This is a genomic window from Achromobacter sp. (genome assembly GCF_057314935.1).
On sequence record NZ_DBHKZA010000042.1, the window covers coordinates 1 to 53,449 of the forward strand.

Sequence of the window (53,449 nt, forward strand, 5' to 3'; positions counted from 1 at the left end):
GAGCGAAGGCTCCGGACCGCAATCGTTGACCCGCGCCCCGCAGGCCGCCGACCCGCCGGGCGCCCTAAGAACCCACTCCCCGGCGAAAGGAAACGCCGTCAAGCTCTCCCCCGAAGCCACTCCTCCAATTCCTTGGCCGGCAACGGCGGCGAAAACAGGAACCCTTGCCCGGCCGCGCACCCCTGCTCGATCAAGAACCGCCGCTGTTCCTCATTCTCGACCCCTTCGGCGACCACCGGCAGACTCAAGCTCTCTCCGATCCGGATCACCGCGCTGGTCAACGCCCGCGCCGCGTCATCGCTTTCCAAGCCTTGGACAAAGCTGCGATCCAGCTTCAGTTCATCCACGATCAGGCGCCGCAAGTGTCCCAGGCTGGAATACCCCGTCCCGAAGTCATCCATCGACAAGCGCACGCCCAGGCGGTGCAGTTCGGCGATCGTGCGCAGCGTGCCCGCGGTGGCGTCCAGCACCACGCCTTCGGTGATCTCCAGCATCAGGTCGGCCGGCGCCAGGCCGAATTCGGCCAGCGTCGCCGCGATCATCCGGGGCAGGTTCAGGTTGTGGAAATTGGTGGCCGACAGGTTCACCGACACCGATGGCACCTTCAATCCGTTGTTGCGCCAGATCGCCAGTTGCGAGCACGCTTCGCGCAACGCCCAGTCGCCCAGGTCGCCGATCAGGCCGCACTCTTCGGCCAGCGGCACGAAACGCACCGGCGAGATATCGCCGAGAGTCGGGTGGCGCCACCGGGCCAGCGCCTCGACGCCGTACAGGCTGCCGTTCTTCAGGCCGACCTGCGGCTGGTAGTGCAGGCGCAGCGCCTTGGCTTCCAACGCCAGGCGTTCTTGCGCCTGGCGGTTCATTTCGGCGCTGAAGAAGGAAATCCGGTTGCGGCCCGCCGTCTTGGCCTGGTACATCGCCATGTCGGCGTGGCGCAGCAACGTATCCATGTCCCGCCCGTTTTCCGGGAACACGCTGATGCCGATGCTGACCGACGGGTTCAAGGTGATGCCGCCCACCGAGAACGGCTGGGCCAGCGCCACCAGGATATGTTCGGCGGCCGCGGTCAGGCGGCCGTGCTCGAAGTCCGGCATCATCATCACGAACTCGTCGCCGGACAGCCGGCCAACGATGTCGGTCGCCCGCGCCAGGCGGCGCAAGCGCTGGGCCACGTCGCGCAGCAAGGCGTCGCCGATGGGATGGCCCAGGGTGTCGTTGACCTGCTTGAAGCGGTCCAGGTCCAGGAACAGCACCGCCACCCGCTTGCGTTCCGGTTCGGCGCGCGCCAGGGCCTGCTCGGCTTGCGCCAGCAGCAGGTTGCGGTTCGGCAGGCCTGTCAGTTCGTCGTAGAACGCCAGTTGGCGGATGCGGGCGCGGGCTTCTTCGCGTTCAAGCGCCAGCGCGCACAGGTAGACGCACACGTCCACCAGGCGGTGATGGAAATCGTCGGGCAGGCGGCGTTCGCGGAAATAGAAGCCGAACGTGCCGATCACCCGCCCGTCGCTGGATTTGATGGGCGACGACCAGCACGCCTTGATGTCGTCCGGCAGCGGCAGGTGGCGGTAATCGTCCCACAGGGGATCGGTGGCGATGTCGGGCACGATGACGGGGCGGCCCAAAAACGCCGAGGTGCCGCAGGCGCCCGATTGCGGGCCGATCTTCACGCCGTCCAGCGCATCGCTGTAGGCAGGCGGCATGCTCGGCGCCGCCAGCGGCCGCAGGTGGCCGGTGTCATCCACGCGCAGCACGGTGGCGGCCACTTCGGGCGCCAGGCGTTCGACTTCGCGGCACACCATGTTCATGACCTCGACCACCGAGGCCTCGTTCACCATCGCCTGCAGCACCCGGCGCTGCAGCACTTCGTGCACCTTGGTGGGGGTGATGTCGGTCAGCACGTCCACGATGTTGACGAGCGTTCCGCGGTCGTCGAAGACCGAGTTGGCCATGACCGACACCCACAGCGGCTTGCCGCAGCGGTCGTAGACCAGCACGTCCTTGTGGTAGCCCTCGCGGCAGGCGATGCGGCGGTCCAGCTCTTCACGGGTGCCGCCGTCGGGCCGGCCGCCGGCCAGCAATTCGCCCAGCTCCTGGTGCACGGCATCGCCCCGGCCAAAACCCAGCATGCGCTGGAAGCCGTCATTCACATAAACGATGCGGCCATCGCTGCCGGACACGGCGACGGCGTTACCGGTTTCGTTGATGCCCAGCAGCAGCAGGCGGATCTCTTCCTGGCGCTCGGCGTCCGCGATCGACTTGCGCGAGATGACCGAGATGCGCGCGACCTCGCCGTCATCGTCCTTCAACGGCAGATAAGTGGCCTCGATCCATAGCGAACCGCCGTCCTTCTTGCGGTAGCGGCAAGTGCCCGAGAAATGGTCGCCCTGGCGCAGCCGGGTCCAGATGCGCTCGCCGCTGGCGATGCCCTTGCCTTCGTCCATGCTGTCGCACAGCATGTCGTGGCGCAGCGCCACGGCCTCTTCCGCGGTATATCCCGCGGCGGCCAGGAAATTGGCGTTGGCGTTCAGCAGCGAACCGCTGGCATCGAAGTCGAACAGCAGCAGCGCCCGATCCATCGACGCCAGGTAATTGCCCGCATGCCACGCGGCGCCCTGGGGGCCCGCGCTCGAAACGCCTACATGAGTATCAAGCATAAGGGGCTCCATGCCGGAATACAGCTGTTCCGGTTTCATTCAGCGCTTGGGAAAGCCAAGCGCGACGCGGTCTCGTCCGTCCTGCTTGGCCAGGTACAGCGCCTGGTCCGCACGGCTGAGCGTTTCCGAGAAGGTCTCTCCCAACTGGTGATGCGCCATGCCGATACTGACCGTCAACCTCAATACATCGTCGCCCGCCGCGACCGCCAGCCCGCGCACCGCGCCGACCAGCCGGTCCATGACGCCCTGGGCGGCGTCGGGCTGCGTGTGGGGCAGCAGCACCAGGAATTCCTCGCCGCCCCAACGGCCGCACAAATCGTATTCGCGCAGGCTCTCACGCATCACGCCGGACAGTTCGACCAGCGCGCGGTCGCCCGTCTCGTGTCCGTAGCGGTCGTTGACCGCCTTGAAGTGGTCCACGTCCAGCATGGCGACGACAAAGCTCTCGCCGCTGCGCGAGGCGCGCTCGACTTCCTGCTTGATCATTTCCATCAGGGCGCGACGGTTCAGCAGGCTGGTCAGCGGATCGCGGTTGGAGGTTTCTTCCAGCGCCGCGTTCAGGTCGCGCATCATGTTCTGGTAGTGGTCGGAGATCCGTGCGATGCGCGTCAATCGGCGCAACTGCCGGTCGAATTGGTCGCACAGGCCCAGTTCGCGCTCGTGCGCCATGGACTGGTAGGCATCCGACAGCTGGGTCACGCGCTCGATGCGGGCCATCTGCTCGGCCGTATGCAGCCAAAGCGCCTCCAGCGCTTCGCGCAGAGGATGGCCGTCATAGGCGGGGTCCGCCAGCAATTCGGTGATGCGTCGATCCAGCTCGGCGGCGCCCGGTTTCATTCGCGGCCAACCACCGAGAACGGAAAAGTGCAGTCTTCCTTGAATTCCTCGGCCAGTTCGCCGACGCGTTCGTTGCGCTTGTCGTAGAACCAGGTCACGCTGACCTGACGGCCTTTGCCGTGGGCCGCCTCGAGGACGTCGAAGATGTCCATGACGGACTTGATGCTGCTGGTGTTCAGGTACAGCAGTTCCAGTTCCAGGCTCAACGGGGCGGCCGTGCCCAGCAGGTACGCCTCGACCCATTCGATCACGGGGCCGAACAGTTCGAAGGAATTCTCGGGGTAGGAGTCGCCGCGCATCGCCAGCACGCCGGCGGCGGCATCGGCGGTGATGGCAGGCGTGGACTGCGTCCCGGGAATGTTCAGATCTTTCATCAAATACTCCGAAAATAATTCTTGAATGCGTGCGGAGCCCTCAGATCACTACGCTCAGGCTGAAGAACGCCTGTCCTTGCTGCGCAGCGGGCGTCAGGCTGGCTTCCAGCGGCGCGCCTGCGCGCCGGGCGATATCGATCAGCCCCAGGCCCGCGCCAGACGCCACGCCCTGGGCGCGCGGCTTGTGCAGCTGCGTCTTGTATTCGGCCTTCAGGGCCGCCTTGTCCAACGCGGCCAGCTCCCGGATCCGGGCGACCAGCGCGTGGCCGTCGTCGGACTTGACCAGATTGCCCGCCGACACCACGTAGCGGCTTTCATCACGGCGGCCGATCACGACGGTGGCCGAGGCCTCGGCGTCTCCGTTGGCGGCGGCGTACTGGCGGATGTTCTGGATCATCTCGATGTACACCGAGAACACATCCATCGCTTCAGCCGGCCGCACGTGCTCGGCGTTCAGGTAATTCTTGAGCGCGTTGCCGATTTCCTCGATCAGGCTGCGGGAGATCGGCCCGTTGAAGCACAGCAGGGTGCGGTTCTGATTGAACCGTTCGCCCAGCGCGTAGAGATCGGAGGCATTCATAGCGGTACCGCCCTGATAACGTTTATTCGAAACGGAAAGACAGCAAGGTGATGTCGTCACGCTGGGGACGGCCACCCTGGTATTCGGCCAGCGCCTGCGTAAAGGCGGCGGCCTGTTCAGTTAACGGCTGCCGCGCGTGTCTCTTGAGCATATCTGCGAAACGCGTGTTGCCGAACCCGAATCCGTGCTCGCCGCCCGCCTGGTCCAGGAAGCCGTCGGTGGCCAGGTAATAGGTCCAGCCCGGCTCCATCTGCAGCTCGATATTCTCGTAGACCCCGGCGCGCTTGTCGCCCAGCGCGCGCCTGCCGCCCGGGATCTCGCGCAAGGTGTCGCCATCGCTGGCGTACAGGCTGATCTTCGCGCCCGCATACCGCAGCCGTCCGGTCTGGCGGTCAATATATACCAGGCCCGCATCGGTATTGGTGGCCAGCGCCCGGGGCAGTTGCGCATCCGCAAGCATGGCGCGGATGGCCGCGTCGGTGCGTGTCAGGACGCCCGCAGGATCCCCGGGGCCGACTTCGGTGATCGCCAGATCGATGGCGGCGCGCGCCAGCATCGTCATCAATGCGCCCGGCACGCCGTGCCCTGCGCAATCCATGATCCCCAAGAGGCAATTGACGCCGTCCGAGCGGAAGACATAGAAGTCGCCGCCCACCACGTCGCGGGGCTTCCACAGCACGAAGTGGTGCGCACCCAGGGACTGCGTCAGTTGGCGGTCCGGCAGGATGGCGCGCTGGATCAGGCTGGCGTAGTCGATGGAGTCGCCGATCTTCTTGTGCGCGGCGGCCATGGCGCGGTTGGCATCTTCCAGTTCGGAGGTGCGTTCGCGCACCTTGGTTTCCAGTTCGGCCGTGTGCTGGCGGACCTTGTCGGCCATGACGCCGAAGGCGCGGCTCAAGTCGCCGATCTCATCCTGGCCGCCCGGAGGCAGGCGCACGTCGTAGCTGCCGTCCGCGATGGCGCGGGCCGACTGCTGCAGGCGGCGCAAGGGGCGCAGCATCAACCGTTCGATGGCGTAGCCGAAGCACAGCAGCATGGCGGCGAACAGCACCGCCAGGCCGATCGCCGCCGGCCAGAGCCAGCCGGTATCCAGCACGCGGGCCGCCCCCAGGTCCACGACCGTCAGCACATGCCAGTGCAGTTCGGGCATGTAGGCCACGGACACCAGCTGGCGCGTGCCATCCACCTTCACCCAGGCGGACTGCACCGACTGCGGATCGGCCTGGGCCGCATGCATGGCCGAGCGCAGTTCATCCCGACCCGGCCCGTCGTCCAGCAGGTTGAACACCCTGCCCCGGCCGTCGGCCGCGCCGCTCGCGCCCGAGTTGTAGGCGATCAGCGTGGCGTCCATGTGCGCCTGGATGGCGCCTTCCTCGTCGACGATGATGGGGGTGACGCCGGGCTGGCCGCTGTTGACGAAGTCGCGCAGGAAACCGCCCACATCCAGGCCGGCGCCGGTCAGGCCCACCACGCGATCGCCGTCGCGCACCTGGACGTTGATCCAGACCTTGGTGGTCTTGAGCTTCAGGTCGGGATTGACGTTGATGTTGTATTTGGCCGGCGACTTCAGCGTGGCGTAGAACCAGCCGTCGTCCGCCGCGCCGGGACTCAGCGTGTAGCGCGGCGCTTCGGACAGCGGGTTGTCGTCGTTGAAGTAATAGTGCCCGCTTGCCGCGCTGGCGATGAAGTAGGCGCGGCCCAGCAGATCGCGGCGGTAGCCGTCGGCTTCGCGGAAGAAGAGCTCGCGGGCGGCCGGATCACTTTCATTGCGCAGCCAGCGGCGGGTGACTTCGCTGTCGGCCAGACGTTGCGACAGGGCCAATTCGCGCGACACCGGCGCCAGGATGCGCTGGCGGTTGAGTTGCGTGAAGTTGTCGGCGAAAGCGCGCCCGAAGTGGTCCCTGACCCCGTCCAGCACCAGCCAGCCGATCACGGCAGCCGACCCCAAGGCGATCACGCATGCCAACAGCAGCGCCATCAATGATTTTTTGCGCAAACCCCATTTCGCCATGCGAAGTCTTCCTGACAGCTTGATAAGACGTGACGTGCGTACCCGCCCTGAAGGCACGATAGGGGTCAGGCGCGCTAAGTGTAGAGAACAGCGGGGTCAATTGAAACAGGCGCAAACGTCTGGATGCGATCCAGACACCTTAAGTTTCAGCTCAGCAATGTAAATGCTGGTTTATTGCGTTTTATATCGCATTTTTTACCAGTGACCCCGAGGCGGGTGCGGCTTTATTACTACACGCCCAGATAGCGTTCCCATAGGCCGCGGTCGGCATCCAGCGCGCGCGAGTCGCCCGTCCACACGACTTTGCCGCGCTCCAGGATGACATGCTGGTCCGCCAGGCTCAGCAACCTTTCGACATATTTGTCGATGACGAGGATGGTCTGCCCCGCCTGGCGCAGGCGCGCCAGGCAGTTCCAGATCTCTTCGCGAATCTTGGGCGCCAGGCCTTCGGTGGCTTCGTCCAGGATCAGCAGCCGGGGATTGGTCACCAGCGCCCGGCCGATGGCCAACATCTGCTGTTCGCCGCCCGAGAGCTGGTTGCCCATGTTGCGGGCGCGTTCGGCCAGCCGGGGGAACAGCTCGAAGACGCGCTCCGGCGTCCAGGGTTCGCCGATATCGGGGTTGCGCGCGGCGACGAAGGCGGTCAAGTGCTCGCGCACCGTCAGGTTGGGAAAGCACTGCCGCCCTTCCGGGACGATGGCCACGCCGACGCGGGCGATACGGTCCGGGCTCCAGCCGCTGATGTCCTGTCCCGCGAAATGGATCTTGCCGCCGCGCAGCGGCAATTGCCCGAACAGCGTGCGCAGCAGCGTGGTCTTGCCCATGCCGTTGCGGCCCAGCAAGGTCACGACCTGCCCCGCGCCGATCTGAAGATCCACGCCGAACAGCACCTGGCTGGCGCCGTAGCCGCTCTGGGCCGATTCGATGGTGAGCATCACGCGGTCTCCTCGTCGCCCAGATAGGCTTGCCGCACTTCCGGGTTGGCGCGGATCTCGTCAGGGGTGCCGGTCGCGATGACGCGGCCATACACCAGCACCGACAGGCGGTCGGCCAGGCGGAACACCGCCTGCATATCGTGTTCGACCAGCAGCATGGCGGCCCGCCCCCGCAGGGTTTCGATCAATTCGGTCAGGCGGACGGTTTCGTCCGGCCCCATGCCGGCCATGGGCTCGTCCAGCAGCAGCACGCTGGGCCGGGCGGCCAGCGCCAGCGCGAACTCCACCTTGCGCTGCTCGCCGTGCGGCAGGGTGCCCGCGGGACGGCCCAGCAGGCTGGCGTCGATGGCGCATTCCCGGGCCAGTTCGCGCGCCTGTTCATACAGCGCGGATTCGGCGGCGCGCGGCTTCCAGAACCGGAAGCTGCTGCCTGCGTGCGCCTGCACCGCCAGCACCAGGTTATCCAGCACGCTGGATTGCTTGAAGATATTGGTGATCTGGTAGGACCGCGACAGGCCGGCCGACACGCGCTGATGCGCATTCATGCCGGTGACGTCGCGCCCGCCCACGGTCAGCGTGCCGGAATCGGCCGCCAGCGTGCCGGACAGCAGGTGGATCAGTGTGGACTTGCCGGCGCCGTTGGGGCCGATCAAGGCATGGATCTCGCCCGGGTTCAAGGACAGCGACACGTTGTCGGTAGCGACCAGCGCGCCAAAACGGCGGACCAGCCCCTTGGCCTGCAACACAGGCGCGGTGGCGTTGAGAGACGGATTCATGATCCCACCTTGCCGGATTGGGCCGCGGCGCGTCCGCCGAACAACGGGCCGAACAGGCCCACCAGGCCGCGCGGCGCGCCGAACACCACGCACAGCAGCAGCACGCCAAGGGGCAGGTGCCAGTATTCGGTCCACAGGCGCAGCACTTCTTCCAGCGTCAGCATCACCACCGCGCCGGCCACACCGCCCCAGCGCAGGCCGATACCGCCCACCAGCACCATGATCAGCAGATTGGCCGACTGCGTCCAATGCATCAGGCTGGGCGAGATGAAGAGATTGTGGTTGGCCAGCAGGGCGCCAGCCAGGCCGGCCGCCGCGCCGCTCAAGGTGAAAGCCGCCAGTTTGATGCGATAGACCGGGTAGCCCATGGATTCCATGCGCGACTCGTTCTCGCGGATGCCTTGGAGAGCCGTGCCGAAGCGCGAGGACACCACGCGGCTGAACCCCCACATGAGCAAGGCGAACAACACCAGCACCAGGTAATAGAAGCTGACGTCATGGGACAGGTCGATGCCCGGCAGCGTGGAGTAGCCCGGCAGGTTCAACCCGTCTTCGCCGCCGTACTGGCGCAGCGAAATGAAGATGTAGAACAGCATCTGCGCGAACGCCAGCGTGATCATGATGAAGTACACGCCGCGGGTGCGCAGCGAGATCGCGCCCGTGATGGCCGCCAGCACGCCCGCCAGCAGCATCGCCACCGGCCAGACGATCAGCGCCGACGTGATGCCCGACATCGCCAGGATGCCGACGGCGTAGGCGCCCGCGCCGAAGAACGCGGCATGCCCCAGCGCCACCATGCCGCCGTAGCCCAGGATCAGGTTCAGGCTGGTCGCGGCCAGCGCGTAGATCAGCACGCGCCGCACGAATGAAATGTAGAAGTCCAGGCCAAGCGCCGGCGCCACCAGCGGAAACACCGCCAGCGCCGCCAGAAGGACCACGGTCCAGATTGTGGTTCGCATCGTCAACCCCGCGCCGGAAACAGGCCGGAGGGCCGGAACACCAGCACAGCCGCCATCAATACGTAAATGGCGATGGCGGCCAGCGTCGGACCGACGCTGGAGGCCACGGCCGGAGAAAAGACCTGGCGCAGCAGCATCGGCAGGAAGGCCCGCCCCGCCGTGTCCACCATGCCCACCAGCAGGGCGCCGACGAAGGCGCCGCGGATCGACCCGATCCCGCCGATCACGATGCACACCAGCACCAGGATCAGGATTTCTTCGCCCATGCCCACCTGCACCGACGTGATCGGCCCCAGCAAGGCGCCGGCGACGGCGGCCAGCATGGCGCCCAGCACGAAGACGCCCAGGAACAGCAGCGGCACGCGCACGCCCATCAGCGTGGCCATCTGGCGGTTGGAGGCGCCGGCCCGCACCAGCACGCCCGCGCGGGTGCGCGTCACGAACCAGTACAGCCCCGCAGCGGCGGCCACGCCGAACACGATGATCATCAGGCGGTAGGCGGGATAGAGCAGGTCGGGCAACAGGCGCACGGGGCCGGACAGCACGGCCGGCATGTTGAGCATGACGGGCGCGGGGCCCCAGATCATCTTGACGAGATCGTTGGCGATCAGGATGACGGCGTAGGTGCCCAGCACCTGGGCCAGGTGGTCGCGCAGCGCCAGGCGGCGGATCAGCGTCAGTTCCAGCACCACGCCGACCAGGCCGGTCGCGACCGCCGCCACCAGGACGGCGGCGGTGAATGACCCGGTGCGCTGCATGGTTTCAGCGGCAACGTAGGCGCCGGCCATATAGAGCGAGCCGTGAGCCAGATTCATGATGTCCATGATGCCGAACACCAGGGTCAGCCCGGCCGCGATCAAAAACAACATCAACCCAAACTGAAGACCGTTCAGCAATTGCTCGACGATCAGCGTAAACGTCATGAACACTTCCCCCTGCCGCGAATCGCCCATGGCTTTGCTCGCGGCCAAATCACCAAACCACCAAGGGCCTGTCGACACTAAAAAGAGCTGTTGACAGGCCCCGGCTATGCATCACGGGCTTATCTTGCGCAGCGAGACGCCCGCCCCCAGCGCGGTCGCGCGGAGCCGGCTCCGCCGGTCCGCAGCGACGCCCCCTCAGGCGGGCCCCCCTCGAGGGGGAAGCGCGCAGCGCGTCGGGGGTGGGCCTCACCCGGCCCCACCTTCTCTACAGTTTGCAGTCGCCGACGTAGACGTCCTGGTACTTGTCGAACACCTTGCCCACCAGCTTGTTGGTGATGCGGCCGCTGCCGTCCTTGTCGACGACGCGCAGGTAGTAGGCCTGGATCGGGTAGTGGTTCTTGCCGTAGGTGAAGCTGCCGCGCACCGACGGGTAGTCGGCTTTTTCCAGGGCGCGGATGACGGCCTCGCGGTCGGAGGCCTTGCCGCCGGCCTGCTTGACCGCGGCGTCCATGGCCATGATGACGTCATAGGCCTGGGCGGCGTACACGGACGGGTAGCGGCCGTTGTATTCCTTGCGGAAGGCGTCCACGAAGATCTTGTTCTGCGGCACGTCCAGGTCATGCGCCCATTGCGCCGTGTTGTACATGCCCAGCATGGGCTCGCCCACGGCCTGGATCACGTCTTCGTCGGCCGAGAAGCCCGGGCCGATCAGCTTGACGCTTTGCGACAGGCCGGCCGACACGAACTGCTTGACGAAGTTGATACCCATGCCGCCCGGCAGGAAGATGTAGACCGCGTCCGGCTTGGCAGCGCGGATCTGCGCGATCTCGGCGGCGTAGTCGATCTGGCCGAGCTTGGTGTAGACCTCGTCGCCCGGGGCGGTCTTGTAGCCGCGCTTGAAGCCGGTCAACGCATCCTTGCCCGCCGGGTAGTCCGGGGCCATGATGAACATCTTCTTGAAGCCGCGGTCTGCTGCGACCTTGCCGGCCGCTTCGTGGAAGGCGTCGTTCTGGTAGGACGTGCCGAACCAGTAGTTGTTGCACTGGGCGCCGGCGAACTGGCTGGGGCCCGGGTTGTTCGACAGGTAAGGCACCTTGGCCGCGAACAGCGCGGGGCCGACGGCCAGCGCCACGTTCGAACCGATGGGGCCGGTGAAGAAATCGATCTTGTCGCGCTGGATGTAGCGGGTGACGAGTTGGCGGGCCTGGTCGGGGTTGCCGCCCATGTCGGTCTGCACGAATTCGGCGGGCTGTCCGCCCAGCTTGCTGCCCAGTTGCTTGATGGCCAGGTTGAAGCCGTCGCGGGCTTCGGCGCCCAGTGCCGAGAACGGGCCGGAGATGTCGTTGGCGATGCCGACCTTGACGGCGTCTGCCATGGCCACGGCCGGCACCAGCGCGGCGACGGCGATAAGGGAAGTGATCAAACGCATGGTGGTGTGCTCCGTGCGCGAGCCCGCGCAGAGGGTGTTCTTATAGAGGGTGCGATTCGAATGACTTCTGTGCCCGGCCTGCCGGCGCCATTGCGCCGCCGTCAAACTGGCGCTTGCAAAGATATTGCTTGCTACGCCGGGATCCCGTTGTGAGAGCATAGGGAAAACTGGCGTGGTTCATAGTTTAGGTTTAAAGTATTCTCCAAAACAAGACTAGGGTTTTTACCAAAGGGTTTTTACTAGGCCAGTCAATACCAGGCCTGATAACGCTGAAATCTACCGCCATGGTTACCCTCTACCGCCACTATGACCGCGCAGGCCTGGACGTCCAGTACAACGCTCGCGCGACAGTACCCGACATCGGCCCGATACTCAAGAAATACGCCGAGGACAGCGCGACGGCGCGCCAGTCGCTCGCCTGCGCGCTGGACGTGCCGTTCGGCGACCACGCCGACGAAGTGCTGGACATCTTCCGCCCCGCGCCCGAGGCGTCCCGCGGCGCCGGCGCACCCGTGTTCGTGTTCATCCACGGCGGCTACTGGCGCCTCTTGTCCAAGAACGAATCCAGCGGCATGGCGCCGGCCTTCACGCAAGCAGGCGCGGTGGTCGTGTCGGTGAACTATTCGCTGGCGCCTGCCGTGACGCTGGACCGCATCGTGGACCAGAACCGGCGCGCGCTGGCATGGATCCACCGCCACATCGCCGACTACGGCGGCGATCCGCGCCGCATCCACGTCTGCGGCAGTTCCGCAGGCGGGCATCTGGTGGGCGCGCTGCTGGCCGGCGGCTGGCATGCCAGCTATGAAGTGCCCTACGACGTGATCCGCGGGGCGGCGCCGCTTTCCGGCCTGTTCGACCTGCGCCCCCTGGTGCACACCCACGTCAATGAATGGATGCGCATGAGCGAGGCCGACGCCATCCGCAACAGCCCCGCCCTGCATCTGCCGCCCACCGGCTGCCCGCTGGTGGTCAGCTATGGCGAATCCGAAACCGACGAGTTCAAGCGCCAAAGCGACGACTACCTGGCCGCCTGGCAGGAACGCGGCTTTCCCGGCCGCTACGTGCCGATGCCCGGCACCAACCACTACGACATCGTGCTGACGCTCAACGATCCCTCCAGTCCGCTGACCCGCGCCCTCTTCGAGCAGATGGGTCTGGCGCCCGCTTCCTCACGCATTCCCGGTATCCTCCCTAGCCATGACTGACGCTCCCGACCTGGAATCCCGCGCCGCGCCCGACGATCACCACGCGCTGCGCCTGTGGCTGCGCATGCTGACCTGCGCCAATCTCATCGAAGGCGAGATCCGCAGCCGCCTGCGCAACGACTTCGACACGACGCTGCCCCGCTTCGACCTGATGGCGCAATTGCAGCGCGCCCCCAAGGGCATGAAGATGGGCGACCTGTCGCGCCACATGATGGTCACCAACGGCAACATCACCGGCATCACCGACCAGCTGGAAAAGGAAGGCCTGGTCGTGCGCACCAAGGTGGAATCCGACCGCCGCAGTTCGCTGATCAAGCTGACCCCGCAGGGCAAGAAAACCTTCGCCCGCATGGCGCGCGCCCACGAGTCCTGGGTCAAGTCCATGTTCGGTGACCTGCCCGAATCCACCCGCAACGCGCTGTTCCAGGCCCTGGGCGAACTCAAGCTGCAGGTGGTGGCCACCCGTTCCGAATCCGCCAAGAGCTAGAAGCTGCGCCGCGGGCGCTGAAATCCGCGCCCGGTTTGGCGCATAATTGCCGCCATGATTCCGGTTTCCCTTCCTGGCGGTAATTTCTATGTGCTGATGGCGGCCTCGCTGGCCTGCCTCGCTACGTTGCTGACCTGGCTGGCCGTCCTGGCCACCACGCGCAACGCCCGGCTCTGGCTGGGCGAGCACCGGCGCACCGGCACCGCCCTGATGGCCTTCCTCGCGCTGATCGGCGCCATCTTCCCCTACCAGCAGTTCAGCCTGTGGTTCGCCGCCCAGCGCGACGCGCAGGCCGACGCGGGCCGCAAGACGACGCTGGCGCACGCCGCCCGGCTGGCCGGCGTGGACATGCCCGCGGGCACCGTGCTCAGCCTGACCCGCCCGGGCGAACTGGCCTCGTTCGACCGCGCCGTCTTTCCCCAGACCCAGCCCGCCCCCATCCAGGGCGTGGCCGCGACCCAATTGTTCCGCTACGCCGCCACGCCCAAGCAGCCCGAGACCCTGTCGGCGGAGATCGCCCGCGACCAGGCGCAGGAAGGCTGGCTGTGCGCGCACGGCCACCGGATTGAATTCGTGATGCAGGGCGGCCAGCCCCGCTTCTCCAGTTGCCACCTTGCCATCGGCAACACGCTGGACCAGCAGCCCGTGCCGCCGGGCGCCTGGCTGAAGGTGGACGAGGCGGCGCGCGGCACGGCGCCGGATGCGGCGGGTTCCACGGCGCGTTGGCTGCTGCGCACCGAAGGCAGCGAAGCCCTGACCCTGCGCCAGATGCCGCTGCTGAAGGTGGACATGCACCTGGACGGCCAACGCCGCATCCTGGATTTCGAAGGCCTGCTGGCGCGCGAGACCGTGCTGGGCGCCATGACCTACCCGCCCGGCACCCGCGTGCTGGCCGCGAACCCGCGCCTGCCCGGCGCCCAGCCGGGCGACCTGCTGTTTTCGCCGTCGCGCGGCCGTTCGGCGCGGCGCGCAGGCGGTGAAGACGTCTCGGCCGGCCAGTCGGTGCTGCAAGCCCCGGATGGCACCGTGCGCAGCGTGCTCAGCAACCGCGACGCCGGGGTGCTGGACGTGGCCGCCATGCGGATGGCCCCCTGACCGGCGCCTGACAAACCCCTGCCGCAAACCGGTGGGATAATACGAAACTTTCCCCCGCGCGCCGCCTCGCCTGGCGGCGATTCCGTCCTGCCCATTCAAGAGACGAAGTCATGGCCGTTAATTTGCAGATCCCCTCCGAGTCCGAAATTTTTCCTGTTGCCGGCATTGAAATCGGCGTCACCGAGGCCGGCATCCGCAAAGCCAACCGGCGCGACCTGACCGTCTTCCGCCTGGCCGAAGGCACAAGCGTGGCCGGCGTGTTCACGCGCAACCGCTTCTGCGCCGCGCCCGTGCAGGTCTGCCAGGCCCACCTTGCCGCCGGCGGCCCCATCAGCGCGCTGGTCATCAATACCGGCAACGCCAACGCCGGCACCGGCGAAGAAGGCCTGAAGAAAGCCAACGACACCTGCGCCGCGCTGGGCAAGCTGCTGGGCGTGCCGGCCACCGAGATCCTGCCGTTCTCCACCGGCGTGATCCTCGAGCCGCTGCCGCTGGACCGCCTGGTCGCCGGCCTGCCGGGCGCCATCGCCGATCTGGCGGCCGACCACTGGTCCAGCGCCGCCCACGGCATCATGACGACCGACACGCTGCCGAAGATCTCGTCGGCCAAGGTGCAGATCGACGGCAAGACCGTGACCTTCACCGGCATCAGCAAGGGCGCAGGCATGATCCGCCCCAACATGGCCACGATGCTCAGCTTCCTGGCAACCGACGCCGGCATCGCCCAGCCGCTGCTGCGCCGCCTGGCCGTGGAAATCGCCGACGCCTCGTTCAACCGCATCACGGTCGACGGCGACACGTCCACCAACGATTCCTTCATCATCGCCGCCACCGGCAAGTCGGGCGTGAACATCAATAGCGAGTCCGACGCCGCCTACGCCGCCGTGCGCCAGGCCCTGACCGCCGCCGCGCTGGAACTGGCCACGAAAATCGTGCGCGACGCCGAAGGCGCCACCAAGTTCATGACCATCCGCGTCGAAGAAGCCGGCACCACCGAGGAAGCGCTGAAGGTCGCCTACGCGGTCGCGCATTCGCCGCTGGTCAAGACCGCCTTCTTCGCGTCGGACCCCAACCTGGGCCGCATCCTGGCGGCGATCGGCTACGCCGGCATCGACGACCTGGACGTGTCCAACATCCGCCTGTGGCTCGACGACGTGCTGGTGGCCAAGAACGGCGGCCGCAACCCCGACTACCAGGAAGCCGACGGCCAGCGCGTGATGAAGCAGGCCGAGATCTCGGTGCGCATCGCGCTGGGCCGCGGTGACGTGAGCGACACGGTCTACACCTGCGACTTCTCGCACGAGTACGTGACCATCAACGCCGACTACCGTTCCTGATCCATCATGAGCGCAAGCGAATTCACCACCCTTCTCCAGCGCGCCGAGCGCGTGCTGGCGCAGCTTGAAGCCTTCCTGCCCCCGGCCACGCCCGAAATCGACTGGAGCGCGCACGCCTTTCGCTGGCGCAAGCGCGGCTCGCGCGGCTGGCTGGACGCGGTGCGCCACGTGGCCCGCATCGACATGCAGGACCTTCAGCACATCGAACGCCAGAAGGCCACCATCGACCGCAACACCGTCCAGTTCCTCGAGCACAAGCCGGCCAACAACGTGCTGATGACCGGCGCCCGCGGCACCGGCAAGAGCTCGCTGGTCAAGGCCATGCTGGCCGCCTACGGCGACCGCGGGCTGCGCCTGATCGAAGTGGACAAGTCCGACCTGGGCGACCTGGCCGACATCGTCGAACTGGTCGCCTCGCGCCCCGAACGCTTCATCGTGTTCTGCGACGACCTGTCATTCGAGGAAGGCGAGCCCGGCTACAAGGCCCTGAAGTCCGTGCTGGACGGCTCGGTGTCCGCCTCGGGCGACAACGTGCTGATCTACGCCACGTCCAACCGGCGCCACCTGATGCCGGAATACATGAGCGAGAACCTGCAAGCCAAGCACCAGCCCGATGGCGAAATCCATCCGGGCGAGACGGTGGAAGAGAAGATCTCGCTGTCCGAGCGCTTCGGCCTGTGGCTGTCGTTCTACCCCTTCAAGCAGGACGACTACCTGGACATCGTCTACCACTGGCTGCGCGAACTGGGCTGCCCGGAGGCGCACATCGAGCCTTCGCGCACCGAAGCGCTGCAATGGACGATCGAACGCGGTTCGCGTTCGGGCCGGGTGGCCTACCAGTTCGCGCGCGATTGGGCGGCCCGCCATGTCTGAGAAGATCGTCGACGTCGCCGCCGGCCTGATCCTGCGCCCCGACGGCATGCTGCTGCTGGGCCAGCGGCCCGAAGGCAAGCCGTGGTCGGGCTGGTGGGAACTGCCCGGCGGCAAGCTGGAGCCGGGCGAAACCGTGCTGCAAGCGCTGGCCCGCGAATTGCAGGAAGAGATCGGCATCCGCGTCACGCAGTCGCGCCAGTGGGTCACCTACGTGCACGTCTACCCGCACACCACCGTACGCCTGGCCTTCTGCCACGTCACCGGCTGGGAAGGCGAACCGCAAGGCCTCGAGAACCAGCGCCTGGAATGGGTGGATCCGGCCAACGCGGCCTCGGTGGGCGATCTGCTGCCCGCCACCCTGCCCCCGCTGCGCTGGCTGCAGCTGCCCACCACCTACGGCATCAGCTCGATCGGGTCGCGCGCAGGCGTGGCCGCGTTCCTGGGCCGCCTGGACGCCGCGCTGGCGCGCGGCGTGAAGCTTGTGCAGTTTCGCGAACCGCAGTGGCCGGATGGCGCGGGCGCAAGCTCGCTGCATGAAGTGCTGCAACAGGTGGTGAAGCGCTGCCGCGCGGCCGGCGCCCGCGTGCTGGTCAACAGCGCGCACCCTGCCGCATGGTGGAAGGAAGCCGACGGCGTGCATCTGCGCACGGCGGACGCGGCGCGCCTGACCGCCCGCCCCGAATTGCCCAAGACCGCGCTGGTCGGCGTGTCGGCGCACGACAATGCGCAGGTCGTCCATGCCCGCGACATCGGCGCCGACTTCGCGGTGCTGGGTCCCGTGCTGGACACACCCAGCCATCCTGGCGCGCAGACGCTGGGCTGGGAAGGCTTCGTGCAAGGCAATCGCGATGCCGGCATCCCGGTCTTCGCGCTGGGCGGGCAATCCACCCAGACCGTATCGCAGGCCCTGCGCCATGGCGCGCATGGCATTGCCGGGATACGCGGCGTCCTCTGACGCCGGCCCCGCCGGGGCGCGCCCCGGCGGAGTCCTATCGACGCGCCAGCCGACGCCTCAATCGATCTTGTAGTCCATCCACGAGGCGACCATGTCGCGCAGGCCGCCCTCTTCCTCGAACGCCTCGCGCGAGCCTTCCGCCTTGTTGCGTCCCAGTTCCAGGATGTACATGTAGTCGGACACCTCGGCGCAACGCCGCACGTTCTGGTCCACCAGCACCACCGTCATGCCCTCGTCCGCGAAGCCCCGGATCAGCGCGTAGATTTCCTTGGAGATCTTGGGCGCCAGCATCGCCGTGGGCTCGTCCAGCAGGATCACCGACGGTTCGATCAGCAGCGCGCGTCCGAATTCCACGAACCGCTGCTGTCCGCCGCTCATGCTGGAGACGGGATCGTTGCGCTTCTGCGCCAGGATGGGAAAGCGGTCATAGACCGAGTCGATGCGCTGGCGCACCCGCGCCTTGTCGCCGCGGAACGGCCAGCAGCCCAGCAGCAGGTTGTCGTGCACGGACAGGTCGCCGAACAGGCTGCGGTGCTGCGGCACGAACGCCACGCCGTGGCTGGCACGCTCATGCGAGGGCTGCGCGCTGATGTCCTTGCCCCGCAGCGTGATGCGCCCGGTGCGCGGCGGCAGAAAGCCGAACAGGGTCTTGAGCACCGTGGACTTCCCGGCGCCGTTGGGGCCGATCACGCCGGTGACCTTGCCTGCGCGCGCCTGGACGTTGATGCGGTTCAGGATCGTGATGTCGCCGTGATAGGCCACGGTCACGTCTTCCAGCGCAAGGATGGCGGTGCTCATGTCAGGCTCCCAGATAGGCTTCGACCACCCGAGGGTCGGCGCGCACGTGATCGGCGTTGCCCTGGCTCAGGATGGCGCCTTCGTTCATGACGATGATGTGGTGGGACAGCTGGTAGATGGAGGTCAGGTCGTGCGAGACCAGCACCACCGAACAATCATGCTCGGTGGGCAGTTCGCGGATCACCGAGATCAGCAGTTGCGCCAGCGCAGGGTTCACCCCCGCGAACGGTTCGTCCAGCAGCACGACTTTGGGCCGCGCGACCATGATGCGCGCCAGCTCCACCAGCTTTTGCTGGCCGCCCGACAGTTCTTCGGCATAGTTGTGCCGCAGGCGGTGCAGTTCGACCTTGTGCAGCCAGTATTCGGATTGCGCGTAGCGTTCGTCCGCGCTGCGGCCCGCCTGCTGCTGCGCCACATCCAGGTTGTCCAGCAGGCTGAGCTGGCGGAAGATGCGCGGCACCTGGAAGGTGCGCCCGACGCCCAGCCGGGCCACTTCATGGACCTGGCGTCCGCCGATCTCGCGGCCGTCCAGTTCGATGCGGCCTTCGTCCGGCGTATAGATGCCGTTGATGCAGTTGAGCATCGTGGTCTTGCCTGAGCCGTTCATGCCGATGATGCCCAGGATGGACCCCTTCGGCACTTCCAGGTCCACGCCCTGCAGCGCCACCAGGCCGCCGAAGCGCTTCTTGAGATTCGTGACTTTCAACATGCGTCCGTCTCCCGGGGCTGTTAACGCAGCGCCTGGCGGCCGAACAAGCCGCTGGGCCGGATGAAGATCGTGGCGACCATCAGCGCGAAGCCGCAGATGGTGGCGATGGAGGGGCTGAAGAACACCACGGACACCTGCTCGGTGATGCCGAACAGCAGCGCCCCGACCAGGGCCCCCACCGGGTGGCCCAAGCCGCCCAGCACAATGACGATGAAGCCGATCAGCGTGTAGTCGTTGCCCATGAACGGCGAGAACGACGGAAACACCATGGCCACCAGCACGCCGCTGGCGGCAGCCAGGCCTACGCCCAGCCCGAACGCCACGGCGGACAGCCGCTCGGCGTTGATGCCCACGATGCGGACCGCGTCGCGGTTCATGATGATGGCGCGCAGGGCCTTGCCCAGCTGCGTGCGGTACAGGAACACCGTCAGCGCGGCGATGATCGCCAGCGCGATGGCAAGCGCCAGCAGGCGCACCGTCGGGATCAGGACCGGGCCGAACTTCAGGAACACGGGTTCGATCTCGTAGGGCAGCGAGCGCGCGTCGGCGTCGAACGCCAGCAGCATGAGCGCGCCCAGCATGATGGACACGCCGAACATCAGCAGCAGCGAACTGATCTCGGGATCGTCTGCCTTGGACAACCGCGGGATCAAGACGAAGTACAGCAGGTAGCCGGCCAGGAAGAACGCCGCGAACGCCAGCGGCAGCGCCACCAGCGGGTTGATGCCCGCGTATTCCATCAGGTAGAAGGCGAAATACGCGCCCAGCACCAGGAATTCGCCGTGCGCAAAGTTCACCACCCGCAGCACGCCGAAGACGACGTTCAGGCCCACGCCGATCAGGCCGTAGATGGCGCCGAGAATCAGGCCGTTGATCAGGCCTTGGATAAGCAGTCCGGTCATGGCGGGTCCTCAGGCGATGTAGCGGCGCAGTTGCGGCTTGCGTTTGATCAGGCTGCCGATGATGCCGCGGGGCAGGAACAGCATCAGCAGAACGATGATGAGGCCCAGCAGCAGCAGGTTCACCACCGGGAATTTCTGCCAGATCATGTGGTCGATGCCCACCAGCGCCAGCGTCCCGACCACCGGGCCGAGGATGGTGCCGAAGCCCCCCGCCATCGCGTAGATGATGCTCTTGGCCGTGATCAGCACGTTGAAGGCGTATTCCGGGTCGACGACGTTCGTGTACCAGGCCTCGATGCCCCCGGCCAGCGCGGGAAACAGGGCGGCCAGCAACCAGGCCTTCAGGCGGGTGTTGGGGACGTGGATGCCCACGCAGGCGGCTGCGCCGTCGTCGTCGCGGATGGCCTTGAGCGCGCGGCCCAGCCGCGACACCGACAGCCAGGTGACGGTGGCCAACGTGGCGCCCATCACGATCAGCATGGCGTAATAGCTGTGCGTGGGATTGTTGGCGCGCGACAGGATGATGCCCATGCTGCCGCCGGTGAACGACTGCGGCAGGTCGGAAATGACCAGCTTGACGATGGTGGCCAGCGCCAGGCTCACGATGCCGAAATACACGCCGCGCAGCCGCAGCGTGGGCGCCAGCAGCAGCGCGATCGCCAGGCCCACGCCGCCGGCGGCCAGCAGCGACGGCAGGATGGGCCAGCCCATGATCTTGTAGCAGATGCCGGTGGCGTAGGAGCCCACGCCGTAGAACACCACGTAGCCGAACGGCAGATAGCCCGTGAAGCCCACGCAGATGTTCATGGCGCTGGCCATGGTGATCCACAGCATCAGGTAGAACGCGAACGAGATGTTCGAGGTCGCCATCGGGATGACGGCCAGGCCGGCGGCCAGCGCGGCGAAGAGGGTCACTGCGATGCGGGTGCGCAACTGCACGGCGCGCAGATCCTGCGCGCGATGCGAAGCCGCGCCCGCCGCCAGGGCGGGACTGCTGCTCATGATGTCTTCCTCCGGGCCGTCTCGGATGGGATGGCCGCTCTATTTGGAGGCGATTATGAACAGTTCAAACCATAACTGCAAGTTAAGGACTAACCCTTATCCGGGTCGGGAAACGCCTCGGCCAGCACCCCGCGCAGCTCATCGATGAAGCGCAAGGCGATCTGCGACGGCTCCCGGTTGCTGGCATAGACAGCCGAGATATTCAGGGGAATGCGCTCTTGCAGCGGCACGATCACCACGTCCGGCATGGTGTTCTGCATGACCGTGAATTCATCCACGATGGCGATACCCACCCCGGCATTGACCAGCGCGCACGCAAGCTGGCTCCAGGGCACATCGGCGCACATGCGGCACGGCAGCCCGGCCTGCTCGAACGCACCCAGCACCAGCATGCCGAAGGGCATGCGGGTGCCCACCACGATGTGCGGATGCGGAGACAGGTCGGCCAGGCTGACGGACGCCTGCCCCGCCAGCGGATGCCCCTTGGGGATGGCCGCCACCATTCGCCCCACATGCAGCGGCTGCGAGGTCAAAAAGGGATGGTCCGCCTGCATCACCACCAGCCCCAGCTCGGCTTCGCCCTGCAGCACGTCGGAAATCAGGCTGGGCAGGACCGAAGTATTCAGCCGCAGCAGCAGCTCCGGATGGCGCTGCTGGAAACGGGCCACCGCGCGCGGCACCAGGAATTGCGCCAGGCTGGGAATGGAGGCCAGGCGCAGCACGCCCGTGCCATGCTCGGAAAGCGCGTCGGCCAGGTCATTGACCCGCTGCATCATGCGCTGGGTCTTTTCGATTTCCTCAAACAGGCTGTGCACTTGCGAGGTGGGGCGCAACCGCCCGCGCACCCGCTCGAACAGCGTCACGCCCATGCTTTTCTCGGTCTGGGCCAGCATCCGGCTGACCGCCGGCTGCGAAATGTTCAGCAACCGGGCCGCGCCGCTGATCGAACCGGCCATGACGATGGCCCACAACATTTCCGTCTGCCGGTAATTCAATTTATTCAAGGCGTGCGCTCCATGCCTATTTGTTATACGCTTTGTCGCGTATTGGGCAATTATTGCCCAATACCGGGTTCTGGGTCCCTGCTTCGCGGCGGGGCGAGGCCCCCAAATCTATAACGATTGGAGACATCCCATGTTCGCTAAATCCTGGTTGTTCCGCTTACCGGCGCTGGCCATGGCCATCGCCGCCCTGACGCCCGCCACCGGCGCCGCCCAAACCTCGGACAAGATCCGGGTGGGCATGACGGTTTCGTCCACGGGCAGCTTCGCCCTGGCCTCGCAATCCGGCGTCCGGGGCGTGGAACTGTGGGTGGAAGACGTCAATCGCCGCGGCGGTATCGAGGTGAAGGGCAAGAAATACCCTGTCGAGCTGGTCAAGCTGGATGACCGCAGCGACAAGCAGATGGTCACGCGTGTCTACGAACGCCTGATTGTCGATGAAAAAGTGGATCTGGTGTTCGCGCCTTTCGGCTCCACGTTGACGGCCGCGGCCGCCACCGTCACCGAGCGGCTGGGCAAGTACATGATGGTCTGGTCCGCCGCCAGCGACGACCTGTACAAGCAGGGATTCAAGAACATGGTGTCGGGCACCCAGATGCCGGTGTCCGCCATGCTGCGCGCCAACATGGAGCTGGCGGCCAACCAGGGCGTGAAGAAGGTGGCGCTGCTGTATTCCGACGAACCGTTCCCCGCCGGCCTGGCTGAAGGCGGCCGCGAACAGGCCACGAAGAACGGCATGCAGGTCGTGATGTTCGAGAAGTATCCGAAGGGCCAGAAGGACTTCAGCACCATCCTGCAAAAGGCGCGCGCCGCAGGCGCCGAAGCACTGGTGCCGACCTCCTACGAGGGCGACCTGATCAGCATGACGCGCCAGATGAAGCAGCTGGACATCAACTTCCCGTACGTGTTCATGGTGTATGCGTCGACCCCGCAGTTCCAGGCCATCGGCGCGGACGCGAACTACATCTACAGCCACACCAACTACCACCCCGCGATCAACTGGAACGTCAACGCCGGCATGAGCCGCGAACAGTTCGCGGCCGCCTACGACCAGCGCTTCCCCAAGGCCGAGTTCCCGCCCGATTTCCAGACGGCGCTGGCCTACGGCGCGGGCGCGGTCACGGAAGAGGTCGTGAAGAAGGCCGGCTCCACGGACGCCGCGGCGCTCAAGCAGGCATCGATGGACCTGTCCGGCAAGATCACGGTCATGGCCGGCCCCTACGCCATCGACGACACGGGCAAGCAGCTGCTGATGCCCTTCCCGGTGGTGCAGTTGCTGCCGGGCAAGGGCATGGTGCCCGTGTGGCCCGCGGACGTGGCCACGACGAAACCCGTTTACCCCGCCCCTGACTGGACCAAACGCTAGTCGCGCTTTGCGCAGCCGGCCGCGCGCGCCCCGCACGGCCGGCCCCCCAACCTGAGGAAAACATGTCTGAAATTGAATTTGCCACGCTCGGCGAGCTGGCCGACGGCCTGGCCAAGGGCCGCTACAGCTCGGTGGAATTGACGCAGCACTTCCTGGACCGCATCGCCCAGGCCAATCCGGCGCTGGGCGCGTATGTCAGCGTGGACAACACCAGCGCCTTGCGCCTGGCCGAGGCCGCCGATGCGCGCCGCCGCGCTGGCTATGGCCTGCTCAGCCCGCTGGACGGCGTGCCGGTGGCCGTCAAGGACCTGTGCGACATCCAGGGCCAGGTCACCACCGCCGGCTCCGAGGCCTGGCGCGAGCGCCGCAGCAGCGCCACGGCAACCGCGGTGACCCGCCTGCTGGACGCCGGCATGGTGATGCTGGGCAAGACCCACATGGTCGAATTCGCGTTCGGCGGCTGGGGCACGAACCCCGTCATGGGCACGCCGCGCAACCCTTGGGATTTGCAGGCGCCGCGCATTCCAGGCGGCTCGTCCAGCGGGTCCGGCGTAGCCGTCGCGGCCGGCCTGGCGCCTGCCGCGCTGGGGTCGGACACCGGCGGCTCGGTGCGGATTCCCGCCGCGTTGAACGGCATCACGGGGTTGAAGACCACGCGCGGGCTGATCAGCCTGCATGGCGCGGTGGCGCTGTCGACCACGCTGGATTCCATCGGCCCGCTCACGCGCGATACCCGCGACGCGATGCTGCTGACCGCGCTCATGGCAGGTCCCGATGCGCAGGACCCGTTGACGCAAGGCCTGCCCGCCTTCCAGTTCCAGGAACCCGCCAACGGCGCGCAACCGTTGCGCGGCATCCGCATCGCGCTGATGCCGCCGTCGCAGCACCCCATCGCCGTGGAAGCCGACGCCTTGTCTGCCCTGGACGACGCGCGGCGCGTGCTCGTCGACCTGGGCGCCGAGGTGGCCGAAATGCCCTTCCCCTTCGACTTCCGCGAGATGATGCTGCGAAACGGCCAGATCATCGCCGCCGAGGCCTACGCCATGCACCGCGAATACATCGAAGACGCTGCGCTGCCCATCGGCCAATATGTGCGCGCCCGCGTGCTGTCCGGCAAGGGCGTGTCTGCCGCCGACTACATCGCCGCGCTGCAGGCGCACGCGCAGGCACGCCAGGCATGGCTGGCATGGATGCACAACATCGATGCGGTGCTGACGCCCTGCGCCCCGTTTGGCGCCCGCCTGCTGGCCGACGTGGATGAAGCCGCCACGCCGCTGGCTGCCTTCACCCGCGCGGGCAACTACGTCAACGCGTCGGGACTGGCGCTGCCGGCCGGCTTCACCGCCGGCGGCCTGCCCCTGGGCGTGCAACTGCTGGGCAAGCCGAATGCCGAAGGCACGCTGGGCAAGATCGGCATGGCCTTCCAGGCCGTGACCGATTGGCATCGCCGCCACCCCGACTTGAAGGCCATCGGGCTGTAAGTCGACAGGCCCGTTGACGACACGCCGGCGGCACCCGCCGTCGGCGCACCCTCTCCCGCCCTCCTAGGGAAACTCCCCCCTTGCTGCCGGCCCTCCCGAAGCAATATCTTGAATCCGGAATGTGACCACATGGTCACAACACCGGCCACACGTCTTCGCTGCACCCTCTCTTTGTCGTCTTCTCAACCGCAAGGAAGTCCAGCATGCTCAAGCGTTCCCCCTTTGAAGGCCAGGCGGATCCCGCCCGCCGCGACTTCCTGTTGCGCAGCGCCGCAGGCCTGGCCGGCGCCGCCGGTCTGGCGGCAGGCGCCTGGCCCCTGCAGGCCGCGGCCCAGGCGCCCTCGCCGCTGACCTTCGCCTTCTGGCCGTGGGGCAGTGAAATCGTGCAGCAAGGCGCGGCGCGCTTCACGCAGGAAAGCGGCGTGCCGGTGAACCTGTCGCCCATTCCCGGCGACTACGCCGCGGTGCTGGAAACCCAGCTGGCCGCCAAGGCCCCGCTGGACATGTTCTATGCGCAACGCGGCCAGGCGTCGCGCTGGTACGCGGCAGGCTGGATCCGGGCGATCGACGACATGCCGGGCCTGGCCGACATCCAGAAACAGATGTTCCCCGGCATCGTGGACGACGCCCGCGCCACCGACGGCCGCTATCTGGGCCTGACGTACTACAACGGCGGCCCGTTCGCGCTGTTTCGCAACGAGAAAATGCTCGCCGAAGCCGGCTTCGGGGGAACCGCCAACGCGGCGGACTATCCGCAAGACTGGGCCACGGTCGAAAAGCAGGCGCGCGAGATCAAGAAAGCGGGCCTGTCCGAGCATCCCATGCTGATGCCCTGGTACAACGCCTGGACCGGCCTGCCGTGGGCCCTGATCGCACAGTGCTTTGCCGAAGGAGAACGCTTCGTCGACGACGACCTGCGCGCCACCTTCGGCGGCGACACGCCGCTGGTCAAAGTCCTGACGGACTGGAAGCGCTGGTGGGACGACGAACTGGTGCAGCGCGCCGTGTTGACCTGGTCCGGCACCGAGACATCCAGTTCATGGATGAAAGGCCAGCACGCCTTCCACCTGAATATCGATTACTACAGCTTCAACTACAACGATCCGGCCAAGAGCCAGATCGCCGCGTATTCCAGCTACAACCCGGTCGTGCCGGGCGCCACCCACGATACGGTGCTGGTGGGCCATGCGCTGCTATGCATGTCGACCCGCAAGCGCACGGACGCCGAGCAGGCCGCGCTATGGGAACTGGTGAAGTACTTCGGCTACCGCGACAAGGCGGGCCAGCTGACCACGCACAAGAACTGGATCGCCAAGGCCAACCTGGAAGTGCCGTTTCCCGAGCTGTACCGCGACGCGGACAGCAAGGCGGCCATCATGAAGTGGATGTACCCGCCCCAGGCCGAACAGGTCTACCAGTGGTTGTTCCAAGGCCGCGAGAAGGCCGTCGCCGCCCATGTCCTGAAGGCGCCCTGGTATCAGGAATGGGACACCGGCATGCACGAAATGATCGCCCAGGACATGCTGATCAAGGGGTCCAAGACGCCGGCGCAAGTGGCGACCGAACTGCGCGCCCGCTGGGACGCGCTCTACAAGAAGTACGCCAAGATCCTCAAGCGGAGCTGATATGGCCAGCGTATCCCTGCAAGGCATCCAGAAGGCCTACACCCACTTCCAGGCCGTGCGCTCGCTGGACCTGGACATCCGCGATGGCGAATTCGTGGTGCTGCTCGGGCCCTCGGGCTGCGGCAAGACCACCACGCTGAACATGATCGCCGGGCTGGACACGCCCACGGACGGCGAGATCCGCATCGCCGACCGGCGCGTGGACCAGGTGCCGCCGCACCGGCGCAACGTGGCCATGGTGTTCCAGAGCATCGCGCTGTATCCGCACATGACCGTGCGCGAGAACATCGGCTTTCCGCTGCGCATGCAGAAGATGCCGGCGGCCGAGGTGCGCGTGCGCGTGGACCGCGCCGCCCGCCTGCTGCGCGTGGAATCGATGCTGGACCGCAAGCCCTACCAGTTGTCGGGCGGGCAGCGCCAGCGCGTGGCCATCGGCCGTGCGGTGGTGCGCAACCCGGACCTGTTCCTGTTCGACGAACCGCTGTCCAGCCTGGATGCCAAGCTGCGCACGGACATGCGGGTGGAACTCAAGCGGCTGCACCGTACGCTGCAGGCCACCTTCATCTACGTCACGCACGACCAGGTCGAGGCGATGACGCTGGCCGACCGCATCGCCGTGATGTCGGGCGGCAATCTGTTGCAGTTCGCCGACCCCGACACCATCTACCGCCGGCCCGCCAACACGGAGGTGGCCGACTTCATCGGCAACCCCGGCATGAACTTCCTGCGCGGCACGCTGCATGCGCACGACGGCGCCCCCGCGCTGCAGACCGCGGGCGGACGCCACGTGCTGCCGCCCGCCCTGCACTGCGCCGCGCGCGCCCTGCCGGAAGGCAGCCCGGCCACGCTGGGCATCCGCCCCGAAGCCATGGCGCCCGCGCCGCTGGCGGGCGACGGCCTGCTGCTCGAAGGCAGCGTCTGGGCCGTCGAGCCGGTGGGACCCGACCAGTTCGTGGATGTGGCGGTCGGCGCGGAAGACGGCCCGCGCCTGCGCGCGCGCCTGCCGCCCGAACGCCGCTACGAAGTCGGCGCGCCCATCGCGCTGGCGTTGCCCGCCACGCGCCTGTACCTGTTCGACGCCCAGGGTCTGCGCGTGCACGGCGGCGAGGAGCCGCGCTCATGAGCGCCGCCAGCCTGTCGCCCGCCCGCCCCGCGCCGGTGCGCCAAGGTGGCCGCGAAATGTCCGACCTGGGCTTCGCGCTGACCGTGATCGTGGCGGTGTATGCACTGAACACGCTGATCATCGGCGTGCCGCTGGGCTATTCGTTCTGGCTCAGCCTGCACGACACCAACGCCATCCTGCGCACGGAAGAGTTCGTCGGCGCGGACCTCTACGGCGAAGTGCTGTCCGACCCCGCCGTCATCGACGCGATCTGGCGCAGCCTGGGCTTCGTCGCCATGTGCGTGGCGGGCTCGTTCGCCGCCGCGCTGGGAATCGCGCTGGTGCTGAACGAAGAGATGCCGCTGCGCGGCCTCGTGCGCGGGCTGGCGCTCTTGCCCTGGGCGATGTCCCAGGTCGTGACCGCCACCGTGTTCTCGTTCCTGCTCAACCCCAGCTTCGGCGCCCTGACCGGGTTGCTGGCGCCGCTGGGCCTGGCCAACGCGGCCACGGTCTGGCTGGCCAGCGACTGGGCGCTGTTCTGGGTCGCCCTGGCGTTCGTCTGGCATATCGCGCCGCTGGGCAGCTTCTTCTACCTGGCCGCATTGCAGACGATTCCGCGCGACCTGTACCGGGCGGCGCGTGTGGACGGCGCGGGCCCGCTGTCGCGCTTCCGGCACATCACGCTGCCGCATTTGAAGCACACGACCCTGATCGTGCTGGTCGTGATGACGGTGGAAGCGGTGCGGCAGTTCGACCTGTTGTTCTCGCTGACGCGCGGCGGGCCCGGCACGTCCACGCAGATCCTGCCGTTGCTGATCTTCCGCTACAACTTCGAATTCTCGAAGTACGGCCTGGCCTCAGCCGCCGCCTTCCTGCTGACCGTGTTGTCGCTGCTGCTGGCCACCGCCTACTTCATGCTGATCCGCAAGAAGCGCCCTCAAGGAGACGCCCATGCGCAGTGATGCCGCGAAAGTCACCGGCGAAGGCTGGCGCCCCTGGGTGGTGGGCGCCGGCGTGGCGCTCGTCGCGTTCTGGTGCCTGTTCCCGCTGTACTGGACGCTGAAGGCGTCCTTCATGGACGAATCGGCCATCATCATGGGGGTCGCGCACAACGCGGGCGGGTTCACCTTCGAGAACTACTTGCGCGTGCTGGGCCTGTCCACCTCGGACTCGATCTTCGGCGGGCAGACCAAGGCGATCATGACAGGCTTCGTGAACAGCGCGCTGGTGGCGCTGCCTGCGGCGGCCGTGGGCACGGCCATCGCCACGCTGGCGGGCTATGTGCTGGGCCGGTTCGACTTCCCGTTCAAGGGCCCGCTGCTGTACGTGTTGCTGGCCTCGCGCACCTTGCCGCCCATCGCGCTCCTGATCCCGTACTACGTGTTCTTCGCCGCCATCGGCCTGGCGGGCAGCCTGTTCGGCCTGTGGATCGTGTACCTGACCGCCGTGATCCCGCTGCTGTCCTGGGTGCTGATGGGCTACTTCGCGTCGCTGCCCGTGGAAATCGAGCGGGCCGCGCGCATGGACGGCTGCACGCGCTGGCAGATGCTGTGCCATGTGACGCTGCCCATGGCGCTGCCCGGCATCGCCGCGGCTTTCATCATCGCGTTCCTGGTGGGCTGGAACGACCTGCTGTTCGCCATTGTGCTTACCGGCGGCACGTCCGCGCAGACCTTGTCGGCCTCGCTGCTGGGCCTGTCGCCGCTGATGCCGGGGTTCCGCGCCGACCTGGGGCTCTTCGCCGCGGCCAGCATGCTCGCCGCCCTGCCCCCGCTGGCGCTGGCCATGCTGTTCCAGCGCTTCATCACCAACCTGAACATCGTCGATCCCGTGACGAGCAACACGGACTAGGACCTGTGAACGCTGAAAGGAGCCACGCATGACGATCGGCGTCGCGGCATCCGGCCCGCAAGCGGGCGCGGCGGTGCGGGCGGCGGCGTTGGCCGCCGAACTGATGGGCCACGGCGCGATCGGCGGCTTCGCCGTGTTCGCCGTCATGGACGACGACGGCCGCGTACGGCACAGGTGGTGCCAGCGCGGCGGCGTCACCGCCTTGGACCTGCCGCCGGACTGGCTGCTGGCGCGCCGCGCGGCCTTGATCGAAAGCGGCCCGGACCGCCCCGAACCGCTGGTGCAGTTCCTGCCCGGCGTCGATGGCGTGGGACTGGTGACCGGGCACCGGCTGCCCAACCGGCCGGGCGAAGGCGGCATCGCGCTGAACCAGGCCGTGCTCGGCCGCATGGCCGCGGGCGCCACGCCGGCCGACGCCGTGGACCACGTGCTGCGGACGCACCCCGAAATCGATGCCGGCCTGATCGCGGTGTCGGCCGCGGGTGAACTTGCCTGGGGCAATACGCGGCGCGTCGCCCGCCGGCCCGATCTGGGGCTCGCCCATCGCGACAACGGCCAATGCCGCGTCGCCGTGCTGCATAACGCCATCCACCCGTCCCCGCCGCTGGCCGACGCGATGGCGGATCTGGCCTGGTATGCCTTGACCGGTGAAGCCATGCCCTATCGCGCCTTGACCCTCCACGCACCCGTCACCGTCACCTCCGCGGCCCGCGACCGCGTGCTGGTGAGTGCGCAAGGGCGCATCCTGATCATCGAACAGGCCGACCCGTCGCTGCCGCAGTCGCCGCGCCGCGCCAATGCCGTCTACCTGGGCAGCGAAGTCTGGCAAGATGGCAGGCATATCGGCCACACCGTCAGCGAACTCACCGCCGACATGGCCGACGGCCGGGTGTACGGCGTGCCGGACCCCGCCCGCTCCCTCATCATCATGAAGGAATAGGCCTATGTCGCGACGCGAGAATACCGAAAGGCAGATCCTGCAAGCGCTGGAAGCCCAGATCCTGGAAACCGGAATGGGCGGCGTCGGCATCAACGCGATCGCCAAGCGCGCCGGCGTCAGCAAGGAACTCATCTACCGCTACTTCGACGGCATGCCCGGCTTGATGCTGGCCTGGATGCAGGAACAGGATTTCTGGACCCGCAACCCCGGGCTGCTGGCCGCGGGCGAATCCAGCCAGCGCACGCCCGGCGAGCTTGTGCTGTCCATGCTGCGCGCCCAGATCGACGCGCTGGCCGGCAATGAGACGCTGCGCGAAGTGCGCCGTTGGGAACTCATCGAACGCAACGAAGTGTCCGCCCCCCTCGCCGAACGGCGCGAACGGGCCGCGCGCGGTTTCATCGACCGCATCGACGGCCTGGCGCCGGAGGCCGACATGCCGGCGATGGTCAGCGTGATGCTGGCGGGCGTGCTCTACCTGATGCTGCGCGCCAAGACCGAATCCCACTTTCTGGGCGTCCCATTGCGCACGCCGGAAGGCTGGGACCGCATCGGCGGCGCACTGGAGCATCTGGTGGCCCATGGTTTTCCTGACGACCTGAATACCGAATCCCTTGCCAACCTGGAGGCGCGCCGCGGCACCGCGCAGGCCGCCGACCCAGAAACCTGAGCCTTTGCCCTCATGCCCGAGCATCCCGACCAGCAGGAATACGACCTCATCATCACCGGCGGCCAAGTCGCCGACGGCCTGGGTGGCCCCGCCCGCCGCGCCGACGTCGCGATCCGCGGCGAACGCATTGCCGCCATGGGCGATGGCGCGGCGTGGCGAGCGCGCCGCCGCATCGACGCGACGGGCAAGGTGGTGTCGCCGGGCTTCATCGACTGCCATACCCACGACGACCGGGCGCTGCTGGGCACGCCGCTGATGCGGCCCAAGGTCAGCCAGGGCATCACTACCGTCGTCACCGGCAACTGCGGCATCAGCCTGGCGCCCGTGCGCACGCCGGGCGACGTGGTGCCGCCCCCGTTGAACCTGCTGGCCAAGCACACGGGCGAGCTCTACGCCCGCATGCAGGATTACGCCGACGCGCTCGCGGCCGCGCCCGCCGCCGTCAACAGCCTGGCGCTGGTGGGCCACTCCAGCCTGCGCGTGTCCGCCATGGACCGGCTGGACCGCCCCGCCGACAAGAAAGAAATCGCCGCCATGCGGCAGGCGCTGGACCAGGCCATGGCCGCCGGCGCGGCGGGACTGTCCACGGGCCTTTACTACCCGACCGCCATGCACGCCAGCACCGAAGAAGTGATCGGCGTGGCCGAGCCGCTGGCCGCCTGGCGCGGCCTGTACACCACGCACTTGCGCGACGAAGCCGACCACGTTTGCGACGCGATGGAAGAGGCCTTCCTGATCGGCCGCGCGGCCGACGTGCCGGCCATCCTGTCGCACCACAAGGTCACCGGCAAGCACAACCACGGCCGCACGGCCGAAACGCTGGCGCTCTACGACCGCATGCGCGCCGAGCAGCCGCTGGGCATGGACGTCTATCCCTATTCGGCGTCCTCCACCATCCTGGAGCCGCGCCGCGTGGCCGCTGGCGAAAAGATCATCGTCACCTGGTCGCAGACGCGCCCCGAAATCCAGGGCGTAGACCTGCGCGAACTGGCTGCGCGCGAAGGCCGCGACCCTACCCGCCTGGCCGAAGAACTGTCGCCGGGCGGCGCGATCTATTTCTCGATGGACGAAGCCGACGTGAAGCGCGTCATCAGCCATGGCAGCGTCATGATCGGATCCGACGGATTGCCGCACGACCAGCGCCCCCATCCGCGCCTGTGGGGCGCGTTTTCGCGTGTGTTGGCGCGCTACGTGCGCGAGATGAGGGTGCTGGGCATGGAAGAGGCCGTCCGCCGCATGACGAGCCTGACGGCCGCGCAGTTCGGCCTGAAGGACCGCGGCGTGCTGCGCCCCGGCTGTTACGCCGACGTGGTGGTCTTCGACCCGGCAACGGTGGCCGACCTGGCCAGTTTCGCCGAGCCGACGCTGCCATCCACGGGCATCCAGGCGGTGCTGGTCAACGGCCAGCTGGTCGAGGAAGACGGCGCCGCGACTGGCGCCCGCCCCGGCCGCTTGCTGCGCGGCGACGACCGCGCGGCCCCCGGCTTCGAAACCCCTGCCTGGGCGGCCTGATTCCCCCGCCGCCGCACGCCCGGCTGGCCGGGCGCCCACCCTGAACGCCGCGCCCGCGCGCGGCGCCTCCCTGGAGCATCATGCACATTGTTGTCATCGGCGCGGGGGTGGTCGGCATGACCACCGCCTACTTCCTGCACCGCGCGGGCCATCGCGTCACGGTCGTCGACGCGGGCTCGGGCCCCGGGCAAGCCACCAGCATGGCCAACGGCGCGCAGCTGAGCTACAGCTTCGTCGCCCCGCTGGCCGACCCTGCCGTCCTGCCCAAGCTGCCCTCATGGCTGCTGGCGCAGGACGCGCCGCTGCGTTTCCGGCCGCGCCTGGATCCCGACCAATGGCGCTGGAGCCTCGCCTTCCTGCGCGCCTGCACGCGCGCCAAAAGCCGCTCCACCACGCGCGAACTGCTGTCCCTGGGCATGTACAGCCGCCTGTGCGTGCATGAGCTTGTACGCCAGGAGAATCCCGATTTCGATTTCTCGTCGTCGGGCAAACTGCTGGTCTATCAAGACGCCGGCGCGTACACGCACGCGCTGGCGCAACGCGACTACCTGGCGGCCCTGGGCAGCGAGCAGCGCGTCATGGACGCGCGCGCCTGCCTGGACATGGAACCCGCGCTGGCCGGCATCGGCGCCAGCATCCAGGGCGCGCTCTACACCCCGACCGAAGACGCGGGCGACTGCCAACGGCTATGCACGGAGCTTGAGCGCATCTTGCTCGCGGCGGCGGACCCCGTGCGCTTCCATTTCAATACCCGCGTGACGGCGTTGCGGTCCGAGCGCGGGCGCGTCGTGGGCGTCTCCACCGCCGCGGGCGAGCTGCAGGCCGACCACTATGTGCTGGCCAGCGGCATGGGCGCGCCGCCGCTGGCGCGGCAACTGGGGCTGAACCTGCGGATTTATCCGCTCAAGGGGTACAGCCTGACGTATGCGTTGACGCCGGACAGCGTCGCCCCCAACGCCAGCATCAGCGATATCCGGCGCAAGGTGGTGTATGCGAGGCTGGGCCGGCGGCTGCGGGTGGCGGGCATGGTCGACATCGGCACGGGCGGCAACGCCGTGGATCCGCGCCGCGTGCAAAGCCTGGAACGCGACGTGGCGCAGTTCTTCCCGGACCTGAACCCGGCAGGCCCGCCCGAGGCCTGGGCTGGCCTGCGCCCCGCGCGCCCCGACGGCAAGCCGCTGATCGGCGCCACGCCCTACCGCAACCTATGGCTGAACACCGGCCACGGCGGCCTGGGCTTCACGCTGGCCGCCGGCAGCGCGCGGATGCTGACCGACTTGATGCAGGGCCGCAGCCCTGCCGTGGACGCCGCCGCCTTCGCCCTGGCGTGATGCGCGGGCGGGCGCCCGCGCCGCGCTCAGTCCGCCTTGATGCCGCGGCTCTTGATCAGCGTGCCCCACTTGTCGCGTTCCTTCACTTCGAACGCGGCCAGATCGGCGCCGAAAAGATTGCCGGGCGTGGCGCCACCTTGCGCCAGCGACTGCTGCAGCTCGGGCGATTTCAAGGCCTGCCTCATCGCGGCGATCAGCTTGTCGACGACCGGGGCGGGCGTGCCCCGCGGCGCATACAGGCCGGACCAGGCCGTGACCTCGAAACCGGGCAGGCCGGCTTCGGCCATCGTGGGCAGGTCGGGCGCGGCAGGGCTGCGTTCGGCCGACGTCACCGCGATGCCGCGCAAGCGGCCGCCGGGCTTCAATGCCGCCATGGAACTGGGCAGGTTGTCCATCAGGATGTCGACCTGTCCGCCGATCACGGCGGGTATCGCGGCCGACGATCCCTTGAACGGCACATGCAGCATCTGCAGTCCGGCCAGCGATTCGAAATAGGCGCCCGTCAGGTGCACGGACGAGCCGATGCCCGGCGACGCGTAGGAGTACTTGCCGGGGTCTTTTTTCACCGCCTTCATCACGTCGTCCAGGTTGTGCCAGGGCGATCCCGCCGCCACCGCCATGACGTTGGGCGTCGACGCGATCATGCCCAGCGGCACCAGGTCGGTGGCAGGGTTGAATCCGATGTTGCCGTACAGGAACTGGTTGACGGTCTGCGTGCCGACGGAGCCCAGCACGATAGTGTAGCCGTCGGGCTGCGCGCGCGCCGCGGCGGCCACGCCCAGGTTGCCCGCCGCGCCCGGCTTGTTCTCGACCACGATGGACTCGCCGAGCGCCGGCCGCATGTGCTGGGCGATGGTGCGCGCGAAGAGGTCGGTGGTGCCGCCGGGCGGGAACGGCACGATCAGGGTGATCGGCCGCGCCGGCCACTCTTGCGCGGACGCCGCCGCGCTCAACGCCAGCGTGGCGGCCGCCGCCACGCCTGTCCAGCGTCCTGCCCTGGCGGCCGTCCGCCAATGAGTTGACCAGCCCATCCTCTTTCCCCTTCGCGTAACGCGTGTTCGATTGATCAAACGGAATTCGGTGTCGGTACTGCGCGACGAACGTGACCGCATGGTCACTTTCGTCGCATTAAGAACCGGCGCCGAAAACTTGTCAACGAAAGTGCAGGAGATTAGGCGTTATCCCTAGGAACCGTCCCAGCCGCCGCCCAGGGCTACGATCAGGTTCACGCTGGCCACCAGGCGCGTGCCCAGCAGGCTCAGCGCGTTGCGCTCGCTGTTGAGCGCCGTGGCGTCCACGACCGCCACGCTCAGGTAGTCCACCAGGCCGGCCTTGTACTGGTTCTGGATCAGGCGCAACGATTCCCGCGCGGACTCCAGTGCGCGGCGCTGGACGACCTGTTCGTTTTCCATCACGCGCAACTGGATGAGGTAGTCCTCGACTTCGCGCAGGCCCACCAGCGCGGCCTGGCGGTAGGCCGCCGCCTGCGAGTCGTACGCCGCGCGGGCCTGTTCGACCTGCGCCGCGCGCGCGCCGCCGTCGAAGATCGTCAACGCCAACGCCGGCCCCAACGACCAGAAGCGCGCAGGCGCCGTCAGCAGGTCGGCGAATTGCCCATTGCGAAAGCCCCCGTCGGCGGACAAGGTCAAGGACGGGAACCAGGCGGCCTGCGCCACGCCGATCTGCGCGTTGGCGGCCGCCGCGCGGCGCTCGGCCGCGGCGATGTCAGGGCGGCGCTCCAGCAGTTCGGACGGCAAGCCCACCGGGATCTCGGGCAACTGCAGCGTGAACACGGCTGGCGCCAGTCCGAACTTGGACGGCGCCTGGCCCATCAACACCGCGATGGCGTGCTCGTATTGGCCGCGCTGCCAATCCAGGTCGATCGATTGGGCGCGCGTGCTTTCCACCTGCGTGCGCGCCACGGCCACATCGGCCTGCCCGGCCACGCCGACGTCGTAGCGGTTTTGCGTCAGCTGCAGCGACTTCTCGTAGGCGGCCACGGTGGCGTCCAGCAGGCGCTTCTGCTCGTCCAGCACGCGCAATTGCAGATAGGTCTGCACCAGCGCCGCCTGCGCGCTCAATCGCGTCGCCGCCAGGTCGGCCAGGCTGGCCGCCGCGCTGGCCTCGGACGATTCGGTGCTGCGGCGCACACGGCCCCACACGTCCAGCTCCCAGCTGATGCTGCCCGTCACCGAGTACTGGTTCGACACGTTGCTGCCCGACGACGACGATGAACCGTTCGTGCCGGTGCCGCTGCCCGCGCGCGACATGCCGGCGCCCGCGCCCACCGTCGGGTAGAAGCCGGCGCGCGCCGCGCGCACCAGGCCCAGCGCCTGACGGTAATTGGCTTCGGCCTGCGCGATCGTCTGGTTCGACGTGTTCAGGCGATCGACCAGCCCGTTCAGCGTCGCGTCGTCGTATACCCGCCACCACTGGCCACGGTCCGCGTCGTCGCGCGGCTCGGCGGGCTTCCAGCCTTCGACCTGATCCTGGCCCTGGCCCTCCTTGTAGGCGGCACCCACATCCATTTCGGGGCGCTGGTAGTCAGGGCCGACCGCGCAGGCGCCCAGCAGCGCGCACAGCGCCAACGTGACCGCGCTGCGAGGAAGGAAGGCGTTCGAAAGCGGCTTGATACGGATCATGTTTGTTCTATGGAAGCAGGAGCGCCCTTCCGGGGACCGCGCCCGCGCGCGGCCCACAGACGGAAGCGGTCCAGGTAGAGATAGACCACGGGCGTGGTGTACAGCGTGAGGATCTGGCTGAGCACCAGGCCGCCCACGATGGTAATGCCTAGCGGCTGGCGCATCTCGACGCCGGCGCCGGTAGCCACGACCAGCGGCAGCGCGCCGAAGATGGCGGCCATCGTCGTCATCATGATCGGGCGGAACCGCGTCAGGCAGGCCTGGAAGATCGCGTCGCGCGGGGCCATCCCCTGGTTGCGCTCGGCATCCAGGGCGAAGTCCACCATCATGATGGCGTTCTTCTTCACGATGCCGATCAAGAGGAACACCCCGATCAGCGCGATCAGCGTGAAGTCGTAGCGCAACAGCAGCAACGCCAGCAGCGCGCCCAGGCCGGCCGACGGCAGCGTCGACAGGATCGTCAGCGGATGCACGAAGCTTTCATACAGGATGCCCAGCACGATATACATCGTGACCAGCGCCGCCAGGATCAGCCAGGGCTGCTGCGCCAGCGTCTGCTGCAGGGCCGCCGCCGTGCCCTGGAAGCCCGCCTGGATCTGATCCGAGGGCAAGCCGATGCGGGCGACCGCCGCGTCGATGGCGGCGGTCGCCTGCCCCAGCGACACGCCGGGCGCCAGGCTGAAGGACACGGTGTCCGCCACGAACAGCCCTTGATGCTGCACGCTGAGCGGCGCGTTGGCGTTCTCCAGCCGCGCGAAGGCCAGCAGCGGCACGCGCGCGCCGGTCGAGGTGATCACTTCGACCTGCTTGAGCGACTCGATGTCTTCGGCGAATTTGGGCTCCAGGCCCAGCACCACGTGGTACTGGTTCAGCGGCCCGTACATCACCGATACCTGGCGCTGGCTGAACGAATTGTTCAGCACCGTCGAAATGGTGGACATGCTGACGCCCAGCCGCGTGGCGGCCTCGCGGTCGATCACCAGGTTGATCTGGCGGCCCTTGTCCTCGACGTCGGTGTCCACGTCCGTAATCTCGGGGATCTTCGCCATCGCCTGCTGCACCTTGGGCATCCACGTGCGCAGCAATTGCAAGTCGCCCGACATCAGCGTGTAGTCGTAGGAGCCCTGGCTTTGGCGCCCGCCGATCCGGATGTCCTGCTGCGACACCAGGAACATGCGCGCGCCCGGCATGTTCTGCAGCTTGCCGCGCAGCCGGTTGATGACCACGTCTGCCGATACGTCGCGTTCGCCCAGCGGCTTCAACTGGATCTGCATGAAGCTGCTGTTGCTGCCACCGCGTCCGCCTGCATAGCCCGTCATGCTCTGCACCGCCGGGTCCGCCAGCACGACCTTGCGCAGCGCTTCCAGCTTGGGCAGCGTCGCCTGGAACGAGGTGCCCTGGTCCACGCGGAAAAAGCCCAGCAACTGCCCCGTGTCCTGCTGCGGGAAAAAGCCCTTGGGCACCGTCGTGTACAGATAGATGTTCAAGCCCACGGCGACCGCCAGGATCAGCATCATCAGCCGGCCATGCGCCAGCGCCCAGCGCAGGCTGCGGCGGTAGCCGTCCAGCATGGACTCGAAGCCGCGTTCGGACCAGCGCGCCAGCCGCCCGGGCGGCTTTTGCTCCTTCGGTTCATGGCGCAGCAGGCGCGCGCACATCATCGGCGTGAGCGTCAGCGACACGATCAGCGACACCATGATGGCGGCCGACAAGGTCACGGCGAATTCGCGGAACAGTCGCCCGACCACGCCGCCCATCAGCAGGATGGGAATGAACACCGCCACCAGCGACAGGCTCATCGACAGCACCGTGAAGCCGACCTCGCGCGACCCGCGCAGGGCCGCCCGCATCGGCGACATGCCGTTCTCCACATGCCGCATGATGTTCTCAAGCACCACGATGGCATCGTCCACCACGAAGCCGGTGGCCACGATCAGCGCCATCAGCGAAATCGTGTTCAGCGTGAAGCCGCACAGGTACATGATGCAGAACGTGCCGATCAACGACACGGGAACGGCCACGCTGGGGATGATGGCCGCCCGCCAGCGCCTGAGGAACAGCAGCACCACCAGCACCACCAGGCCCACCGCGATGATCAGCGTCAGTTCGGCTTCGTGCAGCGACGCCCGGATGCTGGGCGTGCGGTCCTGCGCCACCGTCATGTTCACGTCGGCCGGCATCAGCGCCTGCAGCACGGGCAGTTGCGCGCGTACGGCATCCACGGTTTCGATGATGTTGGCGTCGGCCTGCCGGCGCACGATCATCAGGATCGCCTTGCGTTCATTGAAGAACCCGGTCTGGTACAGGTCTTCGACCGAATCCTCGACTTTGGCCACGTCCGACACGCGCACCGGCGCGCCGTCGTTCCACGCGACGATCAGCGGCCGGTACTGCTCGGCGCGGCTCAACTGGTCGCTGACCATGATCTGCCAGTGGTAGCGGTCGTTCTCCAGCACGCCCTTGGGCCGGTTGGCGTTGGCATTGGCCAGCGTGGCGCGCAGCTGGTCCAGCGACACGCCGCGGTTGGCCAGCGCGCCCGGCAGCACGGTGACGCGCACCGCCGGCAAGGAGCTGCCGCCCACGGTGACTTCGCCCACGCCGTCCACCTGCGCCAGCTTCTGCGCCACGATGGTCGAGGCGATGTCGTACAGCTGCCCCTGGCTGAGCGTATCGGAGGTCAGCGCCAGCGTCATGATGGGCGCGTCCGACGGGTTGGACTTGTGATACGTGGGGTTGCTGCGCAAACTGGTAGGCAACAGCGAGCGCGCCGCATTGATGGCGGCCTGCACGTCGCGCGCCGCGCCGTTGATGTCGCGCGACAGGTCGAACTGCAAGGTGACGCGGGTGGACCCTTGCGAGCTGCTGGAGGTCATTTCGGTCACGCCGGCGATGCTGCCCAGCGACCGCTCAAGCGGCGTGGCCACGCTGGAGGCCATCGTCTCGGGGCTGGCGCCCGGCAGGCTGGCCGACACCGAAATGGTCGGGATGTCGACCTGCGGCAAGGGCGCCACCGGCAACAGGAAGAACGACAGCAGGCCTGCCAGCACGACCGCCAGGCTCAGCAGCGTGGTCGCTACCGGCCGGACGATGAAGGGCGCCGACAGGATCATGACGCGTCCCCGGCCGCCGGTTCGCGCACGCCGCGCCAACGGCGCGACATGCGGTCGAACATCAGGTAGATGACCGGCGTGGTGAACAGCGTGAGCACCTGGCTCAGCAAGAGGCCGCCCACCATCACCAGGCCCAGCGGTTGGCGCAGTTCAGCGCCCGTGCCGGTCGACAGCATCAGCGGCAAGGCGCCGAACAGCGCGGCCAGCGTGGTCATCAGGATGGGGCGAAAACGCAGCAGCGCCGCCTCGTGGATGGCCGCGCGCGGCGTCAGCCCCCGCTTGCGTTCGGCGTCCAGCGCGAAGTCGATCATCATGATGGCGTTCTTCTTCACGATGCCGATCAGCAGGATGATCCCGATGATGCCTATCATGTCCAGTTCGGTGCCGCTGATCAACAGCGCCAGCAAGGCGCCCACGCCGGCGGACGGCAGGGTAGACAGAATCGTGATGGGGTGGATGTAGCTTTCGTACAGGATGCCCAGGACGATGTACATGGTGACCACCGCGGCCAGGATCAGCCACAGCGTGCTGGTCAGCGAGTTCTGGAACGCCAGCGCCGCGCCCTGGAACCGGGTCTCCACACCGGCCGGCAGGCCGATTTCGGCTTCGGCGGCGGTGATGGCCTGGACCGCGTTGGACAGCGACGCCCCCGGCGCCAGGTTGAACGACACCGTCACCATCGGGAACTGGTCCAGCCGGTTCACGGCCAGCACGGTCCGGCCTTCGGAGATGTGCGCCACCGACGACAAAGGCACCTGCGCGCCGGTCGACGTCGGCACGTGGATCTGGCCCAGCGCGGCCGGGTTCATCTGGAACTGCGGCTGCACTTCCAGCACCACGCGGTACTGGTTGGATTGCGTGAAGATGGTGGAGATCAGCCGCTGCCCGAAGGCGTCGTACAGCGCCTCGTCGATCACCGCGGCGGTGATGCCCAGCCGCGACGCCGCGTCGCGGTCGATCTCGACCCAGGTCTGCAGCCCGTCGTCCTGCAAGTCGTCGGTCACGTCCTTCAGCCCCGGCACCTGGCGCAAGCGGTCCACCAGCTTGGGCGTCCATTCGCTCAGCACCTTCAGGTCGGGGTTGGACAGCGTCATCTGGTATTGCGTGCGGCTGACGCGGTCTTCGATGGTCAGGTCCTGCACGGGCTGCATGTAGACGATCAGCCCGTCCTGCTTGCCCAGCGATTCCTGCAGGCGCGCCATCACCGTGCGCAGGTCGCCGTTGCGCTCGGCCTGGGGCTTGAGCGAAATCTGCATGCGCCCTGCGCTGAGCGTAGCGTTGCTGCCGTCCACGCCGATGAAGGACGACACCGCCTGCACGTCGGGGTCTTCCAGCACCAGCCGGGCCGCGGTCTGCTGCCGTTCGGCCATCGCGGGGAACGAAATGGATTGCGGCGCCTGCGTGATGGCCTGGATCAGGCCGGTATCCTGCTGCGGAAAGAAGCCCTTGGGCACCACCATGTACAGCACCACGGTCAGCGCGAACGTGCCCAGCGCCACCAGCAGCGTCAGCGGCTGATGGCGCAGCACCACCTGCAGCATGCGGTCGTAGCCGGCGATGACGCGGTCGATGAAGTTGCCCGTGGCCGTGTGGAAGCGGCCGTGCTTCTGCTCCGATTCGGCGCGCAACAGGCGCGCGCACATCATCGGCGTCAGGGTCAGCGACACCACCAGCGAGATCAGGATCGACACCGCCAGCGTGATCGCGAATTCCCGGAACAACCGCCCCACCACTTCCGTCATGAACAGCAGCGGGATCAGCACGGCAATCAGCGAAAACGTCAGCGAAATCAGCGTGAAGCCAATCTGAGAGGCGCCCTTCAACGCCGCCTGCAAGGGCGTTTCGCCCTCTTCGATATGGCGGGCGATATTCTCGATCATGACGATGGCGTCGTCCACCACGAAGCCGGTAGCGATCGTCAGCGCCATCAAGGTCAGGTTGTTGATGGAGAAACCCGCCAGGTACATGATGCCGAAGGTGCCCACCAGGGACAGCGGCACCACGACGCTGGGAATCAGCGTGGCCGTCAGGCTGCGCAGGAAGACGAAGGTCACCATGACCACCAGCCCCACGGCCAGCAGCATTTCGAACTTCACGTCCTCCACCGAGTCGCGGATGGTCTGCGTGCGGTCCGACACCACGGTGACGTCCAGCGTGGCGGGCAAGGCCGCGCGCAGTTGCGGCAACAGCGCCTGGATCCGGTTGACCACGTCGATCACGTTGGCGCCCGGCTGGCGCTGGATGTTCAGCAGGATGGCGGGCTTGTCGCCGGCCCAGGCGGCCTGGCGCGTGTCTTCGGCGCCTTCGACCGCGCGCGCCACGTCCGACAGGCGCAGCGGCGCGTTGTTCTTGTAGGCGATGATCAGGTCGTTGTAGTCGGTGGGCGACTTCAGCTGGTCATTGGCGTTGATCGTGGTGGACCGCAACGGCCCGTCCAGGTTGCCCTTGGGCTGGTTGACGTTGGCGCCCACGATCGCGGTGCGCAGGTCGGACAGCGCCAGGCCGTTGGCCGCGAGCGCCTGCGGGTTGACCTGCACCCGCACCGCCGGCCGCTGGCCGCCCGCCACGCTGACCAGGCCCACCCCCGGAATCTGCGACAGCTTCTGCGCCACCCGCGTGTCCACCAGGTCGCGCACCTGCGGCAAGGGCATGGTGGGCGACGTGATGGCCAGCGTCAGCACGGCCGCGTCCGCCGGGTTCACCTTGTTGTAGGTCGGCGGCACCGGCAAATCGCTGGGCAGCAGGTTCGACGCGGCATTGATCGCCGCCTGCACCTGCTGCTCGGCCACGTCCAGCGGCAGCGTCAGGTTGAACTGCATCGTGATGACCGAGGCGCCGCCTGAACTCGTGGACGACATCTGGTTCAAGCCTGGCATCTGCCCGAACTGCCGTTCCAGGGGAGAGGTGACCAGCGAGGTCATGACGTCCGGACTGGCCCCGGGGTACAGCGTCACCACCTGGATCGTCGGGTAGTCCACCTCGGGCAGCGCCGACACCGGCAGCATCCGGTAGGCGATGAAACCGGCGATCAGGATCGCCACCATCGCCAGCGTGGTGGCGACGGGGCGGAGGATGAACAGGCGCGACGGGCTCACGATGGCCTCGGCTTACTTGGACGCGGGCGTGGTGCCGGCAGGCGCCCCTGCCCCAAGCGTCTTGTCGCGGGTGGCCGGAATCACTTCCGCGCCGCCCACCACTTCCACCTTGGCGCCGGCGCGCAGGCGGTCAGTGCCTTCCGTGACGACGCGGTCGCCCGGCTGCAGGCCTTCGTTCACGGCCACCATGCCGTTGTTGATGGCGCCCAGCTTCACCTGACGCACCAGGACGGTGTTGTCCGGCTGCACCAGGAACACGAAGGCGCCCGCCGACCCCTGCTGGATCGCGGCGGTGGGAATGGCGGTGACGTCCTTGCGCGTCAGCACATGCAGGCGCACGTTGACGAACTGGTTGGGAAAGAGCGCGTCGTCCGCATTGTCGAACTTGGCCTTGAGCTTCAGCGTGCCGGTGGTGACGTCGATCTGGTTATCCAGGGTCTCCAGCACGCCGGTGGCGATGCGGCGGGTGTCGGCGCGGTCATACGCGTCGACCGTCAGCGTCTTGCCGGCCGCGATTTCGCCGCGCACTTCGGGCAGCTGGGTTTCGGGCAACGTGAACACCACCGAAATCGGCTGGGTCTGGGTAATCACGACCAGCCCGTTCGCGTCCGAGCTGGACACCAGGTTGCCGCGGTCGACCTGGCGCAACCCCAGCCGGCCGCTGATGGGCGCGGTGATGCGGGCGTAATCCAGTTGCAGCTTGGCGTTGTCCACATTGGCCTGATCGCTCTTGACCGTGCCTTCGTACTGGCGCACCAGCGCGGCCTGGGTGTCCACCTGCTGCTTGGCGATGGAATCCTGCTTGAACAAGGCCTGATAACGCTGCAGGTCGCGCCGCGCGTTCTCCAGCTGGGCCAGGTTCTGCATCTGGGTGCCGCGCGCCTGGTCCAGGGCCACCTGGAAGGCCCGGGGGTCCACTTGGGCCAGCAGGTCGCCCGCCTTCACGCGCTGGCCTTCCTGGAAAGCCACGTCCACCAGTTCGCCGCTGACGCGGCTGCGCACGGTGACCGTGTTGTAGGCCGTGACGGTGCCCAGGGACTTCAGGTAAATGTCGATGTCCTGCGTCGCGGCGGTGGCGATGCGCACCGGCACGGCCAGGTTCGCCATGGCGGCCATCGGGGGCCGTCCCCCGCCAGCACGGCCGCCAGGCCCGCCGGCCGCGCCCTGTTTGGCCGACGGCCGCAGCGCAAGCCAGGCAATGACGGCCACGGCAAGCAACAACACCACCAATCCAATGATGCGGCGGCGGGTCCAGCGGGAAGGCGGGGAAACAGGACGACTATCGGACATGGAAACGGTTCCGGCACTGACGGAGAAAGCCGTATTGTCTACTAGTCGGTCGCCTTTTCTACCATTGCGGTCGCGAGTTGAAACTGGCCGCAACAAGAATCGGTCTCAAGAACGCCCGCTTCGATGCCCGCCCGCTAACCCACCTATGAGCTGCAGAGCGTCATCTGGAACGCAACGTCGCGCGCCACCTGCTGGGGCTTGAATTCGCCGTCTTGCGTGGAAAACCGTATCCAGATCATGTACTTATTGGCGCTGATCTCGGGAAACACGCCCTGGGTCGGATCCACCCAGACGCGCAGCAGCTGGAATTGCTTGCCGCCCAGCATCTGCTGGTAGGCGCCCTGCTCGGCCACGATATCGGTCTTGCGGCCGGACTCGCGCAGCAGGCGCAGCGCCAGCGTCAGGCCATCGTACAAAGGAAGAAAGGGCGATACCCAGGCCTGCAAGTCCGCGCAACGGGCGGCTTCGGTCTTGTTCTGCCAGGCGAAATAGGAAGGCATGTCCACTTGCGTGGCGCTGCCCGGCACGGACAAGCGGCCACGCAGGCTGGTCAACCATTCGTTTTCGCGCAGCGACTGCCCGGTCTTGCCAGGGGCGGCCAGCGCGCTAGCCACTTTTTCCAGTTCGCGCAGCATGGCCTCCAGCGCGTCTTGCGCCACGCCAGGGTGATCGCGCAAGCCCACCAGCGCCATGCGCTGCCGCTCCAGGTCTTGCAGCACCGCGCCTTTCACGTCGGTACGTTCGCACGCGTCGAGCAGATCGAAAAGAGACGTGACGGCAACCTGATGCTGGCGTGAGTCCCCCTCGCGAGCAAAGAAGAACAACCTGTCGAACAGGTATTCCAATCGCAGATAAGCGCGGATGCGCTCATTGAAGGGATATTCGTAAACAATCACGCTTTTTGACAGGCCCATCAGTGGTCGGCCGGGAGGCCGAGGGATTCAGGGGTGCCGGCCAAGCTTGTCGCTTACCGGCCCGTTGTGGTCGCCAGCGTCAGCCAGCGGTCATGCAGGGTCTTCGCCTGCGCGCGCAATTGCTCCGGCGATGTCGCGCCGTCGTTCACGATGACGTCGTCCGCAACCTCCAACCGGCTTGCCCGCGCAGCCTGTGCCGCCATAATACGCCTGATGGCGGGCTCCGTCAGCCCGCTGCGCGACTGCACGCGCGCCACCTGCGTTTCCGGGTCGCAGTCCACCACGCAGATACGATCCACGCGCGTGCGCCAACGCGCCAGGGACTCCACCAGAAGGGGCACCACAAAGACCAGGTACAGCCCGGTCGCGGCCGCCGCCTGGCGTTCGGTCTCTTCGGTAATGGCAGGGTGCAGCACGCCTTCGAGCCGCTGCCGCGCTTGCGGATCCGAGAACGCGCGTTCGCGCATCCATTGGCGGTTCAACGCGCCCTCGAGTGTCAGCGCCTGCGGGCCGAATTCGCGTTCGATGGCGGGCATGGCCGCGCCGTTTGCCGCCGTCAGCGCGTGCGCGATCTGATCGGTGTCGACCAGCGTCGCGCCCCATTCGCCCAGCATGTCCGCCACCCGGGACTTGCCCGAACCGATGCCGCCCGTCAGACCGATCTTGAACATGATGCCCATCCTTTCTTGCCTAGCGCATGAACTGCCATAAACCCTGCTCTCCACCCAGCAGCAGCATCACGATGCCGGCCAGGGCCAGGTAGGGGCCGAAGGGCAGCGGCTGCCCGCGGCCGGCGCGGCCCGACAGCGTCAGCAGGCCGCCGATCAGCACGCCCACCAATGAGGCCGCCAGCAGCACCATGGGCAGGGATTCGATGCCGAACCACGCGCCCAGTGCGGCCAGCAGCTTGAAGTCGCCATACCCCATGCCCTCGCGCCCGGTCAGCAGGCGGAACACATGGAAGATAACCCACAGGAAAACATAGCCAGCGACCGCCCCCACCACCGCCAGCGGCAAGGTCGTGAACGCGTCGAACAGATTGACCAGCAGGCCCGCCCACACCAGCGGCTGGGTCAGCGCGTCGGGCAGCAGGGTGGACTCGAAGTCGATCCACGCCAGCGCCACCAGCATCGCCGACAGGCCCATCGCGAACAATGCGACAGGCGTCGCGCCGTAGCGCCACGCGCAGGCGGCGAACAGCGCACAGGTCAGGAGTTCGATCGCAGGGTAGCGCCAGCTGATCGGGGTGCCGCAGGCGGCGCAGCGGCCGCGCAGCAACAACCAGCTCAGCACCGGCAGCCGGCGCCAGCCGGTCACCGGCGCATGGCACGCGGGGCACTGCGAGGCCGGGCGCAACAGGCCGTCGGGGCTGGCCGGCCGCGCTTTGCCGACCGCATCCAGGCACTGCGCCTGCCATTCTCGTTCCATCATGCGCGGCAGCCGATAGGTCAGCAGGGTCAACCAGTTGCCGATGAACAACCCCGCCAGCGCAGCCAGTCCGATGAAGGCGCCCAACGGGATGTCGAAGACGTGATGAACGCTGCTCATGCGCCAGCCCGATGCGCGCGACGGTCCGGGTCCATCGCAGCACAGATGGCGGAAAAGCAGACAGCCCAACTGCGGCCGTGTCGTAATTTGTGCATAAAGTGCTGGCAACGCCCAAGAGTGGCTAAGGGAACGTATCGAATCTTCGCATAAGTGCGTAAAATCGGAGACAGACTCAATTCACGGATAAGCTGCCATGACCGCCCGCGTCGACATCGTTACCCGATCCCGCAAACTCAGCGTCATGGGGCTGCTGCTGGCCGGTACAGCACTCGGCGCTGCCGGGTGCGCCCAGCAGAAAACCGAAGGCTATTACGACCCTCCGGCTGAAAGCACCGTGACCGACGCCCAGTACCAGGGCTCGGGCGCGGGCTACCGCAGCGTCATCCGTGCCCCGTCGCAGGTGCAGATTGCCCTGAAACCCGACGCCCGCAAGCCGCAAAACCAGGCCTCGCAAGCCACGCCGGCCGGCCAGACGACCGAAGACGGCCAAGCCGTGCCGGAAGGCGCCGACACTGCCGCTTCGGCGTCGACCCCCGCGCCGGCGCCCACCGCCCCGAACGCCGCTGCGCACAGCCTGGTGCCGCAGCCCCAAACGTATATGGGCACGCTGCCGTGTTTCTCGCCCGCCATGCAATGCACGGCGCAGCGTGTCACGCTGACCCTGGCGCCCAATGGCCGCTGGCGCGGCCGCACGGCGTATCTGGAAAACGACCCCCAAAAGGGTCCGGCCGTAACGGAGCAAGGCTGCTGGGACGCCACCGATGAACGCCCGCCGCGCGTCATCCTGATGGACGGCAAGGGCAATGCCCGCGCGGAATTCGTGGTGGCCGCCAACAACGTGCTGCGCGTGCGTTCGATCGCCGGCCAGACGCCCAACCTGAACTACAACCTGACCCGCCAGCCGGACCTGGATCCGATTGACGAGCTGGCCAAGGCCCAAGCGCCCCAATGCCCCTGATGGCGCCGAGGGTCCAGGACCAGCCTGACGGCCAGCCCTGACCCCTCTGTCCAATGAATGCCCCGCCGGGCCTGGCGAACATCCTGTTCGCCAGGCCCGGTTTGCCATTGGCAGGACGGCATGGGCGAAGCCGCATCGGCAGGGCGTCATGGGCGGACGGCATGCGGGCTCGCAGCCCTGACACGCATCACGAATCAAGCGGCGTGCCATCCGGCGGGCTCGGCCCGTAGGCCGGCGGCGCCGGGGCGTGCAGCACGTGGCGCGGCGCCGATGCAGAGCCGGCGCGGGGTGGCGGTTCGTGGGGACCGGCGGCGTCCTCAAGCATGGGCGAGGCGCCTGAGCGGCCGTGGGCGCATAGCCGACAGGCCAGTTGCATGGCGTTGCGGGCATCGAGCTTGGCCAAGATGCGGGCCCGATGGGCCTCGACCGTACGCAGCGAAATGCCCAGATCGATGGCGATGACCTTGTTGGGCTGGCCGGCCGCCACATAGCCGACGATCTGCCGCTCGCGGGGTGTCAATGCGGAAAGCACCGCTTCAAGATCGGGACGGGGAGCTTGCATGGGCGACTCTTTTTGCAATGTAGGATTACATCAAGTCTGCCCGGCCGCCCCAGGCGGCGGAAGCTGGCAAATCTGTCAGGGATCGGGGCGGCGCGGAGCCCGCGCGCCCCGGCCTGCGGGACAGGATCAGGCCGTGTAGGCCAGTTCCAGGTTGTCGATCAGGCGGGTCGCGCCCAGTTTGGCGGCGGCCAGCACCACGACGGGCACGCCAGCCTGCAGGTCGGCGGCCTCGGGGCGCTTCAAGTCCTGCTGGCGGCGCAGGGCCACGTAGTCCACCTTCCAACCGCGCTGCGTCAGGCGGTCGGCGGCCTCGCGTTCCAGGGCCAGCGCGTCGCGCTCGCCCTGCGCCAGCCGCTGTCCGATGTGCTGCAGTTCGGCATACAGCGCCGGCGCCTCGGCGCGTTCGCCCTCGGTCAGGTAACGGTTGCGCGAGGACAGCGCCAGGCCGTCGTCGGCGCGCACCGTCTCGTGCGCCAACACCTCCACCGGCAGCTGGAACTGGCGGCACATGTTGCGCACCACCATCAGCTGCTGATAGTCCTTCTTGCCGAACACCGCCACGCGCGGCTGCACGCAAGAGAACAGCTTGAGCACCACCGTGCTGACGCCTTCGAAGAAGCCCGGGCGGAACTCGCCTTCCAGGATGTCGCCCAGGTCGTCCGGCGGCTGCACGCGGTAGCTCTGCGGTTCGGGGTACATCTCGCGCTCGTTCGGCGCGAACAGCACATAGACGTCGCGCGCCTGCTCCAGCTTTTCGATGTCCGCCGCCAGCGTGCGCGGATACTGGTCGAAATCCTCATTGGGGCCGAATTGCAGGCGGTTCACGAAGATGCTCGCCACCACGGGGTCGCCGTGCTGGCGCGCCAGCTTCATCAGGGACAGGTGGCCTTCGTGCAGGTTGCCCATGGTGGGCACGAACGACACGCGATTCTGGCCGCGCAGGTGATCGCGCAATTCCTGGATGGTGTGTACGACTTTCAAGGGGACTCTCCGGGGTTGGGGGCAGCCCGGTCAGGATCAGGCCGCGACCGCCGCCACGCTGGTGTAGGCCAGGCGCACGTAAATGGGGGCATAGGGCTCCGCCTGCGTGATCTCCAGCAGGGATTCGCGGGCCAGCTCCAGCATGGCGATGAAATGCACGACGACAACCGCCGCAGGCGCGCCTTCGCGGACGCGTTCCATGAACAGGTCGCCGAATTCCATGAAGCGCACGTCATTCAGGCGCCGCAGGATGTGCGTCATGTGATCGCGCACGGACAGCTGTTCGCGCGTGATGTGGTGATGCTGATTCAGCTTGGCGCGCTTCATGATGTCGGCCCAGGCCTGGCGCAGGTCGTCCACGCTGACCTCGGGCATCATGCGTTCGACGCTGAGGTCGGCCACGGCCTGGCTGCTGACGAAGTCGCGGCCCAGTTGCGGCAGCTTGTCCAGCTTCTGGGCGGCCAGCTTCATCTGTTCGTATTCGAGCAGGCGGCGGACCAGTTCGGCGCGCGGATCTTCGGGCTCTTCGCCGGTGTCGGTCTTCCTGACCGGCAGCAGCATGCGCGACTTGATCTCGATCAGCATGGCCGCCATCAGCAGGTACTCGGCGGCCAGTTCCAGGTTGGTGATGCGGATCTGGTCCACATACGACAGGTACTGCCGCGTGACATCCGCCATCGGGATGTCCAGCACATTGAAGTTCTGCTTGCGGATCAGGTACAGCAGCAGGTCCAGCGGCCCTTCAAACGCCTCCAGGAACACTTCCAGCGCGTCCGGCGGAATGTACAGATCCGTCGGCATCTGGAACAGCGGCTCGCCGTACAGGCGCGCGAACGCAACGCTATCGACGGTATCGGGCGTGCTGTCCACGGTAGGCGCCACTAGCTTGGCCAGTGCCTCGCCCGGGACTGAAGGGTTTTGGGACATGTCTGCCGCAACGGGATCAGTCTGCCGAATAGACGTACGGGCGCTGCGGCACGCGGGCCGCGCGGAAGCCTTCCAGCAGCTCCGAGTCCTGCGGTTTGTCCCAAAGACGGGCGCGGCCTTCGCGCTGGCGTTCTTCGGTGCCAGGGTGCGACTGCTTGAAGTCTTTCAGGAAAAGGGTGATCTCGGATTCGTAGTTGGTCGCCATGACACCAATTTCAGTGGGTTTCGGATCCCCGGAGTTTACTTCACGCCGGGCGAACCCCCGGCGTTACAATCGTCAGGCACCCAACGCCCCCTCCCGCCATGTCAGCAGAATCCGCAGCAGCCGCCAACCCCGCTCCGCCCTCGAACCCGGACGCGCTGCGCGCGGCGCGCATGATCCCCTTCATTGTGGGCTGTGCGCTGTTCATGCAGATGCTGGACGCGACCGTCGTGGCCACCGCCCTGCCGGCCATGGCCCGGGCCCTGGGATCCACGCCCGTCCGGCTGAATGTGGCCATTACGTCCTACCTGCTGTCCGTGGCCGTCTTCGTGCCCGTCAGCGGCTGGGCGGCCGACCGATACGGCGCACGCCGGGTGTTTGTGGCCGCCATCGGCCTGTTCACGCTCAGTTCCGTCGCCTGCGCCGTCTCGCAGGACCTGCCCCAGCTGGTCGTGGCCCGGATCATCCAGGGGATGGCCGGGGCGATGATGGTGCCGGTGGGCCGGATCATCCTGCTGCGCACCGTGCCCAAGCAGGATCTGCTGAAAGCCATGTCGTTCCTGTCCATTCCGGCGCTGCTGGGCCCGGTGATCGGGCCGCCGCTGGGCGGCTTCATGGTCACCTACATGTCGTGGCACTGGATTTTCCTGATCAACATCCCGATCGGCGTCCTGGGGATTGCGCTGGTGCTGCGCTACGTGGCCGAGATCAAGGAAGAGACCGCCCCGCGCCTGGACTGGCTGGGCTTCCTGCTTAGCGCCGTGTGCCTGGCCACGCTGGTCAGCGGCTTCGAAGCCATCGGCCGCGACGTCATGCCGCTGCCGATGTTGCTGGGCATGATCGCCGTGGGCGCGGCCTGCGGCTTCCTGTACGCCTGGCACGCCCGGCGCGTCGAACACCCCATCATCGACCTGTCGCTGATGCGGATCCCCACGTTCGCCATTTCCACCCTGGGCGGCAACCTGTGCCGCTTCGCCGTGGGCGCGACGCCCTTCCTGCTGGCCATGCTGCTGCAGGTGGGGTTCGGCCTGTCGCCGTTTTCGGCCGGCCTGATCACGTTCGCCAGCGCCGCCGGCGCGCTGCTGATGAAGTTCGTGGCCACGCCCATCGTCCGGCACTTCGGCTTTCGCCGCGTGCTGACCGTGAACGCGCTGCTGACCGGCGTCTTCATCATGGTCTGCGCCACCTTCACCCCGGCCACGCCGGTCTGGCTGATGATCGCCATCCTGCTGGTCGGCGGCTTCTTCCGGTCATTGCAGTTCACCGGGGTAAATACGCTAACCTATGCCGATATCCCCCCGGCCAAGATGAGCCGCGCCAGCAGCTTCGCGGCGATGGCGCAGCAGCTGGGCATCAGCCTGGGCGTGGGGGTGGCCGCAGTCACGCTGAACGTCAGCATGGCCCTGCGCGGCGCCGAGACGCTTGCAGTCAGCGATGTCGTCGCCGGCTTCATCGTCATCGGCCTGATGTGCATGGCCTCGACCTTCTCCTTTAGACGCCTCGAGCCGCAAGCCGGGGCACACCTGAACGGCGCCAAACAAAGTGACGACGAATGAATTTGTCCTAGCCCTGGACCAGGGCACGACCAGCTCCCGGGCCATCGTATTCGACCGCGACGGCGTGGTGCGCGGCGTCGGCCAGCGTGAATTCCGCCAGCACTACCCGCGTCCGGGCTGGGTCGAGCACGACGCCGGCGAGATCTGGCACACCCAGCTTGACGTGGCGCGCGAAGCGCTGCGCAACGCCGCCGCCACCGCGGCTGACGTGGCCGCCATCGGCATCACCAACCAGCGCGAAACCACGCTGATCTGGGAACGCGCCACGGGCCGGCCGCTTGCCCGCGCGATCGTCTGGCAAGACCGCCGCACCGCGCCGATGTGCGATCAGCTGCGCCGCGACGGCCACGCCGATTTCCTGCAATCGCGGACCGGCCTGGTGCTGGACGCGTACTTTTCGGGCACGAAGCTGGCCTGGCTGCTGGACCACGTGCCGGGCGCGCGCCAGATGGCCGAACGCGGCGAACTGGCGTTCGGCACCGTGGACACCTGGCTGATCTGGCAACTGACCGGCGGCGCCGTGCACAGCACGGACCCCAGCAACGCCTCGCGCACGATGCTGTTCGACCTGCACACACAGGACTGGAACGACGAGATCCTGGCGCTCTTGAAGATCCCCCGCGGCGTGCTGCCGCAGATCGCGCCCAGCAGCGCGGTCGTGGGCAACGCGCTGCCGGAATGGCTGGGCGGCTCCATCCCGATCGCAGGCGTGGCCGGCGACCAGCAAGCCGCCACCTTCGGCCAGGCCTGCTTCAAACCAGGCATGGCGAAAAACACGTACGGCACCGGTTGCTTCATGTTGATGAACGTGGGCGACAAGCCCGTGCAATCGAAGAACCATCTGCTGTCGACGGTCGGCTGGGGCCTGCCCCAGTCCGGCCAAGACAGCTGGACCCCCACGTACATGCTGGAAGGCGGCGTGTTCGTGGCCGGCGCGGCAGTGCAATGGTTGCGCGACGGTCTGGGCATCATCCAGCGCTCGGAAGAAGTCGAATCCCTGGCCGCCAGCGTGTCGGACACGGACGACGTCTTCATGGTGCCAGCCTTCGCCGGCCTGGGCGCCCCGCACTGGGACCCCTACGCCCGCGGCACGCTGATCGGCCTGACCCGCGGCACCACCCGCGCCCACATCGCCCGCGCCACGCTGGAATCGATCGCGCTGCAAAGCGCGGAACTGCTGACCTGCATGAACGGCGACAGCGGCATCGCATTGACCGAACTGCGCGTGGACGGCGGCGCCGCCCGCAACGACCTGCTGATGCAGATGCAGGCCGATCTGCTGGGCGTGCCGGTGGTGCGCCCAAGAGTGCCGGAGTCGACGGCGCTGGGCGCAGCAGGATTGGCCGGACTGGCGGTGGGATTCTGGTCGGGGTTGGACGAGTTCGCATCGAAGTGGCAGGCGGAACGGACGTTCGAACCGGGATGGCCGGCGTCGGTGCGGGAAGCTCGGATGGCACGGTGGAGGCAGGCGGTGGAATTGTCCAAAGGGTGGGCGGCCGGGGCTGCGAAGTAGTTTTTTGGTGTCGGTGTAAGTGAGGGCTTCGTAGGTGGGGGGGGGATTCCTTGGCGCGTTGGGGTGGCTTCGTGGGGCGCCCATCGTCGGGGTTGGGCTGATGGCGCGCGCCCACGATTGCGGTCCGGAGCCTTCGCTCCGGACTGCCCTCTCGTCATCTTCGTCCAGGCCTGCGGCCTTCCCTTCAGATTCCCTCGGGCGCATCAAGGTTGCGCGCCATCAGCCCAACCCCGCCGACGGGCTGCGCCGTCTTGGCTTGATGCGCCGCTAGATCCCAACTTACTGACGAGATTTACGTGGCCCGCCTCAAGCGGCCGCGCAGGCGGCCGCATTCGGCATACGCGTTTCCGGGCGTCGGGGCGGTGGTCGCTTGCGCGCTTCTGATGATTGGTTTGCTAGGGGTCCCCGCCATCAGGTGGGGGAGGTGGAGCGACGGG

Annotated in this window: 46 protein-coding genes; 19 read left to right on the forward strand and 27 right to left on the reverse strand. The window is 67.4% G+C overall.

Annotation, left to right across the window (positions count from 1 at the left end; all coding sequences use genetic code 11):
• Positions 1-98 precede the first annotated feature (98 nt).
• The 10 genes from ACO6D5_RS16730 to ACO6D5_RS16775 all read right to left on the reverse strand — a co-directional run bounded on the left by ACO6D5_RS16730 (position 99) and on the right by ACO6D5_RS16775 (position 11,475).
• Positions 99-2,651 (reverse strand): sensor domain-containing protein, encoded by a 2,553-nt coding sequence (locus tag ACO6D5_RS16730; RefSeq protein WP_485825984.1) that lies wholly within the window; start codon positions 2,649-2,651, stop codon positions 99-101.
• A gap of 39 nt (positions 2,652-2,690) precedes the next feature.
• Positions 2,691-3,488 carry a biofilm regulation diguanylate cyclase SiaD gene (gene siaD, locus ACO6D5_RS16735; RefSeq protein ID WP_485825985.1) on the reverse strand — a complete coding sequence of 266 codons (798 nt, stop codon included), beginning with the start codon at positions 3,486-3,488 and terminating at the stop codon, positions 2,691-2,693.
• Positions 3,485-3,862, reverse strand: coding sequence for a biofilm regulation phosphoprotein SiaC (gene siaC, locus ACO6D5_RS16740; RefSeq protein ID WP_315845663.1), 378 nt, complete (start codon positions 3,860-3,862; stop codon positions 3,485-3,487). The genes siaD and siaC overlap by 4 nt, the downstream gene beginning before the upstream one ends.
• A gap of 40 nt (positions 3,863-3,902) precedes the next feature.
• Positions 3,903-4,442, reverse strand: coding sequence for a biofilm regulation protein kinase SiaB (gene siaB / locus ACO6D5_RS16745; RefSeq protein ID WP_315845662.1), 540 nt, complete (start codon positions 4,440-4,442; stop codon positions 3,903-3,905).
• 22 nt (positions 4,443-4,464) lie between these two features.
• Complete coding sequence (gene siaA, locus ACO6D5_RS16750; RefSeq protein ID WP_485825986.1) at positions 4,465-6,453, reverse strand: biofilm regulation protein phosphatase SiaA; 1,989 nt, start codon at positions 6,451-6,453, stop codon at positions 4,465-4,467.
• 230 nt (positions 6,454-6,683) lie between these two features.
• Complete coding sequence (locus tag ACO6D5_RS16755; RefSeq protein WP_006228042.1) at positions 6,684-7,388, reverse strand: ABC transporter ATP-binding protein; 705 nt, start codon at positions 7,386-7,388, stop codon at positions 6,684-6,686.
• Positions 7,388-8,164 carry an ABC transporter ATP-binding protein gene (locus ACO6D5_RS16760; protein WP_485825987.1) on the reverse strand — a complete coding sequence of 259 codons (777 nt, stop codon included), beginning with the start codon at positions 8,162-8,164 and terminating at the stop codon, positions 7,388-7,390. Before ACO6D5_RS16760 ends, ACO6D5_RS16755 begins: the two co-directional genes overlap by 1 nt.
• Entirely contained in the window at positions 8,161-9,123 is a 963-nt protein-coding gene (locus tag ACO6D5_RS16765) for a branched-chain amino acid ABC transporter permease (RefSeq protein WP_006228039.1), read from the reverse strand. The genes ACO6D5_RS16760 and ACO6D5_RS16765 overlap by 4 nt, the downstream gene beginning before the upstream one ends.
• A 2-nt stretch (positions 9,124-9,125) precedes the next feature.
• Positions 9,126-10,046: a branched-chain amino acid ABC transporter permease gene (locus ACO6D5_RS16770; RefSeq protein WP_046807392.1), complete on the reverse strand. Its 921-nt coding sequence runs from the start codon at positions 10,044-10,046 to the stop codon at positions 9,126-9,128.
• Between the two features lie 265 nt (positions 10,047-10,311).
• Positions 10,312-11,475 carry an ABC transporter substrate-binding protein gene (locus ACO6D5_RS16775; RefSeq protein WP_315845658.1) on the reverse strand — a complete coding sequence of 388 codons (1,164 nt, stop codon included), beginning with the start codon at positions 11,473-11,475 and terminating at the stop codon, positions 10,312-10,314.
• 284 nt (positions 11,476-11,759) lie between these two features.
• Here ACO6D5_RS16775 and ACO6D5_RS16780 point away from each other — a divergent pair, with 284 nt between their 5' ends.
• From ACO6D5_RS16780 to ACO6D5_RS16805, 6 genes are all read left to right on the forward strand, one after another.
• Positions 11,760-12,680, forward strand: coding sequence for an alpha/beta hydrolase (locus ACO6D5_RS16780; protein WP_485825988.1), 921 nt, complete (start codon positions 11,760-11,762; stop codon positions 12,678-12,680).
• The gene (locus ACO6D5_RS16785) at positions 12,673-13,167 is read left to right on the forward strand and encodes a MarR family winged helix-turn-helix transcriptional regulator (RefSeq protein ID WP_006228035.1); all 495 of its coding nucleotides are present in this window, start codon (positions 12,673-12,675) and stop codon (positions 13,165-13,167) included. Before ACO6D5_RS16780 ends, ACO6D5_RS16785 begins: the two co-directional genes overlap by 8 nt.
• Positions 13,168-13,221: 54 nt before the next feature.
• Positions 13,222-14,262 carry a hypothetical protein gene (locus ACO6D5_RS16790; protein WP_315845656.1) on the forward strand — a complete coding sequence of 347 codons (1,041 nt, stop codon included), beginning with the start codon at positions 13,222-13,224 and terminating at the stop codon, positions 14,260-14,262.
• Between the two features lie 110 nt (positions 14,263-14,372).
• The gene (gene argJ / locus ACO6D5_RS16795; RefSeq protein ID WP_315845655.1) at positions 14,373-15,599 is read left to right on the forward strand and encodes a bifunctional glutamate N-acetyltransferase/amino-acid acetyltransferase ArgJ; all 1,227 of its coding nucleotides are present in this window, start codon (positions 14,373-14,375) and stop codon (positions 15,597-15,599) included.
• A 6-nt stretch (positions 15,600-15,605) separates the two neighbouring features.
• Positions 15,606-16,472, forward strand: a complete 867-nt coding sequence (locus ACO6D5_RS16800) for an ATP-binding protein (RefSeq protein ID WP_315845654.1) — start codon at positions 15,606-15,608, stop codon at positions 16,470-16,472.
• Complete coding sequence (locus ACO6D5_RS16805; protein WP_315845653.1) at positions 16,465-17,427, forward strand: Nudix family hydrolase; 963 nt, start codon at positions 16,465-16,467, stop codon at positions 17,425-17,427. The genes ACO6D5_RS16800 and ACO6D5_RS16805 overlap by 8 nt, the downstream gene beginning before the upstream one ends.
• Before the next feature lie 57 nt (positions 17,428-17,484).
• Here ACO6D5_RS16805 and ACO6D5_RS16810 read toward each other — a convergent pair whose 3' ends face one another.
• From ACO6D5_RS16810 to ACO6D5_RS16830, 5 genes are all read right to left on the reverse strand, one after another.
• Positions 17,485-18,225, reverse strand: coding sequence for a branched-chain amino acid ABC transporter ATP-binding protein (locus ACO6D5_RS16810; protein WP_485825989.1), 741 nt, complete (start codon positions 18,223-18,225; stop codon positions 17,485-17,487).
• Between the two features lies 1 nt (position 18,226).
• Positions 18,227-18,934 (reverse strand): ABC transporter ATP-binding protein, encoded by a 708-nt coding sequence (locus tag ACO6D5_RS16815; RefSeq protein ID WP_006228029.1) that lies wholly within the window; start codon positions 18,932-18,934, stop codon positions 18,227-18,229.
• A gap of 20 nt (positions 18,935-18,954) precedes the next feature.
• Entirely contained in the window at positions 18,955-19,836 is an 882-nt protein-coding gene (locus tag ACO6D5_RS16820; RefSeq protein ID WP_315140639.1) for a branched-chain amino acid ABC transporter permease, read from the reverse strand.
• Between the two features lie 9 nt (positions 19,837-19,845).
• Positions 19,846-20,838 carry a branched-chain amino acid ABC transporter permease gene (locus ACO6D5_RS16825; protein WP_006228027.1) on the reverse strand — a complete coding sequence of 331 codons (993 nt, stop codon included), beginning with the start codon at positions 20,836-20,838 and terminating at the stop codon, positions 19,846-19,848.
• Between the two features lie 89 nt (positions 20,839-20,927).
• Entirely contained in the window at positions 20,928-21,812 is an 885-nt protein-coding gene (locus ACO6D5_RS16830) for a LysR family transcriptional regulator (RefSeq protein ID WP_315845666.1), read from the reverse strand.
• A 160-nt stretch (positions 21,813-21,972) separates the two neighbouring features.
• Between ACO6D5_RS16830 and ACO6D5_RS16835 the strand changes: the two genes are divergently transcribed.
• The 10 genes from ACO6D5_RS16835 (at position 21,973) to ACO6D5_RS16880 (ending at position 33,714) form a co-directional block, all read left to right on the forward strand.
• Complete coding sequence (locus ACO6D5_RS16835) at positions 21,973-23,205, forward strand: ABC transporter substrate-binding protein (RefSeq protein ID WP_315845651.1); 1,233 nt, start codon at positions 21,973-21,975, stop codon at positions 23,203-23,205.
• Between the two features lie 62 nt (positions 23,206-23,267).
• Positions 23,268-24,686 carry an amidase gene (locus ACO6D5_RS16840; RefSeq protein ID WP_485825990.1) on the forward strand — a complete coding sequence of 473 codons (1,419 nt, stop codon included), beginning with the start codon at positions 23,268-23,270 and terminating at the stop codon, positions 24,684-24,686.
• A 203-nt stretch (positions 24,687-24,889) separates the two neighbouring features.
• Complete coding sequence (locus ACO6D5_RS16845; protein ID WP_485825991.1) at positions 24,890-26,311, forward strand: ABC transporter substrate-binding protein; 1,422 nt, start codon at positions 24,890-24,892, stop codon at positions 26,309-26,311.
• 1 nt (position 26,312) lies between these two features.
• The gene (locus ACO6D5_RS16850; RefSeq protein ID WP_485825992.1) at positions 26,313-27,434 is read left to right on the forward strand and encodes an ABC transporter ATP-binding protein; all 1,122 of its coding nucleotides are present in this window, start codon (positions 26,313-26,315) and stop codon (positions 27,432-27,434) included.
• Entirely contained in the window at positions 27,431-28,375 is a 945-nt protein-coding gene (locus ACO6D5_RS16855; RefSeq protein ID WP_485825993.1) for a carbohydrate ABC transporter permease, read from the forward strand. The genes ACO6D5_RS16850 and ACO6D5_RS16855 overlap by 4 nt, the downstream gene beginning before the upstream one ends.
• Positions 28,365-29,264, forward strand: a complete 900-nt coding sequence (locus ACO6D5_RS16860; RefSeq protein ID WP_485825994.1) for a carbohydrate ABC transporter permease — start codon at positions 28,365-28,367, stop codon at positions 29,262-29,264. Before ACO6D5_RS16855 ends, ACO6D5_RS16860 begins: the two co-directional genes overlap by 11 nt.
• A 28-nt stretch (positions 29,265-29,292) precedes the next feature.
• Positions 29,293-30,204: a DUF6963 family protein gene (locus ACO6D5_RS16865; RefSeq protein WP_485825995.1), complete on the forward strand. Its 912-nt coding sequence runs from the start codon at positions 29,293-29,295 to the stop codon at positions 30,202-30,204.
• Between the two features lie 4 nt (positions 30,205-30,208).
• Positions 30,209-30,871: a TetR family transcriptional regulator gene (locus ACO6D5_RS16870; protein WP_315845644.1), complete on the forward strand. Its 663-nt coding sequence runs from the start codon at positions 30,209-30,211 to the stop codon at positions 30,869-30,871.
• Positions 30,872-30,883: 12 nt separating this feature from the next.
• Complete coding sequence (locus tag ACO6D5_RS16875) at positions 30,884-32,383, forward strand: N-acyl-D-amino-acid deacylase family protein (protein ID WP_485825996.1); 1,500 nt, start codon at positions 30,884-30,886, stop codon at positions 32,381-32,383.
• 80 nt (positions 32,384-32,463) lie between these two features.
• Complete coding sequence (locus tag ACO6D5_RS16880; protein ID WP_485825997.1) at positions 32,464-33,714, forward strand: D-amino acid dehydrogenase; 1,251 nt, start codon at positions 32,464-32,466, stop codon at positions 33,712-33,714.
• 26 nt (positions 33,715-33,740) lie between these two features.
• Here ACO6D5_RS16880 and ACO6D5_RS16885 read toward each other — a convergent pair whose 3' ends face one another.
• The 8 genes from ACO6D5_RS16885 to ACO6D5_RS16920 form a co-directional block, all read right to left on the reverse strand.
• A complete protein-coding gene (locus ACO6D5_RS16885) occupies positions 33,741-34,745 on the reverse strand; it encodes a Bug family tripartite tricarboxylate transporter substrate binding protein (protein ID WP_485825998.1) in 1,005 nt (334 codons plus the stop codon).
• 153 nt (positions 34,746-34,898) lie between these two features.
• On the reverse strand, positions 34,899-36,356 hold the full coding sequence (locus ACO6D5_RS16890; RefSeq protein WP_315845640.1) for an efflux transporter outer membrane subunit: 1,458 nt from the start codon (positions 36,354-36,356) through the stop codon (positions 34,899-34,901).
• Positions 36,353-39,466: a multidrug efflux RND transporter permease subunit gene (locus tag ACO6D5_RS16895; RefSeq protein WP_485825999.1), complete on the reverse strand. Its 3,114-nt coding sequence runs from the start codon at positions 39,464-39,466 to the stop codon at positions 36,353-36,355. The genes ACO6D5_RS16890 and ACO6D5_RS16895 overlap by 4 nt, the downstream gene beginning before the upstream one ends.
• Complete coding sequence (locus ACO6D5_RS16900; RefSeq protein ID WP_485826000.1) at positions 39,463-42,561, reverse strand: MdtB/MuxB family multidrug efflux RND transporter permease subunit; 3,099 nt, start codon at positions 42,559-42,561, stop codon at positions 39,463-39,465. The genes ACO6D5_RS16895 and ACO6D5_RS16900 overlap by 4 nt, the downstream gene beginning before the upstream one ends.
• Positions 42,562-42,573: 12 nt before the next feature.
• A complete protein-coding gene (locus ACO6D5_RS16905) occupies positions 42,574-43,851 on the reverse strand; it encodes an MdtA/MuxA family multidrug efflux RND transporter periplasmic adaptor subunit (protein WP_315845637.1) in 1,278 nt (425 codons plus the stop codon).
• A gap of 143 nt (positions 43,852-43,994) precedes the next feature.
• The gene (gene zapD, locus ACO6D5_RS16910; RefSeq protein ID WP_315845636.1) at positions 43,995-44,747 is read right to left on the reverse strand and encodes a cell division protein ZapD; all 753 of its coding nucleotides are present in this window, start codon (positions 44,745-44,747) and stop codon (positions 43,995-43,997) included.
• Positions 44,748-44,818: 71 nt separating this feature from the next.
• Positions 44,819-45,445 (reverse strand): dephospho-CoA kinase, encoded by a 627-nt coding sequence (coaE, locus tag ACO6D5_RS16915; protein ID WP_485826001.1) that lies wholly within the window; start codon positions 45,443-45,445, stop codon positions 44,819-44,821.
• 10 nt (positions 45,446-45,455) lie between these two features.
• A complete protein-coding gene (locus tag ACO6D5_RS16920; RefSeq protein ID WP_315845634.1) occupies positions 45,456-46,313 on the reverse strand; it encodes a prepilin peptidase in 858 nt (285 codons plus the stop codon).
• Between the two features lie 193 nt (positions 46,314-46,506).
• Between ACO6D5_RS16920 and ACO6D5_RS16925 the strand changes: the two genes are divergently transcribed.
• Positions 46,507-47,271, forward strand: a complete 765-nt coding sequence (locus ACO6D5_RS16925; RefSeq protein ID WP_315845633.1) for a copper resistance protein NlpE N-terminal domain-containing protein — start codon at positions 46,507-46,509, stop codon at positions 47,269-47,271.
• Between the two features lie 187 nt (positions 47,272-47,458).
• On the opposite strand, the gene ACO6D5_RS16930 is transcribed toward ACO6D5_RS16925, so the two are convergent.
• From ACO6D5_RS16930 to ACO6D5_RS16945, 4 genes are all read right to left on the reverse strand, one after another.
• Positions 47,459-47,833 (reverse strand): response regulator transcription factor, encoded by a 375-nt coding sequence (locus tag ACO6D5_RS16930; RefSeq protein WP_485826002.1) that lies wholly within the window; start codon positions 47,831-47,833, stop codon positions 47,459-47,461.
• Between the two features lie 126 nt (positions 47,834-47,959).
• Entirely contained in the window at positions 47,960-48,814 is an 855-nt protein-coding gene (gene panC / locus ACO6D5_RS16935) for a pantoate--beta-alanine ligase (RefSeq protein WP_315845631.1), read from the reverse strand.
• A gap of 36 nt (positions 48,815-48,850) precedes the next feature.
• Positions 48,851-49,741, reverse strand: a complete 891-nt coding sequence (locus ACO6D5_RS16940) for a segregation/condensation protein A (RefSeq protein WP_315845630.1) — start codon at positions 49,739-49,741, stop codon at positions 48,851-48,853.
• Between the two features lie 16 nt (positions 49,742-49,757).
• On the reverse strand, positions 49,758-49,946 hold the full coding sequence (locus tag ACO6D5_RS16945; protein WP_006228003.1) for a DUF3460 family protein: 189 nt from the start codon (positions 49,944-49,946) through the stop codon (positions 49,758-49,760).
• 98 nt (positions 49,947-50,044) lie between these two features.
• Here ACO6D5_RS16945 and ACO6D5_RS16950 point away from each other — a divergent pair, with 98 nt between their 5' ends.
• Positions 50,045-51,499: a DHA2 family efflux MFS transporter permease subunit gene (locus tag ACO6D5_RS16950; protein ID WP_315845629.1), complete on the forward strand. Its 1,455-nt coding sequence runs from the start codon at positions 50,045-50,047 to the stop codon at positions 51,497-51,499.
• Positions 51,486-53,012 carry a glycerol kinase GlpK gene (glpK, locus tag ACO6D5_RS16955; RefSeq protein ID WP_485826003.1) on the forward strand — a complete coding sequence of 509 codons (1,527 nt, stop codon included), beginning with the start codon at positions 51,486-51,488 and terminating at the stop codon, positions 53,010-53,012. Before ACO6D5_RS16950 ends, glpK begins: the two co-directional genes overlap by 14 nt.
• The last annotated feature ends 437 nt before the right edge of the window (positions 53,013-53,449 follow it).

Bases quoted from the DNA above. Each gene is read 5' to 3' on its own strand.
- ACO6D5_RS16730 (WP_485825984.1), bottom strand. From the start codon at position 2,651: ATGCTTGATACTCATGTAGGCGTTTCGAGCGCGGGCCCCCAGGGCGCC.
- siaD (WP_485825985.1), bottom strand. From the start codon at position 3,488: ATGAAACCGGGCGCCGCCGAGCTGGATCGACGCATCACCGAATTGCTG.
- siaC (WP_315845663.1), bottom strand. From the start codon at position 3,862: ATGAAAGATCTGAACATTCCCGGGACGCAGTCCACGCCTGCCATCACC.
- siaB (WP_315845662.1), bottom strand. From the start codon at position 4,442: ATGAATGCCTCCGATCTCTACGCGCTGGGCGAACGGTTCAATCAGAAC.
- siaA (WP_485825986.1), bottom strand. From the start codon at position 6,453: ATGGCGAAATGGGGTTTGCGCAAAAAATCATTGATGGCGCTGCTGTTG.
- ACO6D5_RS16755 (WP_006228042.1), bottom strand. From the start codon at position 7,388: ATGCTCACCATCGAATCGGCCCAGAGCGGCTACGGCGCCAGCCAGGTG.
- ACO6D5_RS16760 (WP_485825987.1), bottom strand. From the start codon at position 8,164: ATGAATCCGTCTCTCAACGCCACCGCGCCTGTGTTGCAGGCCAAGGGG.
- ACO6D5_RS16765 (WP_006228039.1), bottom strand. From the start codon at position 9,123: ATGCGAACCACAATCTGGACCGTGGTCCTTCTGGCGGCGCTGGCGGTG.
- ACO6D5_RS16770 (WP_046807392.1), bottom strand. From the start codon at position 10,046: ATGACGTTTACGCTGATCGTCGAGCAATTGCTGAACGGTCTTCAGTTT.
- ACO6D5_RS16775 (WP_315845658.1), bottom strand. From the start codon at position 11,475: ATGCGTTTGATCACTTCCCTTATCGCCGTCGCCGCGCTGGTGCCGGCC.
- ACO6D5_RS16780 (WP_485825988.1), top strand. From the start codon at position 11,760: ATGGTTACCCTCTACCGCCACTATGACCGCGCAGGCCTGGACGTCCAG.
- ACO6D5_RS16785 (WP_006228035.1), top strand. From the start codon at position 12,673: ATGACTGACGCTCCCGACCTGGAATCCCGCGCCGCGCCCGACGATCAC.
- ACO6D5_RS16790 (WP_315845656.1), top strand. From the start codon at position 13,222: ATGATTCCGGTTTCCCTTCCTGGCGGTAATTTCTATGTGCTGATGGCG.
- argJ (WP_315845655.1), top strand. From the start codon at position 14,373: ATGGCCGTTAATTTGCAGATCCCCTCCGAGTCCGAAATTTTTCCTGTT.
- ACO6D5_RS16800 (WP_315845654.1), top strand. From the start codon at position 15,606: ATGAGCGCAAGCGAATTCACCACCCTTCTCCAGCGCGCCGAGCGCGTG.
- ACO6D5_RS16805 (WP_315845653.1), top strand. From the start codon at position 16,465: ATGTCTGAGAAGATCGTCGACGTCGCCGCCGGCCTGATCCTGCGCCCC.
- ACO6D5_RS16810 (WP_485825989.1), bottom strand. From the start codon at position 18,225: ATGAGCACCGCCATCCTTGCGCTGGAAGACGTGACCGTGGCCTATCAC.
- ACO6D5_RS16815 (WP_006228029.1), bottom strand. From the start codon at position 18,934: ATGTTGAAAGTCACGAATCTCAAGAAGCGCTTCGGCGGCCTGGTGGCG.
- ACO6D5_RS16820 (WP_315140639.1), bottom strand. From the start codon at position 19,836: ATGACCGGACTGCTTATCCAAGGCCTGATCAACGGCCTGATTCTCGGC.
- ACO6D5_RS16825 (WP_006228027.1), bottom strand. From the start codon at position 20,838: ATGAGCAGCAGTCCCGCCCTGGCGGCGGGCGCGGCTTCGCATCGCGCG.
- ACO6D5_RS16830 (WP_315845666.1), bottom strand. From the start codon at position 21,812: ATGTTGTGGGCCATCGTCATGGCCGGTTCGATCAGCGGCGCGGCCCGG.
- ACO6D5_RS16835 (WP_315845651.1), top strand. From the start codon at position 21,973: ATGTTCGCTAAATCCTGGTTGTTCCGCTTACCGGCGCTGGCCATGGCC.
- ACO6D5_RS16840 (WP_485825990.1), top strand. From the start codon at position 23,268: ATGTCTGAAATTGAATTTGCCACGCTCGGCGAGCTGGCCGACGGCCTG.
- ACO6D5_RS16845 (WP_485825991.1), top strand. From the start codon at position 24,890: ATGCTCAAGCGTTCCCCCTTTGAAGGCCAGGCGGATCCCGCCCGCCGC.
- ACO6D5_RS16850 (WP_485825992.1), top strand. From the start codon at position 26,313: ATGGCCAGCGTATCCCTGCAAGGCATCCAGAAGGCCTACACCCACTTC.
- ACO6D5_RS16855 (WP_485825993.1), top strand. From the start codon at position 27,431: ATGAGCGCCGCCAGCCTGTCGCCCGCCCGCCCCGCGCCGGTGCGCCAA.
- ACO6D5_RS16860 (WP_485825994.1), top strand. From the start codon at position 28,365: ATGCGCAGTGATGCCGCGAAAGTCACCGGCGAAGGCTGGCGCCCCTGG.
- ACO6D5_RS16865 (WP_485825995.1), top strand. From the start codon at position 29,293: ATGACGATCGGCGTCGCGGCATCCGGCCCGCAAGCGGGCGCGGCGGTG.
- ACO6D5_RS16870 (WP_315845644.1), top strand. From the start codon at position 30,209: ATGTCGCGACGCGAGAATACCGAAAGGCAGATCCTGCAAGCGCTGGAA.
- ACO6D5_RS16875 (WP_485825996.1), top strand. From the start codon at position 30,884: ATGCCCGAGCATCCCGACCAGCAGGAATACGACCTCATCATCACCGGC.
- ACO6D5_RS16880 (WP_485825997.1), top strand. From the start codon at position 32,464: ATGCACATTGTTGTCATCGGCGCGGGGGTGGTCGGCATGACCACCGCC.
- ACO6D5_RS16885 (WP_485825998.1), bottom strand. From the start codon at position 34,745: ATGGGCTGGTCAACTCATTGGCGGACGGCCGCCAGGGCAGGACGCTGG.
- ACO6D5_RS16890 (WP_315845640.1), bottom strand. From the start codon at position 36,356: ATGATCCGTATCAAGCCGCTTTCGAACGCCTTCCTTCCTCGCAGCGCG.
- ACO6D5_RS16895 (WP_485825999.1), bottom strand. From the start codon at position 39,466: ATGATCCTGTCGGCGCCCTTCATCGTCCGGCCGGTAGCGACCACGCTG.
- ACO6D5_RS16905 (WP_315845637.1), bottom strand. From the start codon at position 43,851: ATGTCCGATAGTCGTCCTGTTTCCCCGCCTTCCCGCTGGACCCGCCGC.
- coaE (WP_485826001.1), bottom strand. From the start codon at position 45,445: ATGGGCATCATGTTCAAGATCGGTCTGACGGGCGGCATCGGTTCGGGC.
- ACO6D5_RS16920 (WP_315845634.1), bottom strand. From the start codon at position 46,313: ATGAGCAGCGTTCATCACGTCTTCGACATCCCGTTGGGCGCCTTCATC.
- ACO6D5_RS16925 (WP_315845633.1), top strand. From the start codon at position 46,507: ATGACCGCCCGCGTCGACATCGTTACCCGATCCCGCAAACTCAGCGTC.
- ACO6D5_RS16930 (WP_485826002.1), bottom strand. From the start codon at position 47,833: ATGCAAGCTCCCCGTCCCGATCTTGAAGCGGTGCTTTCCGCATTGACA.
- ACO6D5_RS16940 (WP_315845630.1), bottom strand. From the start codon at position 49,741: ATGTCCCAAAACCCTTCAGTCCCGGGCGAGGCACTGGCCAAGCTAGTG.
- ACO6D5_RS16945 (WP_006228003.1), bottom strand. From the start codon at position 49,946: ATGGCGACCAACTACGAATCCGAGATCACCCTTTTCCTGAAAGACTTC.
- ACO6D5_RS16950 (WP_315845629.1), top strand. From the start codon at position 50,045: ATGTCAGCAGAATCCGCAGCAGCCGCCAACCCCGCTCCGCCCTCGAAC.